Source organism: Enterobacter quasiroggenkampii, assembly GCF_043972695.1.
Classification (GTDB): domain Bacteria; phylum Pseudomonadota; class Gammaproteobacteria; order Enterobacterales; family Enterobacteriaceae; genus Enterobacter; species Enterobacter quasiroggenkampii.
Genome location: NZ_CP143745.1, coordinates 3842992 through 3900662 on the forward strand (window position 1 = coordinate 3842992; position 57671 = coordinate 3900662).

A 57671-nucleotide genomic window follows, 5' to 3' on the forward strand; every position below is an offset into this window, starting at 1 on the left:
CAGCATTGGTATCAATAATTTGTCCATGCAGCACTTCGTCGCCGGTGGATAACATCTCCACGTTAATCATTGTGTTCTCCCGCTTATTTGGTCAAAACACTATAGCGCAAACGCGGGGTGGAGCAGAGAGAAACTGGCGCGACAGCATGCCGCGCCGGAGAGATTAGAAGCCTGCGCTGACGCCCACGTACGGGCCGTCGGCCAGCGCGTTATCGCGGTTACCGTCTTTGCCGGCCAGGTTCAGATAGCGATAGCCTGCTTCGATGGTGATTGGACGCATGATGGTCCAGCGTGCGCCAGCGTTGGCCTCTTCATAGCTGTCGATACCGCTTGAGAGGGAGTCTGGAGAGTAGTAGTACTCACCAAACAGGCCAAAGCTGTCGCCAATTTTCCACTGCAGACCGCCGCCCACTGCCGCCGCATATCCTTCGTCACCGTCATTTGGGTTGGTATAGATACCTTTACCGCCGACGGTCGCCAGGAACGGGCCCAGAGGAATGTTGAGGCCCAGGCCGAGGCTTGCCGCGTCGCCGTCGTCATCGTTATGCGTCCAGCCGCCGGTCATCGCCAGACCGGATGTCTCGGTACCCATGCCGAAGCCCAGGTGGGTATAATCCTGACCCGCCGAGCCGTTAATGCTAATGGCGTTCGCCGCCGCAGATACAACCATCAGGCCGAAGCCCAGTAATGCCACTTTTTTCATTGTCGTGATCCCGCACAATTTTTATAGAGAAGTCCCAAAACCGCGAGATTTTAACCTGGGTCTTCCGGGGATCAAGCACTCTGCGTGCGGCCGGTCAGTAGATTGTAACTATTTGAAACGGCTATTATCCCTTCAGCGTTGCGTTAACCCACTCCTGCAGCGCGCGGCGCGAAACTTTAATGCCGCCATTTTTGAGTTCAGTCGGCAGCAGCAGCCAGCGGACGGGTTGCTCAAAACGCGCCACCTTGTCCCTGACCCAGTTGGGTAAGCAGGTGATATCCGTTCCCGGCTCGCACTCCACGACCGCCACCGGGCGTTGCCCGAATTCAGCGTCGTCCAGCGGAACGACAAACACCTGGTTAACCTGCGGGTGCGTGGCGATAACGCGCTCCAGCGATTCCGGCTGGATCCCTTCTCCGCCGCTAAAAAAGAGGTTGTCCATGCGGCCAAGGATCGTCAGACGGCCGTCATGCCATTCGCCGCGATCGCGTGTGGCGAACCATCCCTGCGCGTTGGTCAGCGGAATCAGTTCGCCATCCCGCCAGTAGCCAGAGGCCATGCTTTGCGCCCTGATCCAGACTTCACCGTTAACGACCTGCACCTCTCTGCCCGGCAGCGCACAGCCCACGTCCGGCTCGCCGTCCGCCTCTTTCGCACAGACGGTAGAGGCGAACTCGGTCAGACCGTAGCCGCAGAAGGTGCGTATATCCTGCTCTCGCGCCTGTTCGGTCAATTCAACAGGGATGGCCGCCCCACCCAGCAGCACCGCTTTCAGTGCGACAGGCTGGTGGGCATTCAGCAAGCGCCAGAGCTGGGTTGGCACCAGTGAGGCGTGGGTGCAGCCGCACAGCGCCTGCTCCAGAGGCTGTTTCTCGCGTACGGTTAACCGCGCGCCAGCCTGCAGCCAGCGCCATAAGATCCCCTGGCCGGAAACGTGAAACAGCGGCAGCGAAAGCAGCCAGTCGTCGTCTTCACCGTAGGGCATCAGCGCCAAAACGCCGCGCGCGCTGGCAAGGTGGGCCTCGCAGGTATGGACCGCCGCTTTCGGCAGCCCGGTGGAGCCGGAGGTCAGCGTCATGGAGGCCAGCCGCGCCGGTTGCCACGCAGCGCAATACGCATCGGCTGTCTCGCGCATGCACAGGGCAGGAAGAGCGTCGTAGCTGCCGTCCAGCACCAGCGCAAAGCGCAGCGTCATCTGCGGGAGCAGCACGTCCAGTAGCGGGCGCGGTAGCTGCGGATTAACGGGAAGAATACGCGCCCCGCACTGGAGCAGCGCCAGCCACGCCAGCAGGGTTTGCGGATGATTATGGGCCTGCAGCAGCACGCCGCAGCCCTCCTCCACGCCCTGCCGGTGAAAGCCCGCCGCAAGGCTGTCGATGCGCGCGCACAGCTGTTGCCAGCTGAGCACCTCGTCATTCAGCCTCAGGGCCGGTTTATCGGCAAACAGCGCGCACCAGTGTCGCCACGGCCAGTCGGTAAAACTCATCGCAACGGCTCCAGCGCCTCGGAGCCCAGGCACGGCAGCGCGCTGTCCGGCCACGGGCGGAGAAGCTGAGCCTGCATCAGGTTCAGCGTGTCGAGGCCAGGAACCGTATCCGGCGTTAGCCAGGCGGCCACGCGCGCCAGCTGGGTTAGCCCAAGGCTGGACTCAATCGACGAGCTGATCACCGCCGTCAGCCCTAAGGCGTGCGCCGCCGCGACCTGCTCGCGCACTTTCGCCAGGCTGCCGGTCAGCGTCGGTTTAATCACTACCGCGCTGACGCCGGGCTCTGCAGCAAATTCAAAATCGGCCTCGCGCAGGCTTTCATCCCAGGCGATGGCAATCCCCGTTTCGCGGGCAAACGCGCGCGAATCCTCGCGGGTTTTGCACGGCTCTTCCAGGAAGGCAATGCGGCTGCGGTAGGCCGGGTTGACGTACTTTGCAAACTGCTGCGCCTTGAGCGGCGTCCAGGCGCGGTTGGCGTCCAGACGCAGATGCAGATCGGGGATCGCCTCCAGCAGCAGGTTGGCGACCATGCCGTCACGCACCGCTTCATACAGCCCGACTTTGATTTTCGCGACCTTCTCGCCCGGCATGGCGGAGAGCAGCGCGAACAGCTCGTCCGGATCGCCCGTGCAGAGCGGCGCCGCGCGGTAATTCCCCGCTTCCGGCAGGCTGCCGTCCAGCTCCGCCAGCGCGCAGCTGATACCAAAGGCCGCGGAAGGCACCTCCGGCAGCGCCGGATTTGCACCCTCGCGCCACGCGTCCGCCCACGCCAGCAAGGCCGCCCGCGCGTCATCCAGCGACTCGAGGCTAAACCCCGGCAGAGGCGAAATCTCGCCCCAGCCTTCCCGCTCGCCCTGCTGCAGATGCACAAAGAAGCCGTCACGGGTTTTTAACCGCCGTTCACGCAGCACCACGCCCGCGTCCATCGGTATCTGCCAGCGGTAAACCTGCGCGCGACGCATTACGGATTCCGTTTGTATTTGCTGAAGTCTGGCTGGCGTTTTTCGTTAAACGCGTTGCGCCCTTCCTGACCCTCTTCGGTCATGTAGAACAGCATGGTGGCGTTGCCCGCCAGCTCCTGCAGACCCGCCTGACCGTCACAGTCGGCGTTGAGTGCCGCTTTCAGGCAGCGCAGCGCCATCGGGCTGTTTTGCAGCATTTCACGGCACCAGCGCACGGTCTCTTTTTCGAGATCGGCAAGCGGCACCACGGTGTTCACCAGGCCCATATCCAGCGCTTCCTGCGCGTTGTACTGACGGCACAGGAACCAGATTTCGCGGGCTTTTTTCTGACCGACGATGCGCGCCATGTAGGAGGCCCCCCAGCCGCCATCGAAAGATCCCACTTTCGGGCCCGTCTGGCCAAAGATGGCGTTCTCGGCGGCAATGGTCAGGTCGCACATCATGTGCAGCACGTGGCCACCGCCGATAGAGTAGCCCGCCACCATCGCCACCACCGGTTTTGGACAGGTGCGGATCTGACGCTGGAAATCGAGGACGTTCAGGTGATGCGTACCCGCGTCGTCCTGGTATCCGCCGTAGTCACCGCGCACTTTCTGATCGCCACCGGAGCAGAACGCTTTCTCGCCTTCGCCGGTCAGGACAATCACGCCGATGTTGTCGTCGTAGCGCGCATCCGCCAGGGCCTGAATCATCTCTTTCACGGTCAGCGGACGGAAGGCGTTACGCACCTGCGGGCGGTTGATGGTGATTTTGGCAATGCCGTCGGTGGATTTGTGGTAACGAATGTCGGTGTAGCCTTCGGAGCAGTCCTGCCATTCAACCGGAGCGTAAAGCATGTGTTCATCAGGGTAGATCATAGAGTGTCCTTTATTCGAAGACGCAGTATCTGAGCCAGACTTGCCGCAACCGCATCGGGGTTTTCCCGGTGGGCGTTGTGTCCGGCGTTGGGAATTGCATGGCGAACAGCGTTCAGCTCCGCGGCAAGGGCCGCAAACTTCTCATCACGTTCGCCATAGAGATAATCAAAAGAGAAATGGCGCGCGCTCAGGGCAGCACGCAGGTCGGGCTGCACGGCCAGCGATGTCGCCTCGAGCATCATCGCCAGCGCCGCGCCGCGGTTCTGGCTGCGCAGGGTGATCAGCGCGTCGCGCTGGACGTCCGTCAGGGAGGCAAACACGGGCTGTTGGTACCAGTCAGCGAACACCTTATCCAGCGGTTCGTTGCGAAAACGTGCTGCCCAGCGGCGGTCGGATGCCAGCCGCGCCTGTCGCGCATCGACATCCTGCAGGCCCGGATGTCCCCCTTCTACCGTCAGGCCCAACAGCCCCTTTGGCTGCTGGCAGGCATGGAACATCGCAATGCGGCCGCCGAGGGAGTACCCGACGAGCCAGAATTTCAGTATGTTGTAACTAATCAGAGTTCGGGTGAGCAACGCGCTCATCTCGTCGAAGCCCTCGACGCCCAGGTGCCGGGATCCACCATGACCCGGCAGATCCAGATACAGCCGGGGGTAGTCACGGAGTCGCTCCCCAATACCCTGCCACTCGCGGCAATCGCCGGAAAAACCGTGCAAAAAGACCAGCCAGGGATAGCCTGGTTTTCCGGCCTGCTGCACGCCCGAGAGGATCACAGCTGGCTCACCTGCGCTAGCAGGCTTTGCAGGGTCTGCGCACCGTCAGCCTCGTTCACCACCAGCTCAATCAGCGTCGCGCCGGGCTGTTTCCAGGCTGTACCGAGCGCGGCACCCAGCTGTTCCCAGCTTTCCGGGCGATGATATTTCAGGCTAAACATCGCCGCGGCGTGTTCGAACTGCACGTTCTGCGGCATCAGATAGAAGCGCTCGCGCTCGCTCTGCGGCGTAGGCAGCAGGGAGAAAATCTGCCCGCCGTTGTTGTTGACCACAATCAGCACGAACGGGGCTGACACCTGACGCAGCAGCGCCAGCGCGTTGAGATCGTAGAGCGCGGAGAGATCCCCCACGATGGCCAGCGTCGATTTCGCGCTGGCGCGCTGCACGCCCGCCGCCGTGGAGATCAGCCCGTCGATGCCGCTGGCGCCACGGTTGCTGTACACCGGGTAACCTGCTGGCAGCTGCGAAAAGGCGTCTATCAGCCGCACGACCAGGCTGTTGCCGACAAACAGCTGCCCCTGCTCGGGCAGGTACTGGCGAATACGGTGCGCCAGCCCGGCCTCGCTGAACGCTTCACAGCGCGCATGGGTCAGTTCCCACGCCTGCCGCGACAGGTCCGGAAGGGTAACCGCCCAGGGTTTGCGTTTTTCAGCCGGATGGAGCGCCAGCCAGGCGTCGATACGGCTGACCAGACGACGACCGCGATGGTGCGCCGGGTCAAGACGCCCTTCCAGCGCGTCCACCAGCCAGTACTCGTCCGGTGTGCAGGTGGCCTGCCACTGCAGTAACCGTTTACCGGTTAAACTCGATCCAAGCTGGACCACAATCTGCGCCTGCGACAGCTCGGTGACCGCTTTGGCATTACCCAGCCAGAGATCCGCGCACGGCAGCGGCTGCCCGGTCTGGGAAAGCACGTCGCCTATTAGCGGCCAGCCCAGGGTTTGCGCCCACTCGGCGACCAGCTTGCCTTCGGCGGCGCTCATGCGCCCGGCGATAACCACGCCGCGCTTCTGCCGCCAGAAGAACCAGTCGCGCTGTTTCGCGCTCTCAAGGTGCGTCTGCTCGCGCAGCCACGGTTTCTCACTCTGCCACCAGTCGCCGAGGGTCTGCTGCCAGTCAAGACCCGTATCGTCCAGCTCGCCGTACAGCGGCTCGGCAAACGGGCAGTTAATATGCAGCGCCCCGCTGCGCAGCGTCTCCATGGCATGATCGACGGTGGAGACCAGCCAGCTTGCCGGAATATCCTGGGTGGGACGGGGCAGCGAAATCGTCTGCGAAGGATGCGAAGAAAAGAGTCCCGGCTGACGGATGGCCTGATTGGCGCCGCAGTCGATAAGCTCAGGGGGACGATCGGCCGTCAGCAGAATCAGCTTTTCACCGGTTAACCCGGCTTCAATCATAGCCGGATAGAGGTTCGCCACGGCAGTACCGGAAGTAACAATCACCGCCACGGGTTCTTTGCTGACCTTTGCCAGACCCAGCGCGAGATGCCCGAGGCCACGCTCATCAAAGTGGGTGTGGTGAATCAACGCCCGGTTTTCGGCGGCCGCCAGCGTCAGCGGCGTTGAGCGAGAACCCGGTGCAATACACACGTGCCTGACGCCGTGGCGCGTCAGGGCTTCAAGGATCACCGCCGCCCAGCGTCGGTTAAAAGAACTTACTGACATGAGATTGTCCGGTATCAAGAATGCGACACAGTATAAATAATAGAAAAAATTGGAATTTTGATATGAATCGGGATTGCGCGAATCAGTATTAATCCCTAAGGAGCAGAGAGCGCAATCCGGCCGCTTTGTTTTCGATCTCCTGCCACTCCTGTTCCGGGTCAGACCCGCTGACAATGCCGGCCCCGGCGTAGAGCCGCAGGGAGTCATCCTGGACGCGGGCGGAGCGCAACGCCACGCAAAATTCACTCTGGTCAGGCGATAAATACCCGGCAGAACCGGCGTACCACTCGCGGTTAAAGGGCTCAACCTTCTGAATAAATTCGCGCGCAGGCTGTCGCGGCAAACCGGCAACGGCCGCCGTCGGCTGTAGCATATGCAGGCACTGCTCGTCGTCGGCCTGTTTGAGTTCGGTCCAGATACAGCGGCGCAAATGCTGCACTTTACGCAGGCGCACCACCTGGGGGGGCAGTACCTCAAGCGTCTGCGTGTAGTGCTGAAGACGCTGGCAAATATCTTCCACGACCAGCATATTTTCGCGCTGGTTTTTATCGTCGTTCAGCAGCCACTCGCCGAGACGCTGCGCCTGGCCATCATCGGCATGGCTGGCGACGGTGCCCGCCAGCGCTTCTGTACGCAGCAGCGTGCCGCGCCGCCGCCAGAGACGCTCGGGGGTCGAGCCAAGAAACGCGTTGCTGGCGTCGAAAATCATGCAGAAATGGTAGCAATGTAAATTCAGGGCGCGGCTGGCCGCCATCAGCGCGACAGGGTTAACGCGCTGTGTAAACTGAATATCGGTTGCCCGGGCGAGAACCACCTTTTCAAAATCACCGCGCGCGATGGTCTCTGTCGCTCTGCGGATAAGCGTCAGCCATTCGGCCTGTTGCGGCTGATGGGTTTCGTGCTCAACCTGAACGGATAGCGGACGGATAGATCTCGCAGGACGGAGTTGCTGTAAAAAATCCCGCGCGGCGAGGGCATCTTCCTGAAGTGAATAATCACTCCACAGCTGCAGACGCAGCGTAGCGGTGCCGGCGGTGCGTCGCCAGAGTAGTCGCGGTAAAAAGAGGCTGCCCTGCTCCGGAGTAAAAGCGTTCAGGCCACAGATACGGGTATCACCTGCCGCGTTTTGCTCGCGCAAAAACTGCGTGGCTAACGCCAGAGAGGAAAAGGGGATCACCGCCCCCAGCGCAGCCAGTTCTTCATCGCCGTTACGCTGCTGCCAGTAAAACTGCGGATAGCACTGCTGCGCCCCAAGCCAGGCGAGAGGGTCGAAAGCGTCGTTTAACGGGAAAGAGACGTCGAAATGACATATGCCGGGTGTTGCGGGTAACGCTTGCGAAAGCTGGGTACGCAATTGCTCCAGCGCGAGGAAAATCGAATTCACGCGAACCTCTCCCTGTTAAAACCTCGTATTATACGGGGTACTGGCAATAAATAGCAGTACCCACGTATAGGGAGTGGTTAAGCGGCTTAACGACGGGCTAAGAGCAGCCCCAGTACCAGCCCGACGGCAGCACCGACTCCAATACCCTGCCACGGTTTTTCATGCACGTAATCATCGGCACGGTACACCGCTTTTTTGGCGCGGTAGTAGTAGGTATCAGACGCATGGCTGACGCGGTTTTTCACTTCATGCAGCGCCTGCTCGGCGCGGGCTTTTAGCTCAATATATTTCTGATCGGCAGGGTCGCCCGAGGAACGTAACACCTCTTCCAGCGTTTCGCTCAGTAAGGCCAGGTCGTCGTCGATACGGGTATCCCAGGATTGAAATGACATATTTTTCTCCATGTTAGTACACCAGTCCGCTAACTATAGCCAACGACTCGCCATTACGCCTGCTTCGCTTCCCGCGCCATGCCGATGTGGGGAATGCCGTCTTCATCGTACACCTCGGTGACCGGCACGAAACCAAAGTGGCCGTAGAAGGACTGCAGGTGCGCCTGCGCGCCCAGGTATAACGCCTTGTTCGGCCACTGTTTCTGGCATGCCTCCAGCGTTTTATCCATCAGTTGATAGCCCAGTTTTTCACCGCGAGCTTTGCCGCTGATGATGACGCGGCCAATGACGACAGGCTCAGAATCGTCTTCGCTTTTCAGAATCCTCGCATACGCCACCAGCTCGTTATTCCGCCAGCCGAGGATATGGCGGTTCTCGCCGACGAGATCGTCGCCGTCGATGTCCTGATACGGGCAGGTCTGTTCAACCACGAACACTTCGCAGCGCAGTTTCAGCAGGGCGTAAAGTGAATGAACGGTGAGGTCACTATGGTGTAAATCTTGCCACTGGATCATGTCAGTCTCCTTCCTGGGGTTCATCACGTTATACTAAACCCCTCCCCGTTCGGCAAAGGGCTGATTGCGTTATGGAACTGATTTTTCTGGGTACGTCCGCGGGCGTACCAACCCGCTCACGAAATGTGACGGCGATATTGCTGGATCTTAAACACCCCACCCGCGGCGGGCTGTGGCTGTTTGACTGTGGTGAAGGGACGCAGCATCAGCTGTTACACACCGCTTATCACCCCGGCAAGCTGGATAAAATTTTTATCACCCATCTGCATGGCGACCATCTGTTTGGCCTTCCCGGCCTGCTGTGCAGCCGCTCGATGGCCGGTAACGCCAACCCGCTGACGATTTATGGGCCTGCGGGTATTCGTGAGTTTGTTGAAACCACACTGCGCCTGAGCGGGTCGTGGACGGATTATCCGCTGGAGGTCGTTGAGATTAGCGAAGGCCTGATTTTCGATGACGGCGATTATAAGGTGAGCGCTCAGCCGCTCAATCACCCTGTCGAGTGCTATGGCTATCGCATTGACGCGCATGACAAACCCGGCGCGCTGGACGCCGCCGCGCTGATGGCCGATGGCGTAAAACCCGGACCGCTGTTCCAGCGCCTGAAGCACGGTGAGACCGTCACGATGGAGGACGGGCGCGTCATTAACGGTCAGGATTATCTCGCCGCACCGCAGCCCGGCAAGAAGCTGGCAATTTTTGGCGACACGGCCCCGTGCCGGGCGGCGCTCACGCTGGCCCAGGGCGTGGACGTAATGGTGCATGAAGCGACCCTCGAAACGGCGATGGAAGAGAAAGCCAACAGCCGGGGCCACAGCTCCACGCGTCAGGCGGCGCAGTTGGCCCGTGATGCGGGTGTAGGGAGGCTTATCGTCACCCACGTCAGCTCGCGCTACGACGCGCGGGGCTGTGAAAAGCTGCTGGCAGAGTGTCGCGCGCTGTTCCCGGAATGTGAGCTGGCCGAAGATTTCGCTCAGGTCAGCGTTTAGTCCTTCATTTTTCCCTCAGGATGCCGATAACGATTAAAAGGTCAGCATTTCTCTCGAGGGTAGAATGGATAATTTCCAGAAAGATATTGATGACAGGGCGAATCTGACCCTGTCGAACCGTTTTGAACTGTTGCTGTTCCGTCTTGGCACCTCTCTTAACGAAAATAAATCTGAGCTGTTTGGCATTAACGTCTTTAAGCTGCGTGAAATTGTGCCGATGCCGGAGTTCACGAAACCCGCCGGGATGAAATCACCGCTGATGGGAATGGTGAATATTCGCGATCAGGTGATCCCGGTGATCGACCTGGCCGCCGTGGCGGGCTGTAAGCCCACCACCGGGCTGAATATCCTGCTGATCACCGAATACGCGCGCAGCGTGCAGGCGTTTGCCGTGGAGTCGGTTGAGAACATCATGCGCCTGGACTGGAAGCAGGTGCACGCGGCGGAAACTGCCGTCAGCGGTCGCTACATCACCAGCATTGCGTGTCTTGACGAGAAGAGCGATACCAACGATCTGGCGATGGTGCTGGACGTTGAGCAGATCCTGTACGACATCACCCCGGCCAACCACGATCTGCACGCCACCAATCTGAAAACCACCAAATTCCATATCAAGCCGGGTGCGGTCGCCATCGTCGCGGAAGACTCCAAAGTGGCGCGCTCAATGCTGGAGAAAGGTCTGCAGGCGATGGAGATCCCGGCGCAGCTGCATATCACCGGCAAAGAGGCGTGGGAGAAAATTGGGGTTCTGGCCGCACAGGCGCAGGCTGAGGGTGTTCCCATCACCGATAAGATCGCGCTGGTGTTGACCGACCTCGAAATGCCGGAGATGGACGGTTTTACGCTGACGCGCAAAATCAAAACCGATCCGGTATTGAAAGATATTCCGGTCGTGATCCACTCTTCCCTTTCCGGCAACGCCAACGAAGACCATATTCGTAAGGTGAAAGCGGATGGCTACGTCGCGAAGTTTGAGCTGAACGAGCTGTCGTCAGTGATTGAGGAAGTGCTGGACCGCTCGATGAAGAAGATTGACGGGCCGTTGATTAGCCGCAAACAGCTGGCTTAAGCATGGTGCGGGCTGGTGCCCTCACCCCGGCCCTCTCCCACAGGGAGAGGGAGAAAACCATAAAAAAACCCGCCGAGGCGGGTTTTTTGTTTTTACATTAATGGCATCGCGCGCTGCACGATATCAATCAGCGGCTGCGGATAGATACCGAAGATCAGCACCAGCAGCGCGGAGATGAGAACCACAATACCGCCAGCGCTGTACTGCCAGTTGGTTGGGGCATCACGGTTGAGCTGCTGAGGCGCGCTCAGGTACAGGCTCACGGCCACGCGCAGGTAGTAGTAGAGACCAATCGCGGAGCCGATCACCACGCCCGCAGTCAGCCACCACAGGTGCGCCTGCACACCGACGGCCAGCACGTAGAACTTACCGATAAAGCCGAGCGTCATCGGAATACCTGCCAGAGAGAGCATCATCACCGTCATCACCGCGGACAGGATCGGACGGTGCCAGAACAGACCACGGTAGGAGAACAGTGAATCGGCATCCGGACCACGGTACGGGCTGGACATCAGGCTCACCACGCCGAAGGCGCCGAGGCTGCTGAACAGGTAACCGGCCAGATAGACGCCCACGGCTTCCATTGACATCTCACCGCTCTGCAGCGCAATCAGCGCCACCATCAGGTAGCCCAGATGAGAGATAGACGAGTAGCCCAGCAGACGTTTGATGTTGGTCTGGCTCAGCGCCATCAGGTTACCGAAGATGATGGAGACGAACGCAATAATGCCCAGCACTACGCGAACCGCTTCGCTGTCACCCACCGGTGCGTACAGGAACAGACGCATAACCACCCCGAAGATGGCGATTTTGCTCGCCGTCGCCAGGAAGGTCGACACCGGCGCTGGCGCGCCCTGGTAAACGTCTGGCGTCCACAGGTGGAACGGCACCAGAGAGAGTTTGAAGCCAAGGCCAACAATCATCATGCCCAGACCCGCCAGCAGCAGCGGCTCATGCAGCATGCCGTCACCGAGGCTCTTGCCGAGCGCCATAAAGGAGAGGTTACCGGACTGTGCGTACACCAGCGCAATACCAAACAGCAGGAACGAGGACGCCGCCGCAGACAGGATGGTGTACTTGATGCTTGCTTCCAGGGAGCGCTTCTGGCGGAAGGCGTAACCAATCAGACCGAACAGAGGCAGAGAGATCAGCTCAATGCCGAGGAACAGCGCGGCCAGGTGGTTCGCATTCGCCAGCAGAATGCCGCCCAGCGCGGCAATCAGAACCAGCAGGTAAAACTCTTCTTTGTTGTCGTTGTAGCCTTCGAGCCACGGGTACGCAAAGGTACAGGTTGCCAGGCTCGCCAGCAGCACCAGACCGGTATACAGCATGGCGTAACCGTCAACGCGCATCAGCGGGGTGACGTCCATCGCCCCACCCTGGCCAACAAACCAGAGAGAGACTAACGCGGCGTTCAGGCCGATGACCGACAGCGTGGCATTCAGGAAGTGATTGCGTCGCCACGCAATGGAGAGCATCACAACCACCACCGTCAATCCGACGATCAGCAGCGGTAGCAGCGCGATCAGTTGTTGTGGAGTTATTGTCATGGCGAATTACGGCCTTGTAGTAGAAACAGAATTAACAAACCACTGCTGGATATTGCCCATCGCGCTGTGCGAGGTATCCAGAATCGGCTGCGGGAAGAAGCCCAGCAGCACCAGCAGTACGACCAGCAGCAGGATGATGAACAGCTCACGCAGCGACATCCCCGGCAGTTCTTGTGCAGCAATTTCGCTCTTCGCTTTACCGAAGTAAGCGCGGTGCAGCATCGCCAGCGAGTAGACGGAAGCGAACACCAGACCAAAGGTGGAGATCACGGTAATCACCGGTACCACTTTGAAGCTGCCGAACAGAATCATAAATTCGCCGACGAAGTTACCGGTGCCCGGCATCCCCAGAGTCGCCACCGCGAAGAACATGGAGAGCGCTGGCAGCCACTTAATTTTGCTCCACAGGCCGCCCATCATACGCATGTCGCGAGTGTGCAGACGTTCATACAGCTGGCCACACAGGATGAAGAGACCGGCTGCGGACAGACCGTGCGCAATCATCTGGATCACCGCCCCCTGGTACGCCAGCTGGCTGCCGGTGTAGATAGCAATCAGCACGAAGCCCATGTGGGAAACGGAGGTATAAGCAATCAGACGCTTGATGTCGTACTGGGTGAAGGCCATCCAGGCACCGTAGAAGATACCGATCACACCCAGCCACATGGCAATCGGTGCGAATTCTGCGGAGGCGTTCGGGAACAGCGGCAGAGCGAAACGCAGCAGACCGTAGGCCGCCGTTTTCAGCAAGATGCCCGCCAGGTCAACGGAACCCGCCGTTGGTGCCTGAGAGTGCGCGTCTGGCAGCCAGCCGTGCAGCGGAACCACCGGCATTTTCACCGCGAACGCGATGAAGAAGCCCAGCATCAGCAGATATTCCACGCCGTGCGACATTGGGGTCTTCAGCAGGTCTTCGTAGTTGAAGGTCCAGGTGCCGGTCGCGTTGTGGTGAACAAACACCAGCGCCAGAATGGCAATCAACATCACCAGACCACTCGCCTGGGTATAGATGAAGAACTTGGTTGCCGCCGTGATACGCGTTTTACCGTCGGACGCCTTGTGGCCCCACAGCGCGATCAGGAAGTACATCGGCACCAGCATCATCTCCCAGAAGAAGAAGAACAGGAACATGTCGATGGCAAGGAACACGCCGATTACGCCGCCCAGGATCCACATCAGGTTCAGGTGGAAGAAGCCCTGGTATTTTTCGATTTCACGCCAGGAGCAGAGTACCGCCAGAACGCCGAGCAGACCGGTCAGCACCACCATCAGCAGTGAGAGACCGTCAATCGCCAGGTGGATCGTAATGCCGAAACGTGGGATCCACGGCAGGATGAACTCAGACTGCCACTGCGGAATACCCGCAGACTGGGTCAGTGAGTAACCGCCCTGCAACCACAGTTGCAGGCCAAGCGCGAGCGTCAATCCCATGGTGATCAGCGCGATCCAGCGCGGCATCTTCACGCCAAAGCGTTCAGTCTGCCAGCACAGGAAGCCGCCGATGAAGGGAATTAATATTAGCCAGGGTAGTAACATGGCGATTTACATTCCTTTTTAAGGCCCCCAGCAGGGGCCTGATTTTCAACGAATTCGAATAAAATTCACTTAACGATCAACGCAACACCATCAGCAGCGCCAGCACGACAACCGCACCGATGCTCATGGACGCCACATACCAGCGCAGGTAACCGTTCTCGCTGTACAGCAGGCCTTTGCCTGCAAAGCGGGAAAGGATCGCCGGGATATTCATCAGGCTGTTCAGCGGGTCGCGCTTCAGCAGCCACGCGATGCCCAGGAACGGCTTAACGAAGATCATGTCGTACAGCCAGTCGAAGCCCCACGCGTTGTACCACCAGGTGCCCAGCAGGCGGCCCGGCGCACTGTTGGCCACGGCAGTGACCAGCGTACGTTTGCCCAGCCACAGCCATGCTGCGATCAGGATGCCCGCGATAGCGACCACACCGGAGGTGATTTCAAGCGTCAGAACGCGACCGTGCTCAAGCTCGGTGGTGTCTGGCAGTACGCCCTGCAGCGGAGGCACAATCATCGCGCCAACGAAGGTGGACAGTACCAGCAGCACAATCAGCGGCAGGTGATGGGTAATCCCCTTCCCTGCGTGAGCATGAATTTGTTCTTTACCGTGGAATACGATGAAAATCATACGGAAGGTATACAGGGAGGTCATGAATGCACCGACCAGACCCGCAACCATCAGATTGATATGACCATTCGCCATGGCACCCGCAAGGATTTCGTCCTTACTGAAGAAGCCCGCGGTGATCAGCGGCAGTGCCGCCAGCGCCGCGCCGCCCACCAGGAAGCAGACATAGACCAGCGGGATAGACTTACGCAGTCCGCCCATTTTGAAGATGTTCTGCTCGTGATGGCAGGCCAGAATCACCGAACCGGATGAGAGGAACAGCAGCGCTTTAAAGAACGCGTGCGTCATCAGGTGGAAAATGGCCGCGTCCCACGCCTGAACGCCCAGCGCGAGGAACATGTAACCAATCTGGCTCATGGTTGAGTACGCGAGAACGCGCTTGATGTCGGTCTGCACCAGCGCGGCAAAGCCTGCCAGCACCAGCGTGACCGCACCGACGATACCCACCAGATGCAGAATTTCCGGGGTCATCAGGAACAGGCCATGGGTACGCGCAATCAGGTAGACACCGGCGGTGACCATGGTCGCAGCGTGGATCAGCGCGGAGACAGGGGTAGGACCCGCCATCGCGTCGGCCAGCCATGTCTGCAACGGCAGCTGTGCGGATTTACCCACGGCACCACCCAGCAGCATCAGCGTTGCCCACCACAGCATGTTATTGCCTGCGGCGAAGTGCGCTGGCGCCAGTTCCACCATTTCGCGGAAGTTCAGCGTGCCCAGTTCGTTGTAAAGAATGAACAGCGCGAAAGCGAGGAAGACGTCACCCACGCGGGTCACGACGAACGCTTTCATGGCCGCTGCGCCATTCTTCGGATCGGCATAGTAGAAACCGATCAGCAGGTAAGAACACAGACCCACGCCTTCCCAGCCCAGATACATCAGCAGCAGGTTATCGGCCAGGACCAGAACCACCATGCTGGCGATAAACAGGTTGGTGTAGGCGAAGAAGCGGGAGTAACCCTCTTCACCGCGCATATACCAGGAGGCGAACATGTGGATCAGGAAGCCGACGCCGGTGACCACGGAGAGCATGGTCAGGGAGAGACCATCCAGCACCAGGTTGAAACCGATGTTGAAATCACCGACTGACATCCAGGTCCACAGCGGCACGCTGAAAGGCTGACGCCCGTTGTTAAAGAAGTCGATACCCGCATACGCTGTCACCAGCGCGGCCAGGCCAACAGAGCCCATGCCGACGGTTGCAGACAGATTCTCAGACCAGCGGCCGCGAGAAAACGCCAGCAGCACGAAGCCAATCAGCGGAAAAATAATGGTTAAGGCAAGCATGTTCATCCACGCAACTCACTTACTGAATCGATGTTCAGATTCTGGCGGCGACGATGGAGCTGCAGCAACAGCGCCAGGCCAATACTCGCTTCGGCAGCCGCGAGGCTGATGGCGAGAATGTACATCACCTGACCATCGGTCTGGCCCCAGTAGCTTCCGGCGACCACGAAGGCCAGCGCGGAGGCGTTAATCATGATTTCCAGCCCGATCAGCATAAACAGCAGATTGCGGCGGATAACCAGACCGGTCAGACCCAGAACGAATAAAATCGCAGCGAGGATCAGTCCATGTGTTAAGGGGATCATGCGCGCTCCTCCGTTTTTCTTTTCGCGCGGTCGTCAGTGCGGTTGCTCAGCACCTCGCCAGCACGCTCTTCGCGGCCAACGTGGAAAGCCACAACCAGACCTGCCAGCAGCAGCATTGAGGCCAGTTCCACTGCCAGAACGTATGGGCCAAAGAGCGTGATACCCACCTCTTTCGCGCCAATCGGCGTGCCGTCGATGCCCTGATCGTTAACACCCAGAATGGCGTAAACGATCACCACCAGCATGATGGCCGACAAAATTGCCGGGCCGATCCACACCTGCGGTTTTAACCACTGACGTTCCTGCTCAATTTCAGAGCCGCCCAGGTTCAGCATCATCACTACGAACACGAACAGCACCATGATGGCCCCGGCGTAGACGATGATTTCCAGCGCACCGGCGAAGTGCGCGCCCAGTGCGAAGAACACCCCGGAAATGGCCAGCAGCGAGATGATTAAGTACAGCAGCGCATGCACCGGATTGGTGTGCGTGATCACTCGCAGCGTAGCCAGGATGGCGATAAGGCCACAGATATAAAAAGCGAATTCCATTGCCCTCTCCTTACGGTAACAGGCTCTTGACGTCGATAGGCTTAGCTTCGTTCTCTGCTTCGCCCTTATCTTTGCCGTCGATTGCCATACCCGCCATCCGGTAGAAGTTATATTCCGGGTATTTGCCCGGACCGGAAATCAGCAGATCCTCTTTCTCGTACACCAGGTCCTGACGCTTGTACTCACCCAGCTCGAAGTCTGGAGTCAGCTGAATCGCCGTGGTTGGGCACGCTTCTTCACACAGACCGCAGAAGATGCAGCGTGAGAAGTTGATGCGGAAGAACTCAGGGTACCAGCGGCCGTCTACCGTCTCGGCTTTCTGCAGAGAGATACAGCCGACCGGGCACGCTACCGCACACAGGTTACAGGCAACGCAGCGCTCGGAACCGTCCGGGTCGCGCGTCAGCACGATACGGCCACGGTAGCGCGGCGGCAGATATACCGGCTCTTCCGGGTACATCCGGGTTTCGCGTTTGGCAAACGCATGCAGGCCGATCATCCAGATACTGCGTACCTGGGTACCGAAGCCTACCAGTAATTCTTTTAAGGTCATGGTCTATTGCCCCTTATGGCTGCTGCCAGAGAATGACAGCGGCCGTTACCAACAAGTTGACGAGCGTCAGCGGCAGGCACACTTTCCAGCCGAAGGACATTACCTGGTCATAACGCGGACGCGGTAACGCTGCGCGAATCAAAATGAACATCATCATGAAGAACGCGGTTTTCAGCGCGAACCAGATGAACGGCGGTAAGAACGGGCCATGCCAGCCACCAAAGAACAGCGTTACCATCAACGCGGAAATGGTGACAATACCGATGTACTCGCCCACGAAGAACAGACCGAATTTCATACCGGAATATTCGATGTGGTAACCGTCGGCCAGTTCCTGTTCGGCTTCTGGCTGGTCAAACGGGTGACGGTGACACACTGCCACGCCCGCGATGGCAAAGGTAATAAACCCAAAGAACTGCGGAATAACGTTCCAGATGTCGGCCTGATTGTTGACGATGTCGGTCATGTTGAATGAACCGGCCTGCGCCACTACGCCCATCAGGGAGAGACCCAGGAACACTTCGTAGCTCAGGGTCTGCGCGGAAGCACGCATCGCACCCAGCAGCGAGTATTTGTTGTTACTGGACCAGCCTGCGAACAGGACCGCGTAAACCGCGAGGCCTGCCATCATCAGGAAGAACAGAATGCCGATGTTCAGGTCAGCGACCACCCAGGTCGGGCTGACCGGCACGATAGCAAACGCCAGCAGCAGCGAGGTGAAGGCGATCATCGGTGCCAGAGTAAAGATCACGCGATCCGAGAAGCGCGGGATCCAGTCCTCTTTAAAGAACATCTTGATCATATCCGCGACCAGCTGGAGTGAACCACCCCAGCCCACGCGGTTCGGTCCGTAACGGTTCTGGAACAGACCGAGCAGACGACGTTCACCAAAGCTCATGAACGCGCCGCAGGTGACCACCACCAGCAGGATAACAATCGCTTTCAGAATGCTCAGCAGGATGTCGATAAGATCCGGCGTTAACCAACTCATGCTTTTGCCTCCTGCAGATTATCAAGACGCGCACCCGCCAGAACCGGCGCGATGCCAGGCATACCCATCGGCAGACCGACCTGCCCTGCTGTCAGACTTTCAGAAATAATCAGCGGCAGGCTGATGGTCTGGCCGTCATAGCTAAAGGCGATGTTCGCACCCGCGTTAACGCCAAGCTTCGCGGCATCCGCCGGGTTAAGCTTGATGTACGGCTGCGGCATACGGGTCTGGAAGACCGGTGAACGCTGGGACAGCTCGTCGCTACCGAACAGGTGGTAGTACGGCGCAATACGCCAGCTACCGTCCTGCGCCTGGAAGCTCGCCGGTACGGTGGTGAAGAAGTCCAGACCGGTTTCGGAAGCTTCAATCAGACGCACGCCCGGATCGCCGTGGCGCAGGGAGCCGCCCACTTCAGCCTGGAACTTGTTCCATGCCTGCGGGGAGTTCCAGCCCGGTGCCCATGCGAACGGGATTTGCGAACGCGGCGCAGACGGCTGGTTGTTCCCTTCCATGGAGAAGGCGAACATGGTGTCTTTATCCTGCGGCTGGCGCGGTTCGTGCACGCTGATATTGGCGCGCATTGCGGTACGGCCACTGTAACGGTGCGGTTCACGCGCCAGTTTCTGGCCGCGAATGCGGAAGCTCGCTTCAGGCGCGGCATCTTTAATGCCTGCCAGCTGAGGCAGTTTTTCCACCACCGCGTCGATAACGTGGTCGAGCTGCGTCCAATCCACTTCACGGCTCTGCACGGTGCTGTGCAGGGAGTGCAGCCAGCGCCAGCTTTCCAGCATCACGGTGTTGCTGTCGTAGTAAGACGGGTCATAAACCTGGAAGAAACGCTGCGCGCGGCCTTCGTTGTTGATAACGGTACCGTCGCTTTCTGCGAAGCTTGCCGCAGAGAGCACCAGGTGCGCTTTGTCCATAATCGCGGTGCGCTGATGGTCAATCACCATCACCAGCGGCGCTTTGGAGAGCGCGGCGTCAACGCGAGCGGCAGAAGCATGACGATGCAGGTCGTTTTCCAGCACCACCACGGCGTCAGCGGCACCGGATTCCAGTTCGCTTAACGCAGCTTCCAGCGAGCCGCCGCCAATCATGCCCAGACCAATGCTGTTCACCGCACGGGCAATCATGGTCACACCGACGTCAGCACCGCGGCCTTTCAGGGCTTTGGCCACGTTGGCTGCGGCCTGAATGATCTCTGCGCTACCGGCGTTGGTACCGGAAATAATCAGCGGTTTCTTCGCACCGGCCAGGGCCTGAACAATCACGTCAACCTTGTTTTGCAGGTCGCGATCCAGCTCAACGGCCGGTGAGTTGTTGTCCAGCGCGTGGGCAATCGCAAAGCCAAGACGCGCCTGATCTTCAACCGGTGCGCAGTAGGTCCACGCCGCGATATCGTCCAGACGGGTATTGTCGACGTTGGTCACAAACAGAGGATGCTTCGCGCGCTGACCGATGTTCAGGATCGCCGCAATCTGCCAGTCAGCCACTTTTTGCGCCGCTGCCATTTCACGTGCTTTACCCTTCACCGCCTGACGGACCGCCAGAGCTGCGCGGGCGCCGGTCTGGGTCAGGTCTTCACCCAGCACCAGGACCGCATCATAGGATTCGATTTCGCGCAGCGCAGGGGTATGGATACCGCCTTCACGCAGCACTTTCAGTACCAGCTGCAGACGTTCCTGCTCGCCCTGGGCGATGCCGGTATAGAAGTTTTCCGCCCCGACCAGCTCGCGCAGCGCGAAGTTGCTTTCGATGCTGGCACGCGGGGAGCCGATACCGATCACTTTCTTCGACTGGCGCAGAATATCTGCCGCGCCCTGCATCGCCTGTTCTGCATTCAGGGTAATGAAATCGTCGCCACGGCGCTGAACCGGCTGACGCGGACGGTCTTTCAGGTTCACATAGCCATAGCCGAAACGACCGCGGTCGCACAGGAAGTAGTGGTTAACGGTACCGTTGTAGCGGTTTTCGATACGACGCAGTTCGCCGTAGCGCTCACCCGGGCTGGTGTTACAGCCGAGGGAACACTGCTGGCAGATGCTTGGCGCAAACTGCATGTCCCATTTACGGTTGTAACGCTCGGAGTGAGTTTTATCCGTGAAGACGCCGGTCGGGCAGATTTCTACCAGGTTACCGGAGAATTCGCTCTCCAGCACGCCGTCTTCCGGACGACCGAAGTAGACGTTGTCATGCGCGCCATACACGCCCAGATCCTGACCGTCTGCATAGTCTTTGTAGTAACGCACGCAGCGATAGCAGGCGATGCAGCGGTTCATTTCGTGAGAGATGAACGGCCCCAGATCCTGGTTACGGTGGGTACGCTTGGTAAAGCGATAGCGACGGAAGCTGTGACCGGTCATCACGGTCATATCCTGAAGGTGGCAGTTACCGCCCTCTTCACAAACCGGACAGTCGTGCGGATGGTTGGTCATCAACCACTCCACCACGCTTTCGCGGAACTGTTTGGCTTCTTCGTCATCAATCGAAATAAAGGTGCCTTCGGTGGCTGGCGTCATACAGGACATCACCAGGCGACCACGCGTGTCTTCCGCGTTTTGATATTGCTTCACCGCACACTGGCGGCAAGCACCGACGCTGCCCAGCGCCGGATGCCAGCAAAAGTACGGAATATCGAGGCCAAGAGACAGACAAGCTTCCAGCAGGTTGTCCGCCCCGTTGACTTCGTATTCTTTGCCGTCTACATGAATCGTAGCCATTAGCATGCTTCCAGTTGGCTCGGTCGAAACCGAGCGTTAATCAAAATTCTTGTCGTTACCAGCGCGCTTTAAGCAGGTTCGGCTGAATCCCATTGATCGCATGGGTATTGCTGAACGGCTGCTTGATGCCTGCTTCGAACTCGTCGCGGAAATATTTGATCGCGCTCTGCAGAGGTTCGACGGCACCCGGTGCGTGGGCACAGAAGGTTTTACCCGGGCCTAAGAATCGACACAGTTGCTCAAGTGTTTCGATATCGCCAGGCTGGCCTTCGCCACGTTCGATTGCACGCAGGATCTTCACGCTCCACGGCAGACCATCACGGCACGGTGTACACCAGCCGCAGGACTCACGGGCGAAGAACTCTTCCAGGTTACGCACCAGCGAGACCATGCCGATCTCGTGGTCGACGGCCATCGCCAGCGCCGTACCCAGACGGCTGCCTGCTTTACCAATGCTTTCGAATTCCATCGGCAGGTCAAGGTGGGCTTCGGTCAGGAAGTCTGTCCCTGCCCCACCCGGCTGCCAGGCTTTAAATTTCAGGCCATCGCGCATGCCGCCGGCGTAGTCTTCAAGAATTTCGCGCGCGGTAGTACCGAACGGCAGTTCCCAGACGCCAGGATTTTTCACGCGACCGGAGAAGCCCATCAGCTTGGTACCGGCATCTTTGCTTGAGGAGATACCCTGATACCACTCCACGCCGTTCGCGAGGATAGCCGGAACGTTACACAGGGTTTCGACGTTGTTTACGCAGGTCGGTTTCCCCCACACGCCGGAGCTGGCCGGGAACGGTGGCTTGGAACGCGGGTTCGCGCGGCGGCCTTCCAGGGAGTTAATCAGCGCAGTCTCTTCACCGCAGATGTAACGCCCGGCACCGGTGTGCACGAACAGTTCGAAGTCAAACCCGGTACCCAGGATGTTTTTGCCCAGCAGGCCCGCTTCGGTGGCTTCGGCAATCGCGCGACGCAGGTTTTCCGCTGCTTCGATGTACTCACCGCGCAGGAAGATGTAACCACGGTACGCTTTCAGCGCAAACGCGGAGATCAGCATGCCTTCCACCAGCAGGTGCGGTAGCTGCTCCATCAGCAGGCGGTCTTTATAGGTGCCCGGCTCCATTTCATCGGCGTTACACAGCAGGTAACGGATGTTCATGGATTCGTCTTTTGGCATCAGGCTCCACTTCAGACCGGTGGAGAAGCCCGCGCCGCCGCGGCCTTTCAGTCCAGACTCTTTTACCGCGTTAACGATGTCGTCCGGCGCCATGCCGCCAAGGGCTTTACGCGCACCGGCATAGCCGTTTTTGCTCTGATATTCGTCGAGCCATACCGGCTGTTTGTCATCACGCAGACGCCAGGTCAGCGGATGCGTCTCAGCAGTACGAATTACAGTTTTCATTTGTACTGCTCCAGCAGGTCAGGAATCGCTTCCGGCGTCAGATGACTGTGAGTGTCCTCATCAATCATCATGGTCGGCCCCTTGTCGCAGTTACCCAGGCAGCAGGTTGGCAGCAGAGTAAAGCGACCATCGAACGTGGTCTGGCCCGGCTTGATATTGAGCTTCTTCTCAATCGCAGCCTGAATGCCCTGATAACCGGTGATGTGGCAGACCACGCTGTCACAGTAGCGGATCACATGGCGGCCTACCGGCTGACGGAAGATCTGGCTGTAGAACGTGGCTACGCCTTCTACGTCACTTGCCGGAATACCCAGCACTTTCGCGATCGCATAGATCGCCCCATCCGGCACCCAACCACGCTGTTTCTGTACGATTTTCAGCGCTTCAATGGACGCCGCACGCGGGTCTTCGTAGTGGTGCATCTCGTGCTCAATGGCGGCACGTTCTGCTTCACTCAGCTCAAAAGCCTCGGTTTGTGGTTGTTGATTCTCGTGCATAATTAGCGGTCCACATCTGACATAACAAAATCGATACTACCCAGATACACAATCAGGTCGGAGACCAGACTGCCGCGGATGGCGGACGGGATCTGCTGCAGGTGCGCAAAGCTCGGCGTACGCACGCGGGTACGGTAGCTCATGGTGCTGCCGTCACTGGTCAGGTAGTAACTGTTAATACCCTTGGTCGCTTCAATCATCTGGAAGGATTCTTGCGCCGGCATGACCGGACCCCAGGAAACCTGCAGGAAGTGGGTGATCAGGGTTTCGATATGTTGCAGCGTGCGCTCTTTCGGCGGCGGCGTCGTCAGCGGGTGATCCGCCTTGAACGGGCCTTCCGGCATGTTGTTGAGGCACTGCTCAAGGATGCGCAGACTCTGGCGCAGCTCTTCCACTTTCAGCATCACGCGGGTGTAGCAGTCGGACACGCCGCCGCCCACCGGGACTTCAAAGTCGAAGTTCTCGTAGCCAGAGTAAGGACGGGCTTTACGCACGTCGAAATCAATACCGGTCGCACGCAGACCTGCCCCTGTCGTCCCCCACTCCAGCGCCTCTTTCGCGCCGTAGGCAGCAACGCCCTGGGAACGGCCTTTCAGGATGGTGTTGCGCAGCGCGGCTTTCTCGTAAGACGCCAGACGTTTCGGCATCCAGTCGAGGAACTCACGCAGCAGACGGTCCCAGCCGCGCGGCAGATCGTGTGCCACACCGCCGATACGGAACCAGGCTGGGTGCATACGGAAACCGGTAATGGCTTCTACCAGATCGTAGATTTTCTGACGGTCGGTAAAGGCGAAGAAGACCGGGGTCATCGCGCCGACGTCCTGAATGAACGTGGAGATGTACAGCAGGTGGCTGTTGATACGGAACAGTTCTGACAGCATGACGCGAATCACGTTAACGCGATCCGGCGTAACAATACCCGCCAGTTTCTCAACGGCCAGCACGTATGGCATTTCGTTGACGCAGCCGCCGAGGTACTCGATACGGTCGGTATACGGAATGTAGCTGTGCCAGGACTGACGCTCGCCCATCTTCTCAGCACCACGGTGGTGGTAACCGATGTCAGGCACGCAGTCGACAATCTCTTCACCGTCGAGCTGAAGAATAATACGGAATGCACCGTGCGCAGACGGGTGGTTTGGACCGAGGTTGAGGAACATGAAGTCCTCGTTGTCGGTACCGCGCTTCATGCCCCAGTCTTCCGGTTTGAAGGTCAGCGCTTCCATCTCCAGATCCTGCTTGGCTTTGGTCAGCTCAAACGGATCGAATTCGGTAGCACGTGCCGGGTAGTCTTTACGCAGCGGGTGGCCGGTCCAGGTCTGCGGCATCATGATGCGCGTCAGGTGCGGGTGGCCGTCAAAGGTCATGCCGAACATTTCCCAGGTTTCACGCTCGTACCAGTTGGCGTTCGGGAAAAGTTTGGTGATCGTCGGCAGATGCATGTCGTTTTCAGACAATGCCACCTTGAGCATGATATCCGTATTACGGTCTATTGAGATCAGGTGGTAGAAAACGGAAAAATCCGCAGCAGGGAGACCCTGGCGGTGCGTTCTGAGACGTTCATCCATGCCGTGTAAGTCAAACAGCATGACGTACGGTTTTGGCAATTTCTTGAGGAAATCGACAACTTCCAGCAATTGTTCACGCTTCACCCAAACAACGGGTACCCCGGTGCGGGTAGCCTGAACAGTAAAGGCATCCGGCCCAAAACGGTTGCGCAGTTCGCCAATGACTGGGTCATCCAGATGATCCCGGGTCTGCCAGGCGGCTTCTTGCGCGGTTAAGTCGGTCATATTGTTCACCATTGCAAATGGTCCGTGGTGACTGTTGAGCCTGGCTTCGCGCTATTTGAGTAGTGATATGCGAAGGTGTTCTCCAGGCCTACAGGCGCAAATTAAATTTCGTCAGGCGTACGCAGATTGGTGACGGCAATACGTTCACCACGTTTACGCTCGCGCTCAGACTGCATGTTCGCGCGATACACACCCTGATCGCCAACGACCCACGACAGTGGGCGACGTTCTTTACCGATAGACTCCTGCAGCAGCATCAGCGCCTGCATGTAGGCTTCCGGACGAGGCGGACAACCCGGGATATACACATCCACTGGGATAAATTTATCTACGCCCTGTACGACGGAATAGATGTCGTACATACCGCCAGAGTTAGCACATGCGCCCATGGAGATAACCCATTTTGGCTCCAGCATCTGGTCATAAAGACGCTGAATAACAGGTGCCATCTTGGTAAAGCAGGTACCGGCTACCACCATCAGGTCAGCCTGACGTGGGGAAGCACGCAGTACCTCTGCCCCAAAACGCGCAACGTCATGCACCGCAGTGAATGACGTCACCATTTCAACGTAGCAGCAAGAAAGGCCAAAGTTGTAAGGCCAGATGGAGTTCTTACGACCCCAGTTGACCATATCGTGCATGGCATGTTCGAGTTTGCCCATGTACACGCTTTTATTGACTTCTTGCTCCAGGGGGTCGGTTACGATCTCCTGTTTTTGCAGGGGGTAACGGTCATTCTCACCGTTAGGATCTATGCGGGTGAGCGTATAATCCATCTTATTGCCTCGCTGTTACTGCTGACGATTAGAGATACTGTTTTCCGGGTTGATGTGTTCACGACGTGAACGCGCAGGCGTCCAGTCAAGCGCGCCAATACGCACCAGATAAACCAGACCGGCCAGTAGCACTAAAATGAAAATTGCGGCCTCGACAAAGCCCACCCAACCACTTTCGCGAATGGAGGTCGACCATGCGAAAAGGTAAAGCGCTTCCACGTCGAAGATGACGAAGAACATGGCTACCAGGTAAAACTTGGCAGACAGGCGTAAGCGAGCGGTACCTACTGAATCAATACCTGATTCGAAAGGTGTGTTTTTGTGCCTTGCACGGGCGCGACCGCCCAGGAACCAGCCGCCGACTAACATCAGGCAGCACAGGCCAATGGCTACAATAAGAAAGATTGCGAATGCCCAGTGATGAGCGATGACTTCTGTGGATGTTGACATACTCATTGCTTACTCATCAAAAGTGATACCAACGACACTGCTCTTGCTGGCAGATGGGCATCACATCGATTCATGGGGAGGAACAAATAACCTTACACTAACTGTCAGAAATGAGACGTAGACAGCAAAATGATGGGGTTTTTTACTCCTTTCTATAACCTATTGTCAACTTTAACAAAGGTTTCTTCACATTAAATTACATCGAGCGATTCTCATTAACATTTGGTGCCCTTTAACCCTGGTGGGTACATGACTTTCCGTCAAATGTATGTTGTTGAATCGTGTCCGTTTCGGAAGTAAAAAAAATAACCCTCCTATTTTGACAGGATTTGCCAACGATTCCTCCCCCCAAATAGGAGTATTTTCTTGATCTGCGACACGCTTTTGTTAATTCAACCTGGAAAACGGCAACATATTTCCTGTTTTTTTAACATAGGAGGGATGTGGATGAAGTTAGAACGGAAAGCGGACAAGTTTTAGACAAAAGCATTTAGTTCATTGATAAATATAGAATATCCTTAAAAACCACGCACCATAAGCGGATATTTTTGCTAAAAAAAAGCCACTGCATGTGAAAATCACACGAGTGGCTTTTTTTTACACTTACATTTTGTTACCAGAATTCTGAGCTGGCGATCACTCAAAATCCCCTTCAACGATCAGAGAGTCATCCCCCCCTTCGGAGGTAACGCGCTCGAACTGCCATGGGTTATGGTAGTTTTCCATCGCCTCGAACACCACCTTCGCCAGTTCGTTATGACTGGACGAATTGTGGCAGAGCAGATACTCCGTATCCGGCAGTGCAGGAAGGCCATCGGATTTGCCCAGAACGCGCAGATCGGGGCTCATCATTTCTACCGGACGGGCGGTGACACCCAGACCGGCTTTCACGGCGGCACGCACCGCTGGCAGCGTGGATGCCACATACGCCAGACGCCACGGAATATTGGCCTCATTCAGCGCCGTCAGTACCATATCGCGGAACGGGCTCGGGTCATCCAGCAACACCAGCGGCACCGGCTCCCCTTTTTGCAGCACGTATTCGGCCGCGCAATACCAGTGCGTAGGCGATGTACGCAGCGTCAGGCAGTCAAACTGCCCGGGACGATGCGTGGTGACCACCAGGTCGACTTTATTCTCATTTAACATCTCAACCATAAAAGCATTGCGCTTTACGCTCACGTCCAGCGCAAGCTTCGGATAAACCGAACTAATACGATTGAGAAGAAACGGCAATATAGTATCCGCCGACTCATCAGATGCACCTAACGTTAGCACGCCCTGAAGGTTGCTAAACATTAATGACATACATGCTTCATCATTAAAGCGAAGAATTTTCCTGGCATAACCCAGAAGCTGAATACCGTGTTCCGTTAAGAGCTTATTACGCCCGTGACGGGCAAAAAGCTCTTTACCAACCAGTTGCTCCAGCCGCTGCATTTGCTGGCTGACGGCGGACTGAGTTCGGCAAACGGCGGCAGCAGCTGCTGCAAAAGTGTTGAGATCGGCGACCGCAACAAACGTTCTCAGCAGATCGAGGTCGAGATTCATTATCGGACGATTTGCATTTATCATATCTATTCACTTTCAGGTTGCTCGTGCGGAGCTGCCCGGGTTGAAGCTGTGTGTGTACAGTTAAGCAATTCCCTCTGAAGATTTTCCCTCGCATCCCGGCCCGGCAGACTGCCTGACAGATAGTTATTGTGCTGCTTTATATCAACAGTCAGAAAGCACGTTTCATGACGATATTTTTATTCTCTTAAACGTTCAGGATATTTAGATGTTCGCAGGTTTATGTAAATTACATTAAAGGTATAACACCTTTTCTGCCATCTGTATCGCAGCGCTGTCAACGTAGCAGGAGATGTGCGACACATTCCAGCCAGAGATAACTCTAACAATAACAATCAATTAATTCGGAAAACCAGGGTCAGATATACAAAAAACGTGCATCTGCCCTCTGCTTTCCTGGAAGACATCTTAACCCAAATCCACTTTATTTATAAGTCTTATTGCAATATTAAGGATTAAAGAAGAATGTTAAGCTTCTAAACTAATTTTATTAAAATTAACTAAAGTTGCATTTTATAGGTTAATAATAAATAAATTTTAATTTAGATTAAGACCATTCATTAATGGCACTTAACATTAATTTCACATGGGTAACTTTTATCCACAGTATGCTATTACAGAAACAGGTATCAAGCATTCAGGTTTTACGAAAAGTCACTCAGGGTGACTGCCACCGCTGTCCAGCTCACCACTTATTTTTAACAGCACATTATACAGTATTTTGGTAAATGAATAGCACATTTAACCTAAGCTCTCGCTATGCGCACAACTTTAAGACAGTGAAAAAGCATACCCGCAGCGAAAAAGATTCATCAAAAATTTGTACCCCGCACAAAATCTTCTACTGCACACCCTTCAAAACGAAGCGAGGGGGGAGTACATTATTCCGTGCTGACTTCCACGGCAGGGAGCGGCAATAATAGCGAAAAGGTTAAAGGTTCATGTCCCCTATCGAAAAATCCAGCAAGCTAGATAACGTCTGTTATGACATCCGCGGCCCGGTTCTGAAAGAGGCAAAACGTCTTGAAGAAGAGGGCAACAAGGTTCTGAAACTCAACATTGGTAACCCTGCGCCATTTGGTTTTGAAGCGCCGGATGAAATTCTGGTTGATGTGATCCGCAACCTTCCCACTGCACAAGGCTATTGCGATTCAAAAGGACTTTACTCCGCACGTAAAGCCATCATGCAGCACTACCAGGCACGTGGTATGCGCGATGTTACCGTTGAAGATATCTATATCGGCAACGGCGTCTCCGAACTGATTGTGCAAGCCATGCAGGCCCTGCTGAACAGCGGGGACGAAATGCTGGTCCCTGCGCCAGACTATCCGCTGTGGACGGCTGCCGTGTCGCTGTCCAGCGGTAAAGCGGTGCACTATCTGTGCGACGAATCCTCTGACTGGTTCCCGGACCTGGACGATATTCGCGCAAAAATTACGCCCCGCACGCGCGGTATCGTCATTATTAACCCGAACAACCCGACGGGCGCGGTCTACTCAAAAGAGCTGCTGATGGAGATCGTCGAGCTGGCGCGTCAGCACAACCTGATCATCTTCGCCGACGAAATTTACGACAAGATCCTGTACGACGCGGCGCAGCACCACTCCATCGCCGCGCTGGCCCCGGACCTGCTGACCGTCACCTTCAACGGCCTGTCCAAAACCTACCGCGTGGCCGGTTTCCGTCAGGGCTGGATGGTGTTAAACGGTCCGAAAAAACACGCCAAAGGCTATATTGAAGGGCTGGAGATGCTGGCCTCCATGCGTTTATGCGCCAACGTTCCGGCACAGCACGCGATCCAGACCGCGCTCGGCGGCTATCAGAGCATTAGCGAGTTTATCGTGCCCGGTGGTCGCCTGTACGAACAGCGTAACCGCGCGTGGGAACTGATTAACGATATCCCGGGCGTCTCCTGCGTGAAGCCGAACGGGGCGCTCTATATGTTCCCGAAAATTGACGCGAAGCGCTTCAATATTCACGACGACCAGAAAATGGTGCTCGATTTCCTGCTGCAGGAAAAAGTGCTGCTGGTTCAGGGCACGGCGTTTAACTGGCCGTGGCCGGATCACGTGCGTATCGTGACGCTGCCGCGCGAAGATGACCTGGAAATGGCCATCAGCCGCTTCGGGCGCTTCCTCTCCGGATACCATCAGTAACATTGCCTTTCGGCCGGGTGGCGCTTCGCTTACCCGGCCTACAAAATCCGCAAATTTGCATCTTGCCTCCCCTCCCCGCACAATGAACGCCTGTCGCAGTGAAGACAAAAGGTAACCTATGAGTCAGAGTCATTTCTTTGCCCACCTCTCCCGCCTGAAACTCATCAACCGCTGGCCGCTGATGCGCAATGTCCGCACGGAAAATGTGTCAGAGCACAGCCTGCAGGTTGCGATGGTCGCTCACGCGCTGGCCGCCATTAAAAACCGCAAATTCAACGGTCAGGTCAATCCAGAGCGCATAGCCCTGCTGGCGATGTACCACGATGCGTCAGAAGTGCTGACTGGGGATCTGCCTACGCCGGTGAAATATTTCAACTCGCAAATTGCGCAGGAATATAAGGCCATTGAGAAAATTGCCCAGCAGAAGCTGATTGAGATGGTGCCCGAAGAACTGCGTGATATCTTCGAGCCGCTTATCAACGAGCATCAGTATACGGAAGATGAAAAGTCGCTGGTCAAACAGGCCGACGCGCTGTGTGCCTATCTGAAGTGTCTCGAAGAGTTGTCCGCAGGGAATAACGAATTCTTGCTGGCGAAAACGCGCCTGGAAAAAACGCTGGAATCCCGCCGCAGCGAAGAGATGGATTACTTTATGCAGGTGTTTGTACCGAGCTTCCATTTATCGCTGGATGAGATCAGCCAGGATTCGCCACTCTGATTTTCGCCCAGCGGCGCTGCGCTTGCAGGGCCTACGGGGTTGTAGGCCGGGCAAGGCGTAGCCGCCACCCGGCAAAATGCTCAGAACGGAAACAGGACCGGTATCAGTACCACGCACACCACCATCACCAGCACGGTGAACGGCACGCCCAGCTTCACGAAATCGCTGAATCGATAGTTCCCCGGTCCCAGCACCAGCGTATTCACCGGTGAAGAGACCGGCGTCATAAATGCCGCGGAAGCGGCCATCGCTACCATCATCGCAAACGGGTACGGCGACACGCCCATGGACTTCGCCATCGCCAGTGCGATAGGTGCCATCAGTACCGCCGTCGCGGTGTTCGAGATAAACAGGCCGATGGTGGCGCACATGATAAACAGGCAGACCATCATCATGTACGGCCCATACCCGCCGCCCACGTCCATTAAGCCTTTAACGATCAGATCCACCCCGCCGGTTTTTTGCAGCGCCAGGGCGAAGGGCATCATCCCAACAATGAGAATGATGCTCGGCCAGTGAATGGCTTTATAGGCGCTTTCGGCGTCAATGCAGCGGAATTTGCCCATCAACAGGCAGGCGATGATTGCGGCGACCGGATTGGGGATCTCATCGGTCAGCATCAGCGCCACCATCAGCACCAGACAAAAAATCGCGTGTGGCGCCTGGCTGTGCGCTGGCGATGCGTCGCTCTCCTCGACAGGCATGTTGAGCACCACAAAATCGCGCCCTTTTTGTCCGAGCTGGCTAATGAGCTTCCAGTTACCGACAACGAGAAAGATATCGCCCAGCAGGATCGGCTCATCCACCACCGCCCCTTCCATCGCTACACCATCGCGCTTCAGCCCCACGACGTTCAGGCCATAGCGGGTACGGAACCCCATCTCCCGCACGGTTTTACCCAACAGTTCCGACTCCGGGATCAGCGACACCTCGGCCATGCCGACATCCAGCGCCTGATCGGAGAAATACTCCCCGCGCAGCACCATCGGCTCCAGCAGCTGTTCGCTGCAAAACTCGCGCAGGTCCACATCCGCGGTGGACATATCAATCAGCAGGACGTCACGCGCGCGGAATTCCGACACCCCGTTGACGTTGACGATCACCCGACGAAACCGCCGCCAGCGCTCTACGCCGATCACGTTCGCGCCATAGCGCTCACGCAGCTTCAGGTCATCCAGCCGCTGTCCCACCATCGGCGAGCCGGGGCGAATAGCCAGACGGCGCGCGCGCCCGGTAAGGCGGTACTCTTTAATCAAATCGCGGAAGGTACGTCGCTTCCATCCTTCTTTGTTTTTGTCCTGTTTTTCACCCTTCAGGGCGAACCGGGTCAGCAGCATGTAGACCACGCCCATGACCAGAATGACCAGCCCAAGCGGGGTGACGCTGAAAAAGCTGAAGCCCTCAAATCCTTCCCGGATCAGTTCGCTGTTAACAACCAGGTTCGGCGGCGTTGCCACCAGCGTCATCATCCCGCTGATCAAACCGGCAAAACTCAGGGGCATCATCAGGCGCGACGGCGAGCTCTGCATCCGCATGGAAACGCTCAACACCACCGGGATAAAGATGGCGACCACGCCCGTGGAGCTCATAAACGCCCCCAGTCCGGCGACGGTCACCATCAGGTAGATAAGCATCTTGGTTTCGCTGCTGCCCGCCACCTTCACCAGCCACGACCCCATGATGGTCGCCACGCCGGTGCGCACCAACCCATCACCGATGATAAACAGGGCGGCAATCAGGATAACGTTGGGATCGCTAAATCCGGAGAAGGCTTCCGGTAGCGTCAGTGTTCCGCTCAGCACAAACGCGACGATGACAAACAGGGCGACGGCGTCCATGCGTACCTTGCCCGTGGCAAAAAGAATCATGGCGATTAAAAGCAGGCTCAGGACCCAAATCAGTTCACCGTTCACAACCTATCCTTGTCAGTGGAAGATGAGGAATTTTGCCATAAAAAAGCCCCAGCAATGTGGGGCCATATCATGGGATTACACTTTTAGCGAGACGGTTACAACTCCGTCAGAGGCTTTTGAAACAGACAGTGCCGTCAGGGAATCCAGCACCAAATCCGCCTCCTCCAGGCGGGGAGAACCGGCCGGAACGTTAACGGCGATGACGTGGCTTCCTGCGTTCAACCCGGCCAGTACGCCAGCCGCCGCATCTTCCACCACCACGCACTCTGCAGGATCGAGGCCCAGCAGTTCAGCGCCCAGTAAAAATGCGTCAGGCTCCGGTTTACCCCGCTTCACGCGCTCCGCCGTGATAAACACGTCCGGCGTCGGCAACCCTGCCGCCTTGTGTCGGGCGTGGGCAACCGGCACGGAACCGGAGGTGACGATAGCCCACGGGATCTGCGCCTCGTTCAGATGCTCAAGCAGTTCGCGCGCGCCCGGTAACGCGGTGATGCCGTCCGTATCGGTGGCTTCAATGTGTTCCAGGTATTTGAACTCCGCCTGAATGTCGTCCTCAGAGCGTCCGGCCAGGAAGTGCCGTAGCGAGGTGATGGCCTGTTTGCCATGGATAAAATTCAGCACGTCCTGATGATCGATGCCATGTCTGTCAGCCCAATGGCACCAGGAACGTTCCACAACCGGCAGCGAATCCACCAGCGTACCGTCCAGATCAAACAGAAAACCTCTACACTGCACACGCACCTCCGTCAGGCATTAATGATTTGTTGAATTTCGTTGCTGCTTAAATGGTACTGACGCGGGCAGGCATGCCACGCGCTCAGCATGCGCTGATATTTATCCCACATCGGGGTCTGCGCGTTGAAGCCGTGGGTACCCGCGTCAAAGTGGGTATAACGCCCTTCCGTATTCACCATAAAGCGAACATAGCTCAGATAACGCGCTTCCGTTGCGGCATCAAAGCCTAAGAAAGTGACGCGGCGCTCGTCAATGGACTGTTGATCTTTGAGATTCGTCCAGGAGACGTGCAGGGCGTGATACATCTCCATAATGTCGATCACGATGCGACAGGTTTCTTCTTTCAGCTCGCCAAACTCGCGGTCCAGTTCGCGCATTTGCAGACCAAAGCCGCGTTCGACGATGGTTTGCAGGCGGCTGTAGCGCGCAGCGTTATCGGGATCAAGCATAGTCATCATCTTGTACTGGTTGGACAAAATCAGACGTTGAGCATGGGTCATTTCCATCTTTCGACTCCTGTAGCGCATTGCACTTAAAAAAAAGACACGGTAACTGATTGTTACTGTGCCCTCTTTTCGTCGTCGTTTCGATGATCAATCACAAATCATCGAGGAATGTTTTATCCAGTTGCTTAAAAGCACGCTTTAACGTGTCCGCCAGCGCCTGGTAATCCGGCTTGCCTTCCACCGGGGCGAGCGCCTGACCGGCCTCTTCCAGCTTACCGCGCACTTCATAAAACCAGTGTAAAATAGAAGGAGGAAGTGGCGTAATGGACCGTTTACCTAGCCACCACAGGCCCTGCATCGGCAGGCTTAATGCGAAGAGCGCCGTGGCAACGGCAGGTCCAAGCTGCCCACCCAGCGCAATCTGCCAGCACAGCGTAAAGATAGCGACAGGCGGCATAAAGCGAATCGCATAGCGCGTGGCGCGGATGGTGCGATTCTCAATAAACATCGGCGCAAGGCGCTTTTCCATTGGCCACGTCTTTGCGTAATGCTGTCCCCGACGAAACAGACTGAAGAAATTTACGGACGGGTTCTCTGGTGTCGACATGGCTGTACCTCAACTTCACATATAAAAATTAAAATTTTCGTGCAAAACCACAACAAGCTATGACAACGTTCAAAATATTTTGTCATCTCTACCCCGTATCGGGTATCCTGTGCCAGCCTGATAGGGCCATAGACGAGAATCATTAGCTCGTCAAATTATTGCATATTATGCCATTGGCTGAAAATTGTGCAAAATGGCATAAAATCATAGTTATTTCTTCCATCATGCCACAATGTTCGTTTGGCATGATGTTAATCATAAATGTCCGAGTCATCATGCGTTACGCTGTTAGACTCACTGACGTTTTTTTAGCCACGTATCAATAATAGGTACTTCCATGTCGAGTAAGTTAGTACTGGTTCTGAACTGCGGTAGCTCCTCACTGAAATTCGCCATCATCGATGCGCTCAACGGTGACGAATACCTCTCTGGTTTGGCCGAATGTTTCCATCTGCCTGAAGCACGTATCAAGTGGAAGATGGACGGCAGCAAACAAGAAGCGGCTTTAGGTGCAGGCGCCGCTCACAGTGAAGCGCTGAACTTTATCGTTAACACTATTCTGGCACAAAAACCAGAACTGTCTGCTCAGCTGACTGCGATTGGTCACCGTATCGTCCACGGCGGCGAAAAATACACCAGCTCCGTCGTGATCGACGACTCTGTGATCCAGGGCATCAAAGACTCTGCCTCTTTCGCACCGCTGCACAACCCGGCTCACCTGATCGGTATCGCTGAAGCGCTGAAATCCTTCCCGAATCTGAAAGACAAAAACGTGGCCGTATTCGACACCGCGTTCCATCAGACCATGCCGGAAGAGTCTTACCTCTATGCCCTGCCATACAGCCTGTACAAAGAGCACGGCGTACGTCGTTACGGCGCGCACGGCACCAGCCACTTCTATGTGACTCAGGAAGCGGCAAAAGTGCTGAACAAGCCGGTTGAAGAGCTGAACATCATCACCTGCCACCTGGGCAACGGTGGTTCTGTTTCGGCTATCCGCAATGGTAAATGTGTTGATACGTCCATGGGTCTGACCCCGCTGGAAGGTCTGGTGATGGGTACCCGTTCCGGTGACATCGACCCGGCGATCATCTTCCACCTGCACGACACCCTGGGCATGAGCGTTGACCAGATCAACAAAATGCTGACCAAAGAGTCTGGCCTGCTGGGTCTGACCGAAGTCACCAGCGACTGCCGTTACGTTGAAGACAACTACGCAGAGAAAGAAGACGCTAAACGTGCAATGGACGTTTATTGCCACCGTCTGGCGAAATACATCGGCTCTTACACTGCGCTGATGGAAGGCCGTCTGGACGCGGTTATCTTCACCGGTGGTATCGGTGAGAACGCGGCAATGGTTCGTGAACTGTCCCTGGGCAAACTGGGCGTTCTGGGCTTCGAAGTTGATCACGAGCGTAACCTGGCTGCCCGCTTCGGCAAGTCTGGCTTCATCAACAAAGAAGGCACCCGCCCTGCTCTCGTTATCCCAACTAACGAAGAACTGGTCATCGCGCAAGACGCGCACCGCCTGACTGCCTGATTCCACACCGCCAGCAATGCTGGCGGTGCTGTTTTGTAACCCGCCCCATTTGGGCGGTAACGAAAGAGGATAAACCGTGTCCCGTACTATTATGCTGATCCCTACCGGAACCAGCGTCGGCCTGACCAGCGTCAGCCTTGGCGTGATCCGTGCTATGGAACGCAAAGGCGTTCGTCTGAGCGTCTTTAAGCCAATCGCCCAGCCACGTGCCGGTGGCGATGCGCCAGACCAGACCACCACCATCGTTCGCAAGAACTCCAATCTGCCGGCGGCCGAACCGCTGAAGATGAGCCACGTTGAATCTCTGCTGTCCAGCAACCAGAAAGACGTGCTGATGGAAGAGATCATCGCCAACTACCATGCTAACGCGCAAGACGCGGAAGTGGTGCTGGTTGAAGGTCTGGTGCCAACCCGCAAACACCAGTTTGCCCAGTCTCTGAACTTCGAAATCGCGAAAACCCTGAACGCAGAGATCGTTTTCGTGATGTCTCAGGGCACTGATACCCCAGAGCAGCTGAACGAGCGTATCGAACTGACGCGCAGCAGCTTCGGCGGCGCGAAAAATACCAACATCACCGGCGTGATCGTCAACAAGCTGAACGCGCCAGTGGATGAGCAGGGCCGTACTCGCCCTGACCTGTCCGAGATCTTCGACGACTCGTCCAAAGCGAAAGTCATCAAAGTTGACCCGGCTAAGCTGCAGGAATCCAGCCCGCTTCCGGTTCTGGGCGCGGTGCCATGGAGCTTCGATCTGATTGCCACCCGTGCAATCGACATGGCGCGTCACCTGAACGCGACCGTGATTAACGAAGGCGACATCAACACCCGTCGTGTGAAGTCCGTGACCTTCTGTGCGCGTAGCATTCCCCACATGCTGGAACACTTCCGCGCAGGTTCCCTGCTGGTGACTTCCGCAGACCGTCCTGACGTTCTGGTTGCAGCCTGTCTGGCCGCAATGAACGGCGTGGAAATCGGTGCGATCCTGCTGACCGGTGCCTACGAGATGGACCCACGCGTCAGCAAGCTGTGCGAACGCGCGTTCGCTACCGGCCTGCCGGTCTTCATGGTGAACACCAACACCTGGCAGACCTCCCTGAGCCTGCAGAGCTTCAACCTGGAAGTGCCGGTTGATGACCACGAGCGTATCGAGAAAGTTCAGGAATACGTTGCAGGCTACATCAACGCAGACTGGATCGAATCCCTGACCGCGACCTCCGAGCGCAGCCGCCGTCTGTCTCCTCCAGCATTCCGTTACCAGCTGACCGAGCTGGCGCGTAAAGCGGGCAAACGCGTTGTTCTGCCAGAAGGTGACGAACCACGTACCGTTAAAGCGGCTGCTATCTGTGCAGAGCGCGGCATCGCGACCTGTGTGCTGCTGGGTAACCCGGATGAGATCAACCGCGTAGCGGCCTCTCAGGGCGTTGAGCTGGGCGCAGGCATCGAAATCGTTGACCCTGAAGTAGTTCGCGAAAGCTACGTTGCCCGTCTGGTTGAGCTGCGTAAGAGCAAGGGCATGACCGAAGCCGTTGCGCGCGAGCAGCTGGAAGACAACGTGGTGCTGGGCACGCTGATGCTGGAGCAGGACGAAGTTGACGGTCTGGTTTCCGGTGCGGTTCACACCACGGCGAACACCATCCGTCCACCGCTGCAGTTGATCAAAACCGCGCCTGGCAGCTCTCTGGTGTCTTCCGTGTTCTTCATGCTGCTGCCTGAACAGGTTTACGTTTACGGCGACTGCGCGATCAACCCGGATCCAACCGCAGAACAGCTGGCTGAGATCGCGATCCAGTCCGCAGACTCCGCGACCGCTTTCGGTATCGAGCCGCGTGTGGCGATGCTCTCCTACTCCACCGGCACCTCAGGTGCAGGTAGCGACGTAGAGAAAGTGCGTGAAGCGACCCGTATTGCGCAGGAAAAACGTCCTGATCTGATGATCGACGGCCCGCTGCAGTACGACGCCGCGGTCATGGCTGACGTTGCGAAATCCAAAGCGCCGAACTCACCGGTTGCTGGTCGCGCTACCGTGTTCATCTTCCCGGATCTGAACACCGGTAACACCACCTACAAAGCGGTACAGCGTTCTGCCGACCTGATCTCCATCGGGCCAATGCTGCAGGGCATGCGCAAACCTGTGAACGACCTGTCTCGTGGCGCACTGGTAGACGATATCGTCTACACCATCGCGCTGACGGCGATCCAGTCTTCGCAGCAGCAGTAATGTATTGCCGGATGGCGCTTCGCTTATCCGGCCTACAAAACCGTAGGCCCGGTAAGCGCTAGCGCCACCGGGCAACAAAAAGGCGACCACTTAACCGGTCGCCTTTTTTATTTACAGCAGCTCGCGTGCCGCCGATACAATGTCATGAGCCGTCAGGCCATACTCTTTCTGCAGGAAATCCTGCGTTCCCACCTGGCCGTAACGCTCCTTGACGCCCACCCGCCGCATCGGCACCGGGCAGGTTTCCACCAGCACTTCCGCCACCGCCGACCCCAGCCCGTTGTGAATGCTGTGGTTTTCACAGGTCACGATGCGCCCGGTTTTCTCGGCGTAGTTTTTCACCAGCATCCGGTCGATAGGTTTCAGGGTAAACATGTCGATGACCGCCGCTCTGACACCCTCCTGCTCAAGCTGGCGCGCGGCTTCCAGCGCTTCCGACACCATGATGCCGTTGGCAATCAGGGTGATATCGCTCCCCTCGCGCAGCACGTTCCCTTTTCCGATGTTGAAGGTGGAGCCCGGGGCATACACGCTCGGCGCCTGCTTACGGATGGTTCGCACCCAGTAGAAGCCGTCAAGATCGATAAGCTGGCGCAGCACGTCCTCAAACATCACCGCATCGGTGACTTCGAGCACCACCGAGTGCGCCAGACCGCGTACGATGCCCATATCCTCAAACGACATATGCGTTCCGCCGTTGTGGCAGGCCGTCACGCCCGCGTCTGAGGCAATTACCTTCACGTTGTTGCGCTGATAGTCCAGGGACATAAACAGCTGGTCAAAACAGCGGCGGCTGGCAAAGGCGGTGAAGGTGTGAACGAACGGCTTGCGTCCGGTAAGCGACAGCCCGGCGGCCGTGCCGATGACGTTAGCTTCCATAATGCCGCAGTTAATCACGTGCTGCGGATAATCACGCGCCACGCCGTCCATTGCCATCGAGCTCATCAGGTCTGCTTCGAGCGCAATGATGTCACTTCCGGCCTCAATCTGTTTTGCCACGAAACCAGCGTAAACTTTACGCATCTCAACGGCGTCTTTCTGTCCTGCCGGTGCAACCTTAATCATGTGAAGCCTCCAGTTGGCGAATCGTCTCGTTGAGGGCCGCTTTGCTCTCCGCGGTCAATCGCAGATGGTGTGAGTTGCTGAGCTGCTCCAGATACGGCACCCCCTGGCCTTTAATGCTGTCGAGGATGACGACTAACGGACGCGCATCGGCTGCCGGGATGCGCGATGTTACTGCCAGCAGACCCGGAATGTCGTCCCCCTTCACCGTCACCACGTCAAAGCCAAAGGCGCGGAATTTTCCCTCCAGGTCAAACGCGCTGATGATCTCGTCCAGCTCGCCGTCGAGCTGCTGTTTGTTCCAGTCGACAAATACCGTCAGGTTGTTCAGGCGATGGTGGGCAATAAACTGGAACGCCTCCCAGCACTGCCCTTCGTTCAGCTCGCCGTCGCCGACGATGCAGAAGACCCGATTCGGCCGCCCGGCCAGCCTGTGCGACAGCGCCATGCCGCCTGCGATGGAAATCCCCTGCCCCAGCGAACCGGTGGTGGCATCCACGCCGCGCGTTTTCAGGCGGTCCGGGTGGCTGGGCAGGCGCGTGCCGTTCTGGTTGAGGGTACTCAGCTCTTCTGTCGGGAAGTAGCCCTTGATCGCCAGGGTACTGTAGAGCGCCGGGCCCGCATGGCCTTTCGACAGGACAAAGTAGTCTCGCTCCGGCCAGTCCGGATCCGCCGGGTCGATTTTCATCACTGCGCCGTACAGCACGGCCAGAGTTTCTACCACCGACATGCTACCCCCGTAGTGGCCAAAGCCCAGCTGCGTCAGGGATTTCAGCGTCTCAAGACGAATCTGACGCGCGAGTTCGGTTATCTCTTTCTCATTCATGATTTGGCTCCGGTGTTTTCCTGCGCGTTACCGCCCGCAGGTTTGTTTTTCGCGAAGACGTTGTACGCCACCAGCAGCGCGAACAGCGCCACGACCAGCCCGGTGATGGCAAGCGGCGACAGGAAGCGCGCCAGGTTGCCGAGGACAATCCCGACCGCGCCGAAGTCGGCGTCAGAGAAGGTGGTGTTCGCAAAACCAATGGCGCCGAGTACCGGCAGCAGCAGGACCGGCAGGAAGGTAATCAGCAGGCCGTTGGCAAAGGCGCCAATCATTGCACCACGACGTCCGCCGGTGGCGTTACCGAACACGCCCGCCGTTGCGCCGGTAAAGAAGTGCGGCACCACGCCCGGGAGGATCAGCACCCAGCTAAACTGACCGCAGATGAACAGCCCCACAATCCCGCCGAGGAAGCTGAACAGGAAGCCAATCAGCACCGCGTTAGGCGCATAGGGATAGACCACCGGGCAGTCGAGCGCAGGACGCGCGTTCGGCACCAGTTTTTCCGAGAAGCCGGTAAAGGCCGGAACGATTTCCGCCAGTATCAGGCGTACGCCCTGCAGAATGATGAACACCCCCGCCGCGAAGGTGATCGCCATGATGATGGCGTAGACGAGGTAGTTCTGGCCGGCGCTGAAGGTGGCCTCGACGTACTCGCGCCCGGCGCTCACCGCCATGATCAGGTAGATAATCATCATGGTCAGGGAGATGGAGATCGAGCTGTCGCGCAGGAAGCTCAGGTTCTTCGGCAGGTTCATCTCTTCCGTTGAGCGGGATCCTTTGCCGACCTTGCTGCCAATCCAGCCGGACAGCACGTAGCCCAGCGTGCCAAAGTGGCCGAAGGCAATCTCATCGTTGCCGGTAATGCGCTTCATGTAGCGCTGCGCTATCGCCGGGAAGAAAGCCATGATCAGGCCAAGGATCAGCGACCCGGTAAAGACCAGCCCCACGCCCTCAAAGCCCGCCACCGTCAGGATCACGCCAATCATGCACGCCATATAAAACGTGTGGTGTCCGGTCAGGAAGATATACTTCAGGCGGGTAAAGCGGGCGACGATAATATTCGCCACCATCCCGAAGGCCATAATCAGCGCGGTCGCCGCACCGTATTTTTCCAGTGCAATGGACACGATCGCTTCATTGTTTGGAATAATCCCCTGGATAGTAAAGGCGTGTTCAAACATACCGCCTAAGGGATTTAATGACCCGACCAACACCGTGGCACCGCCGCCCAGTACAATAAAGCCCAGGATGGTTTTAATGGTCCCTTTCACCACGTCGGAAAATGCTTTTTTCTGCGCAACCAGACCGATTAACGCAATTAAACCCACCAGCACCGAAGGGACTTTTAAAATATCAACAACGAAATTCAGCGTTTCAAGGATAAACATATCCACCTCGCCTTATCAGGGTTATTGTCTTTCGAACCAGCCGCGCAGCTGCGCTTCAAGTTCGTTGATGTCGATGATGTTGTTGATCACCACCAGCTGGCTTTCCGGCACGCTGGCGCTGGCGGCAATGTCTTTTGCCATCACGAACAGATCGGCCGCGCCCGGCGTGGCTGAGGAGAGATCGGAGTGTTCAACCTCAGCTTCAATCTCCAGCTTTTTGAGCACCTTTTTAATATTCATTTCGACCATAAAACTACTGCCCAGGCCAGAACCGCAAATAGCCATGATTTTCATTGTTGTCCCCTTATTTTGAGTAGAGTACGCCCCATCACGCTGACGCGTAATGTTGTGAAAAACCGGATTAAAGAATTAAATCAGAAGCGGTTAATAATCGTTTTAATTTCCTCCAGGGTATTCACCTGATGCAGTTCGGCCATATCAGTATCGCTGGAAAATAACTCTGCCAGCGACGAGATCATCTCGATATGGCTATTTTTGTCGGGTGCCGCGAGCATAATAATGACGTCGACAGGGTCAAACTCACCGGCACCAAACGAGACGCCCTGTTTTAGTTTTAATAACGACAATCCCAGTCCTTTGGCGCCTTCCTCCGGCCGCGCATGCGGCATCGCCAGCCCTGGTGCCAGCACATAATAAGGTCCTAACGTGTGGTGCTGCTGGATGATGGCCGTGACGTATTCAGGCTCAATCACCTGCAAATCCAGCAGCGGCTTCGCGCACAGCTCCAGCGCCTGCGGCCAGTCTTCCACGCTCTCCTGCAGCGTGATGGTTGTATCATATATCCATTTTTTGAGCACTTTTCACTCCCGCGACACGCTTAAGATGAGCAAACTTTATTCAACGCATCACTGATTGACTGCGATCGCGATCACAAAGATAGCGCTACCAATGGTTATCATGCAGAAATGTGATAGCGCTATCAAATTGCAATCACGTTGCTAAATCACAGCAAAAAAAGGGATTTAAGGCGTATACTGCCTGTCACGTGAAACGAAGGAAAATAAGAACGCGTCTGGTCAGCAGGAAGGTGTATGTCTCTAACCCGAAAACGGCGCAGTACTGGTAAAGTGACACTCGCCGATGTCGCACAGCTTGCCGGTGTGGGCACGATGACCGTGTCCCGTGCGCTTCGCACGCCCGAACAGGTTTCCGATAAACTACGAGAAAAAATTGAAGCTGCCGTGCAGGAGCTGGGTTATATGCCTAATCTTGCCGCCAGTGCCCTGGCCTCGGCGTCGTCATGGACGATAGCCATGGTGGTGCCCAACCTCTCCGAAGCAGGCTGCTCGGAGATGTTCGCCGGGCTACAGCAGGTGCTGCAACCTGCCGGGTATCAGATCATGCTGGCTGAGTCCCAGCATCGTCTTGAGCAGGAGGAGAAACTGCTGGAGACGCTGCTGGCGTCGAACATTGCCGCCGCTATCCTGCTCAGCGTTGAACATACCGACACCGTTCGCCACTGGCTGAAAAACGCCTCAATTCCGGTGATGGAGATGGGCGCCATGCGCGCCGATCCGATTGATATGAATATCGGGATTGATAACGTGGCGGCCATGTATGAGCTCACGGAGATGGTCATTAAGCGCGGCTATCAAAATATTGGCCTGCTGTGTGCCAACCAGGAGCAGTGGATTTTCCAGCAGCATCTGCAGGGCTGGTACAAAGCCATGCTTCGCCACCATATGTCGCCGAACCGGGTCATTAACGCGGCGATGCCGCCGAGCTTCTCGACCGGCGCGGCGCAGCTGCCCGAGTTCCTGCTGGCCTGGCCGGAGCTGGATGCGCTGGTGTGCGTCTCTGACGAGCTGGCCTGTGGCGCGCTGTACGAGTGCCAGCGCAGGCGAATCAAAGTGCCGGACGATCTGGCGGTGGTAGGCTTTGGCGATAGCGACGTGAGCCGCGTCTGTCAGCCGCCGCTGACGACCATGGCGGTGCCGCATCGTAAGATTGGAATTGAAGCCGGGAAAGCGTTACTGGAGCGCCTGAATGGCGGAGACTGGCGCGATCAAAAGCCCATCGCGTCCAGTCTGTGTCTGAGAGAGAGTTGCTGAAGCTTACTCAGCCTCTTCCTCTTTCTCTGATTTGGTCGATTCGTTATTGGCGTTGCGGCTCATCCAGAGCGCCAGCGCTTTTAACGAATCCGGCGTGAACTCGTCGCAGCGCGCGGTAATCTCCTCCGGCGTCATCCAGTTCACTTCGCTGACTTCTTCTTCCTGCAGGGCGAACGGGCCGTGAGAGACGCAGCTAAACAGCCCGCCCCAGACACGACAGTGTTCATCCTCGAAGTAGAACTGCCCGTGCTCGGCAAACGGCACACCGGCAATGCCTAACTCTTCTTCCGCTTCACGACGCGCGGAATCCAGCAGCACTTCATCCGCCTGGACGACGCCACCTGCAGTAGCATCCAGCATACCCGGGAGAAAATCTTTCGTGTCCGTGCGGCGCTGAACCAGAATTTTACCCATACCGTCATGCACAACGATATATGTCGCACGGTGACGCAGGCGCTCCGCACGCATTTGCTCGCGGCTGGCCTGCGCGATCACTTCATTCTCTTCGTTGACAATGTCAACCCACTCTGTACTTGCCAAATGACTCTGCTCCACCATCGGGAAACCTTCTCTTCTAAGCGCTCTTTCGGCGCGTTTGCAGTTGAGGTGTAACTTACGGATTAATCACTACCTGCGCAATAACTTGCTGATCATTAAGTGCGATAACGCTCAGGGTATTTCCTTCCAGCATGCCGTAGCTCGCAGGATACCCGCCTTTTGGGATGCTGACCGAGCCCGGATTAAAGTGATAAATCTCACCGCGTTTTTCCGCAACCGGAATATGAGTATGACCGTAAACCAGGACATCGCCAGCCGCGAGGGCCGGAAGATTATCCGGGCTGAAAAGATGCCCGTGGGTCAGGAACAGGCGGTGTTGTTCAAGCAGCACCTGTTGCCACGGTGCGGTAAGAGGGAAATGCAGCAGCATCTGGTCCACTTCGCTGTCGCAGTTGCCGCGAACGGCAATGATGCGCGAGGCGAACTGGTTGAGTTTTTCCGCGACCTGCGCAGGGGCATAGCCCTCCGGCAGCGCATTGCGCGGGCCGTGATTCAACAAGTCGCCCAAAATAATCAGCCACTGCGCACCGCTTTGTGCAAACAGGGAAAGGACACGCTCGGTAGCGGGCAGCGATCCATGGATATCCGACGCAAACATCAGTTTCATCAGTCACTCCTCGGGAAAACAGACTGCCCCCATGATACCTGAAGCGGCAAGGCTTATCAGCCCGCGCGCTTAGCCGAGAGTGCCACATAGCGCTGCACGGAGGCACGCTGCCACTGGAACGCGGCATAATCCACCAGCAGCTGCGGCACCTCATCACCGTTGAGGATCAGGCGGTTTAACATCAACGCCAGATCGGCATCGGCAATGCACCACTCGCCGAACAGGTTTGGGTTGCCATGGGCGAGCAGCGAGGTGGCGGTTTCAATCAGCTTCTGCGCGCTTTCTGCACCTTCTGCGCTGAGAGCTGGCTTTTTCACCCCGGCAAACACAACGTCCGTGGAGCGTTCGACGCGAATCGGCACCAGATCGCTTCGCAGCCACGCCTGGATCTGCCGCGCCCGGGCGCGCTTTTGCAGATCGTGAGGATAGATACGTTCCCACTCCGGGGGGGCGAACCGATCTTCCAGATACTCATCGATCGCCGACGATTCGCTCAGGGCAAATCCATCAATCTCCAGCACCGGCACGCGTCGGGTCAGATCGTAGCCCTGCCACTGCGGTTTAAGATGTTCGCCACCGTCAAGATCAACGGTCTTCAGCGTAAAGGTGAGCCCTTTTTCGGCCAGCGCAACGTATACGCTCATAACATAGGGAGAAAAGAAGTTCGCATCGGACCACAACGTGATGACGGGCTGGTTCATAACATCCTCATAGGCTGATCGGTTTTTACTCAACATATAATCTCTTTGCCTCGCTGTCACTTGATGAAAACTCACGATTTACAACAACCACCTATACTCATTTGTCATGGCACCACTCTTCGCATGGACAGGAGTTGAGAATGATCGACCTTTATTACGCCCCTACCCCAAACGGCCATAAGATCACCCTCTTTCTTGAAGAAGCCGAGCTGGATTACAGGATCATTCGTGTGGATATCAGCAAAGGCGAACAGTTCAGCCCTCTTTTTCTGGCTATCTCGCCGAACAATAAAATCCCGGCCATTATTGATAACCAGCCAGCGGACGGGGGCAGACCGTTGAGCCTGTTTGAATCCGGTGAAATTTTGCTCTATCTGGCAGAGAAAACCGGCAAGCTGCTGAGCGGCGAGCTGCGTGAGCGTCACCATACCCTGCAGTGGCTTTTCTGGCAGGCGAGCGGGCTGGGCCCCATGCTGGGTCAAAATCATCACTTTACCGCTTACGCCCCGCAGCCCATTCCTTACGCGATAGAACGCTATCAGGTCGAGACGCAGCGGCTCTATGACGTTCTGAACCGTCGGCTGAAGAAAACGCCGTGGCTCGGAGGCGATCATTACAGTATTGCGGATATCGCCTGCTGGCCATGGGTGAATACGCATGAAAAACACCGAATTGACCTGGCCTCTTACCCGGCGGTAAACAACTGGTTCGAGCGCATCCGGACCCGCCCGGCGACCGAGCGGGCGATGCAAAAAATCCAGCAAATTTAACCCGGTATGAGGCTGGGTGCCTGTGAGGCACTCATGTATTATGGGCAGGAAATACTGACACGGAGAAGACCTGCAATGTCACAGCCAGACGCCATTATTCGTATAAAAAATTTACGCCTGCGTACCTTTATCGGTATCAAAGAGGAAGAGATCGCCAACCGTCAGGATATTGTCATTAACGTGGTGATTCACTATCCCGCAGACAAAGCGCGCGCCAGCGAAGATATTAATGACGCGCTGAACTACCGCACAATCACCAAGAACATTATCCAGTTTGTGGAGAATAACCGCTTCTCTCTGCTGGAAAAATTAACTCAGGATGTGCTCGATATCGCACGCGAACATCACTGGGTCACTTATGCTGAAGTTGAGATCGATAAACTTCACGCCCTGCGCTACGCCGATTCCGTCTCCATGACGTTAAGCTGGCGGCGCCAGGCGTAAACCTGGAGGTTGTATGAAGATTTTGCTGACCGGCGGTACAGGCCTGATTGGTCGTCACCTCATTGCGCGTCTGCAGGCCTTGCATCACGACATTACCGTCGTCACGCGCAGCCCGGAGAAAGCGCGTCAGGTGCTGGGGGCGGGTGTCGATATCTGGAAAAATCTGGCCGATCAGCAAAATCTGGACGGCTTCGACGCCGTCATTAACCTCGCGGGTGAACCCATCGCCGATAAGCGCTGGACGGAAGAGCAAAAACAGCTGTTATGCAGCAGCCGGTGGAACATCACCGAAAAGCTGGTCGAGCTGATCCGCAACAGCCACACGCCGCCTTCCGTGCTGATTTCGGGTTCCGCAGTGGGCTACTACGGCGATCTTGGCGAGGTGGTGGTGACCGAGGAAGAGCCGCCCCATAACGAGTTTACCCACAAACTCTGTGCCCAGTGGGAGCGTATCGCCAGTGCGGCGCAAAGCGATCGAACCCGCGTCTGCCTGCTGCGGACCGGTGTCGTTCTGGCACCGAAAGGCGGCATCCTGGCGAAGATGCTTCCCCCTTTCAGGCTCGGACTCGGCGGCCCCATTGGTAATGGCCGTCAGTATATGGCCTGGATCCATATCGACGATATGGTCAACGGGATTCTCTGGTTGCTGGATAACGATCTGCGCGGGCCGTTCAATATGGTTGCGCCGTATCCGGTGCGTAATGAACAGTTTGCTCACGCGCTGGGGCATGCCCTGCACCGTCCGGCAATTTTGCGCGTGCCTGCCACGGTCATTCGTCTGCTGATGGGTGAAGCGTCTGTTCTGGTATTAGGCGGACAGAGAGCGCTGCCAAAACGACTGGAAGCGGCCGGGTTTGCGTTCCGCTGGTATGAATTAGAAGAGGCGCTGGGGGATGTGGTGCGGTGAATATGGTACAGTGACAGGCCATTTTCCGAAGATATGGCGTCACAATGGCAACCATCACCACACCCCGGCTTCACCTCACCCCTTTCGAACCCACTGACTGGGCCTTCTTCCGCTCGCTACGTGAAGATCGCCGCATCATGCGCTATATGGCCGCCATCGCCCCGGAAAAAGAGACCCGACGCGTGTTTGCCGCGCGACTCGCTGCTGCTCATGTGTTTGTTATTCGCGCCCGGGATGATGATACGCCACTGGGCGATATCGGCCTGCAAATCAGCGCAGAGAATCGTGAAGAGGCGGATATCGGCTATACGGTTGTGCCTGCCGCGCAAGGGAAAGGTATCGCCAGCGAGGCGCTGCGCGCGGTGTGTGATTATGCGTTCAACCAGACCGGCGTGAAGGCGATTAACGCGTATGTGCTGGCGGACAACGGCGGGTCGGTGCGGGTGCTGGAGAAAGCCGGGTTTGTGCGTATGCAGGTGCTGGAAAAGGCGTATGAGATTGACGGCGTGCGCTATGACGACTGGGTGTACCGGCTGGAGTGTAGTGCGGCCTGAATGCCGGGCGGCACTGCGTTTGCCCGGCCTACGGTTTTGTAGGCCCGGTAAGCGAAGCGCCACCGGGCAACTGTGCTGCACTGCGGTCTGATGCCCTCTTACTTCAGGGAGCCTTTCAGGAATTGCTGCAAACGCGGACTTTGCGGGTTCGCCAGCACCTCATCCGGATGCCCCTGCTCTTCAATTTTCCCCTGATGCAGGAAAATCACGTGGTTCGAGACGTTACGGGCAAAGCCCATCTCGTGCGTCACCACCACCATCGTTTTGCCCTCTTCAGCCAGCTTCTGCATGATGCGCAACACTTCGCCAACGAGTTCCGGGTCGAGCGCGGAGGTCGGTTCGTCGAACAGCAGCACCTCGGGCTCCATCGCCAGCGCGCGGGCGATAGAGACACGCTGCTGCTGACCGCCGGAGAGATGCACCGGGTATTTCATCTGCTGGCGCTCGTCGATGCCCACTTTTGCCAGGTATTTCACCGCGCGCTCGCGGGCTTCATGTTTGCTCAGGCCAAGCACCTGAACCGGCGCTTCCATCACGTTCTCCAGCACCGTCATGTGGCTCCAGAGGTTAAAATGCTGGAACACCATCGTCAGACGCGTACGCAGCAGACGCAGTTGGTGCTTATCGGCCACCTTCAGCTGGCCGTCTTTGTCACGCACCAGGTTGATGTTCTGCCCGCTCACCACAATCGAGCCTTCGCTCGGCTTTTCCAGGAAGTTAATGCAGCGCAGGAAGGTACTTTTACCCGAGCCGGATGAGCCGATGATACTGATCACGTCGCCCGCGTTAGCCTGCAGCGACACCCCTTTCAGCACTTCATGTTCGCCGTAGCGTTTGTGCAAATCAATAACGTTTAATTTGTTCTCAGCCATCATCTTTCTCAGTGCGTCGAAGAAGGTTTTATATGCTGCAACCAGCGTTTTTCAGCCTTACGGAACAGGCTAATCAGAACATAAGAGATAATTAAATAGAGCACCGCCGCAATGCCAAATGCGGTAAACGGCTGATAGGTCGCGGAGTTAATATCGCGCGCGATTTTAAGCAGATCCGGCACCGTCGCGGTAAAGGCAAGCGCGGTCGAGTGCAGCATCAAAATCACTTCGTTACTGTACGCCGGTAACGCGATACGCAAGGCCGACGGCAGTATGATGCAGCGGTACAGTTTCACCGACGAGAAGCCGTAGGCCCGCGCGGCTTCAATCTCACCGTAAGGGACAGAGCGAATAGCCCCCGCGAAAATCTCGGTGGTGTAGGCGCAGGTGTTGAGCGTCAACGCCAGCACAGTACAATTCAGGCCGCTGCGGAAGAACGCATTCAGCATCTCAGTGCCTTTTACGATCTCAAGCGTATACATTCCCGAGTAGAACACCAGCAACTGCACGTACAGCGGCGTACCGCGAAACACGTAGGTGAAGAGCCAGATCGGGAACTGGATAAATTTATTGTTCGACACGCGGCCAATGGCGAGAAACACCGCCAGAATACCGCCCATCACTACGGAGGAGATCAGCAGCCAGAGCGTAATCGCCACGCCGGTAAAGCGGTAGCCATCCGTCCACAGCAGCGATTTCCAGTATTCCTGAATAATCTCAATCACAGGTCAGCCCTCTTCACACCCACGGAGTAGCGACGCTCGAGCAGAAGCAGCACACCATTGGAGACGGTCGTAAAGACCAGATAAATCACGCCACAGACCACCGCAAAGTAGAACGGCTCCCAGGTACTCTTGCCCGCCAGTTGAGTCGCTTTCACGACGTCTTCCAGACCGAGCAGCGAGACCAGCGCTGTCGCTTTGAGGATAACCTGCCAGTTGTTCCCGATGCCCGGGAGCGCATAGCGCATCATGGCCGGGAACATAATCCGACGAAACGTTTGTGATGAGGTAAAACCAAATGCGGTTGCCGCCTCAATGTGACCTTTCGGCACGGCCATGTAAGCACCGCGGAAGGTTTCGGTGAAGTAGGCGCCATAGATAAAACCGAGGGTAATAATACCGGCCACCATTGGGTCGATATCAATTTGTCCCATGCCCATCGCGTCCGTCACGCTGTTCAGCGCAATCTGCAGACCGTAAAAGATAAGCAGCATCAGCACCAGATCGGGAACGCCGCGAATAAGCGTGGTGTAGCCTTCAAAGATCAGCGCCAGCGGTTTGTTAGCCGAAAGCTTCGCCCCTGCGCCTGCCAGACCTATCAGCACCGCCAGCACCACGGAGCTGATAGCCAGCTCAAGGGTGACAAGCGCGCCCTGTAAAATAACGCCAGAAAATCCGTACAGCATACCGCGAGCCCTGTCGTATCGTGAGTGGTGGAACCGTGTCTTTTCCCCTCCCGCCGTGGGAGGGGCCGCACGTTATATGACGGGGCGATTAGCCGCCGTAAACATTAAAATCAAAGTACTTTTTCGCCAGCTTGTCGTAGGTGCCGTCAGCGCGCATTTCAGCGAACGCTTTGTTCAGCGCCTCACGCAGCTCATTGTCTTCTTTGCGCAGGCCCATACCGGTGCCCACACCAAACAGCTTAACGTCCTTAATGGACGGGCCGCCAAACTTGTAATCTTTACCGACCGGCGTTTTCAGGAAGCCTTCGCTAGCCGCGACTTCATCCTGGAATGCGGCATCAATTCGGCCTGCCGTCAGGTCAGCGTAGATATTTTCCTGGCCCTGATAGGAGACAATTTCAATCCCCTTCGGTGCCCAGTGTTCGTTACCGTAGGTTTCCTGGGTAGTGCCCTGCAGCACGCCCACGCGTTTACCCTTCAGCGACTCCAGCGTTGGCTGAATGTCAGACGATTTCGCCACCACCAGACGTGAATCGGCCGCGTAGAGTTTGTCGGTGAAGGCAATCTCCTGCTGGCGTTTTTCGGTGATGGAGAGGGAGGACATGATCACGTCGATTTTTTTCGCTTTCAGGGAGGGGATCAGCGCATCCAGCGGGTTCTCAACGTAGGTACACTGTGCTTTGATGCGTTTGCACAGCTCATTGGCCAGATCGATGTCAAAACCGACCAGTTCACCCTTTGAATTCTTCGATTCGAACGGCGCATAGGTTGGATCGGTACCAATGCGAATTTTCTGCGGAATAGCTGCGAATGCCGCGGTGGCGCTGGAAAAGGCCAGTACCAGTGATAATGACAACACGAGTTTTTTCATATTTGTCCTCAACAAACTGTCTTCATACGGGATTTTTACGACGACGGGGTGGTGCTAATGTGCCATTAATCCCCTCAGTCAGGCAAAGATTAATGCCTTTCAGGCGGGAATTTTTGCATTATAAATGCGTAAGTATGCACAAAGCGATCCAATACGGTGCAACACATGCACCGTATTGGGTCAACCGCTCCCGTAACGCACCGTTACGGTGCGTTACCGCCAGGTGTTATTCACCGTATACGTTGAAGTCGAAGTATTTCTTCGCCAGTTTGTCGTAAGTACCGTCTTTACGCAGCTCCGCAAAGGCTTTGTCAAAGGCGGCTTTCAGCTCGGTATCATCCTTGCGCAGGCCAATCCCGGTGCCGTCACCAAAGTACTTTTTGTCTTTCACCGACGGGCCTGCAAACGCGAATTCTTTGCCCGCAGGCTGCTTCAGGAAGCCTTCGCTCGCGGCGACTTCATCCTGGAATGCCGCATCCAGACGGCCTGCCGCCAGGTCAGAGTAAATCAGATCCTGGTTCTGATAAGCCACCACGTCTACGCCCTTCTCACGCCAGTTAGCATTGGCATAGCCTTCCTGCGTCGAACCCTGAAGCACGCCGACGTGTTTGCCTTTCAGCGAGTCGATGGTGGGCTTAATCGGGGAGCCTTTAGGGGCAATCAGGCGAGAATCCGCAGCGTAGAGCTTGTCAGAGAAGGCAATCTCCTGCTGGCGTTTTTCGGTGATGGAGAGAGAAGAGATAATGGCGTCGATTTTCTTGGCTTTCAGCGACGGGATTAACGCGTCAAAGTCGCTGCCCACCCATGTGCATTTCACCGCAATACGCTTGCACATTTCATTACCCAGATCGATATCAAACCCCACGAAATCGCCTTTCGCATCCTTGGAAGAGAATGGCGCGTAGGTTGCGTCTGTACCGATACGTACTGTCTGTGGAAGCGCTGCGTAGCTACCTGCTGCCGCACTTAACCCCACGAGTAAAGACAGAGCCAGAACCGTCTTCTTCATACATTTACCCTCAAGTACCGTGATTTTATTATGTATTGTGTTGTGTGTTGTGTTGCAGGCTTCATCTTGCAGGTCTTATGCCACATTGCCGTCTGGTCAAAACTTCGACGTTAAATATGTTAATAAAACGTTGCGATATTGCCTTAATGGTGAAAGATAGCAGGTCTGCCGAACGAACCGGAGAGAGAAAAAGGGAAAAAACGAATTAAATGTCGAGGATATGATCGCCGTTGCATAATTGCCCTGAAACAGGGCAACTTGTCTTTTCATGCACCTGGTTTGTGCACAGATTCAGGCACCCTGCCAGCGGGTGAAGAGATCGTCGGGCAGGTCGATGTCAAACTGATCGAGCACCCGGTTAACCGTCTGGTTGATGACGTCGTCCAGCGTTTGCGGGCGATGGTAGAACGCGGGTACCGGTGGCATGATGACCGCGCCCAGCTCCGCAGCCTGCGTCATTAAGCGCAGATGGCCCAGGTGCAGCGGCGTTTCCCGCACGCACAGCACCAGAGGACGCCGCTCCTTCAGCACCACATCCGCCGCACGCGTCACCAGGGTGTCCGTATAGCTATTCACAATGCCGGAGAGCGTTTTAATTGAACAGGGCAGGATAACCATGCCGGCTGTTTTAAACGAGCCTGAGGAGATGCTGGCAGCGATATCACGGGCATCGTGAACGACATCCGCCAGCGCCTGAACATCGCGCAGGGAGAGATCGGTTTCCAGTGAGAGGGTCTGCCGCGCCGCCTGGCTCATCACCAGATGGGTTTCGACGTCCGCCACGTTACGCAGAACCTGTAACAAACGTACGCCGTAAATCGCGCCGCTGGCGCCGCTGAGCCCAACTATGAGTCGTTTCATGATTTTCGCCCTTACTGATTTCAGGGCAGACTGTGCAGGATTTTCCGGGGAGTTGCAAGTGAGGGCATACGCCCTCACCTGCCAGAGTATCAACCTTCGTTGTGCATCTCTAAGCTTTCAAGATCGTTCTGCAGCTGGACGGCTTTGGCGTCGTCGTTGCGCAGTGAATCAAGATAGTCGAGATACTGCTGGTCAACGTCCTTGGTCACGTAAATACCGTTGAACACGGAGCATTCAAACTGCTGAATTTCTGGGTTCTCGGCACGTACCGCGTCGATGAGATCGTTCAGGTCCTGGAAAATCAGGCCATCAGCGCCGATGATCTGGCGAATTTCATCCACTTCACGGCCGTGAGCGATCAGCTCGTTGGCGGTTGGCATATCAATACCGTACACGTTCGGGAAGCGAATCTCCGGCGCAGCAGAGGCCAGGTAGACTTTCTTCGCACCCGCTTCGCGGGCCATCTCGATAATCTGCTCAGAGGTGGTGCCACGAACAATGGAGTCATCCACCAGCAGAACGTTCTTATCGCGGAATTCCGCGCGGTTGGCGTTCAGCTTGCGACGCACGGACTTACGGCGCAGATGCTGCCCTGGCATGATAAACGTGCGGCCAACGTAGCGGTTCTTCACGAAGCCCTGACGGTATGGCTTATCCAGAATGCGGGCAATCTCCAGCGCGATATCGCAGGAGGTTTCCGGGATAGGAATCACCACGTCGATGTCCAGATCGTCCCACTCGCGGGCAATCTTCTCGCCGAGCTTCGTGCCCATGTTGACGCGCGCGCTGTAGACGGAAATCTTGTCGATGAAGGAATCCGGACGGGCAAAGTAAACGTATTCAAACAGGCACGGGTTGCTGACCGGGTTGTCGGCACACTGGCGGGTGAACAGCTGGCCCTTCTCGGTGATATACACCGCTTCGCCCGGCGCCACGTCGCGCAGGAATTCGAAGCCCAGGGTGTCCAGCGCCACGCTTTCAGAGGCAACCATATATTCAGTACGGCCATCGCCGAGGTCGCGCTTACCGAGCACCAGCGGACGAATGCCGTTTGGATCGCGGAAGGCGACCATACCGTGACCGATGATCATCGCAACGCAGGCGTACGCGCCGCGGATCTGACGGTTTGTCGCGGCAATCGCGGCAAAAATGTTGTCTGCTTCCAGCGGATAGTGACGGAAGTTATCCAGCTCGCTGGCGAACACATTGAGCAGGATTTCAGAATCAGAGGTGGTGTTAATGTGGCGACGTTTCTCTTCGAACAGCTTTTTACGCAGTTCATGCGCGTTGGTCAGGTTGCCGTTATGAGCAAGGGTGATGCCATACGGTGAGTTGACGTAGAAAGGCTGTGCCTCAGAGGCGCTGGAACTGCCAGCAGTAGGATAACGAACGTGACCGATCCCCATATTACCTTGCAGACGCTGCATATGGCGGGCTTCAAACACATCGTTTACCAGGCCATTCGCCTTGCGTAAACGGAAGCAGTTGTTTGCATCAATGGTGATGATACCCGCAGCATCCTGCCCACGGTGCTGAAGCACCGTTAACGCGTCATAAATCGACTGGTTTACCGGCATGAAACCGGCGATACCGACAATACCGCACATTCGTCTTTTCCTCGTTAAGCCACATCTCAGGGTTTATGCCCTGGGCAAAAAACTCGACGAGCTTTGCAGATAGTCAAAGAACCATCTGATGATGAAGCTGAACTCTGGAATGAGCTGCGATTTCTGCCAGTCTTCACTTTTGGAGAACCCGGTGAAGGTATCCAGGAAGAACAGGATCGCGGCCACAATCAGCACGCCTCGTAATGCCCCGAAACAGATCCCGAGCACCCTGTCCGTTCCTGACAGACCGGTTTTCTCGACCAGCTGACCTATCACGTAATTCACGATAGCGCCGACAATCAGCGTTGCGATAAACAGCACCGCGATAGCGATTCCATTTCGGACCAGTTCATCTTCAAAGCCCGTGAACCAGACAGACAGGTAAGTGTAGTAATGACTGGCGACAAAGAAAGCACAACCCCAGGTCACCAGCGATAACGCTTCACGAACAAAGCCACGGATCAGGCTAACCAGACAGGAAAAACCAATCACCGCAATGATGGCGTAATCAATCCAGACCATATGTGTCCCACGATTTAACGCCCTGTCATCCAGTTCGGGGCGAATTCTAACAGAAAAAGAAAACGTTTGCGTAGGGATTTCCTTCCCGCGCGTAAATAAAAAAGGCGCTGAAAAAATGTTCAACGCCGTGGCTTATCGCCTCTCTCTTAAAGGAGCAGGTCGTACTTAGTTTGCGCTGTAGCCCATCACCACACCGCTCAGGCCGGAGATCTGCTTCAATTCACCCAGCGACCCTTTCAGTTTGTCTTTAGACGCTTCTGGCCCCACGAGGATACGCGTAATTTTACCCTGCACCGGCGTGGAAGGTGAAGTGTAAACACGATATCCCGCACTGCGCAGTTTGCTTACGACCTCGTTGACTTTATCGGCATTTTTCAGCGCACCGAGCTGCACCACATAGGCTTTACCCGTTGGGGCAGCAGCGTCCTGCTGCGTCGGTTTTGCTGGCGGAGGCGTCTCTGACGCCGCGGCGAGCTGTTCTGCCGCTTTATCACGCTGCGGTTTCGGCTGCGGCTTCTCAACCGGCTTCGGTTTTTCAACCGGTTTAGGCTGCTCGACCGGCACAGGATCGATATCGCTGTTGCTCGTGGCCGCCAGGCGAGACGGGTCGAGCGACGGTGCGGCGGCATCACCCGCGCGCACCTCTTCCGCCGCGCCTTCCGGTGGCTGAGCAGGCAGCGCCTGCGTCGCCGCGGGCAGCATATCCGGCTCATCGCGGTCACCCGGTTTCGGCACCAGCGGAATCGCGGCAAACTCATCCTGATAATGCTTTTTCTGCCCGTCGAGCAGCCCGGGAAGAATAATCACCCCGAGCGCGACCAGCACAATGGTTCCTGTTAAACGGTTCTGAAACTTACTCGCCACCGGTTCTCCCCGCGTCCATCACTTCCATGACATGTGCCACCGTGTGGAATGAACCACACACCAGCACGGTATCTTCTGGTTTAGCATCCGCCATCGCGGCATGCCAGGCCTGCGCCACGCTACTGTAGATTGCGCCTTTGCCGAGATGTTCCATCAGCTGCTCAGCCGTCGCGCCGCGCGGCCCCTCCAGAGGAGCACAATACCAGCTATCGACCACACTCTCCATGCAGGCCAGCGTCCCGCCGATATCTTTATCATGAAGCATACCGATAACCGCCAGCACGCGCCCGGTTTTTGGTAACGATTTGAGACGTCCCGCGAGATACGCCGCAGCATGGGGGTTGTGCGCCACATCCAGGATCAGGCGCGGTGACTCGCTCACAATCTGGAAACGTCCGGGCAGAATCGCGTTTTGTATGCCCTCGCGGATCGCCTGTTCGCTGACCACGAGGCCGCTGGCGCGCAGTGCCGCCAGCGCGGTGGCTGCGTTTGGCTGCGGCACCTGGGGCAGCGGCAGGTTGTCGAGCGCGCCCTGCGCATCGCTAAAGCGCCAGCCGTTGTCCTGAACCTCATACTGCCAGTCAACACCGCGGCGCAGCAGCTGCGCGCCCTTCTCCTTCGCCACGTCAGCAATGGTATGCGGCATATCCGGCTCGCCAACCACCGCGGGCTTATTTGCCCGGAAAATACCGGCCTTCTCACGGCCGATACTTTCACGATCGGGCCCCAGCCAGTCGACATGATCCAGCGCGATGGAAGTCACCACCGCCACGTCCGCATCCACGATATTGGTCGCATCAAGACGTCCGCCGAGACCGACCTCAAGGATCACCACATCCAGCTGCGCCTGTTTAAACAGCCACAGGGCCGACAGGGTACCGTATTCAAAATAGGTTAATGAGATCTCTCCGCGCGCGGCTTCAATTTCAGCAAACGACGCCGTATGCGCGGATTCCGGCAGCTCGTGGTTCTGTACGCGAACCCGCTCGGTGTAGCGTACCAGGTGTGGAGAGCTGTAAACGCCAACCCTGTAACCCGCCGCCATCAGGACGGATTCCAGCGTACGGCAGGTCGTGCCTTTACCGTTGGTTCCCGCGACGGTGAACACGAAAGGCGCCGGTTTGAGCACGTCAAGACGCGCCGCAACCTGGCTTACGCGTTCAAGCCCCATATCGATGGTTTTACTGTGCAGGTTTTCCAGATAAGAAAGCCACGCGGCCAGGGGCGACGTGGCTTGGGGAATGCTTTTATTTTCCATAATGCCCGGTTGTCATTAACAGATTAGAAAGCAAAAGGGCAGCGCCAACCGGCCCTGCCCTTTTCAGTTATCAGGCCTCGGGTTCCTGATCCGGTACCAACACGCCTTCGCGCGGTTCATCCGGGTTCGGCGCTGGCAGATTCATCAGCTTCGCCAGGATGCTCGCCAGCTTCAGGCGCATTTCCGGACGGCGGACGATCATGTCGATGGCGCCTTTCTCGATGAGGAACTCACTGCGCTGGAAGCCCGGCGGCAGTTTTTCACGAACGGTCTGCTCGATAACGCGAGGACCCGCAAAGCCGATCAGCGCTTTTGGCTCAGCGATGTTCAGATCGCCCAGCATCGCGAAGCTCGCGGAGACGCCGCCCATGGTTGGGTCGGTCAGCACGGAGATATACGGCAGACCGCGCTCCTGCATCTTCGCCAGCGCTGCAGAGGTTTTTGCCATCTGCATCAGCGACATCAGCGCTTCCTGCATGCGCGCACCGCCGGAAGCAGAGAAGCAGATCAGCGGACAGTTGTCTTCCAGCGCCTGCTCAACGGCACGCACGAAGCGCGCACCGACCACGGAGCCCATTGAGCCGCCCATAAAGGAGAACTCAAACGCAGCGGCAACAGCCGGCATCCCGTGCAGGGTGCCTTTCATGACGACCAGCGCGTCTTTCTCGCCGGTCTCTTTCTGTGCAGAGGCCAGACGATCTTTATATTTTTTGGAATCGCGGAACTTCAGCACGTCTTTTGGCTCAAGCTCGCTGCCCAGTTCTACCAGAGAACCTTCGTC

Annotated in this window: 58 protein-coding genes (2 of these 58 only partly in view); 11 read left to right on the forward strand and 47 right to left on the reverse strand. The window is 56.7% G+C overall.

Features of this window, described 5'->3' with window-relative positions:
• From V1572_RS18310 to V1572_RS18355, 10 genes are all read right to left on the reverse strand, one after another.
• On the reverse strand, positions 1-70 hold the beginning of the coding sequence (locus tag V1572_RS18310) for a nicotinamide mononucleotide deamidase-related protein YfaY (RefSeq protein WP_045908716.1). The gene continues 1130 nt to the left of window position 1, outside the view; only the first 70 of its 1200 coding nucleotides appear in the window; the start codon lies at positions 68-70; its stop codon lies beyond the left edge, outside the window.
• 93 nt (positions 71-163) lie between these two features.
• Positions 164-703: a YfaZ family outer membrane protein gene (locus tag V1572_RS18315; RefSeq protein WP_023294110.1), complete on the reverse strand. Its 540-nt coding sequence runs from the start codon at positions 701-703 to the stop codon at positions 164-166.
• Positions 704-827: 124 nt separating this feature from the next.
• Positions 828-2189, reverse strand: coding sequence for an o-succinylbenzoate--CoA ligase (menE, locus tag V1572_RS18320; protein ID WP_395299461.1), 1362 nt, complete (start codon positions 2187-2189; stop codon positions 828-830).
• Positions 2186-3151: an o-succinylbenzoate synthase gene (gene menC / locus V1572_RS18325; protein ID WP_395299462.1), complete on the reverse strand. Its 966-nt coding sequence runs from the start codon at positions 3149-3151 to the stop codon at positions 2186-2188. The genes menE and menC overlap by 4 nt, the downstream gene beginning before the upstream one ends.
• Positions 3151-4008 carry a 1,4-dihydroxy-2-naphthoyl-CoA synthase gene (gene menB / locus V1572_RS18330; RefSeq protein WP_008500223.1) on the reverse strand — a complete coding sequence of 286 codons (858 nt, stop codon included), beginning with the start codon at positions 4006-4008 and terminating at the stop codon, positions 3151-3153. Before menB ends, menC begins: the two co-directional genes overlap by 1 nt.
• Complete coding sequence (gene menH / locus V1572_RS18335; protein ID WP_395299463.1) at positions 4005-4781, reverse strand: 2-succinyl-6-hydroxy-2,4-cyclohexadiene-1-carboxylate synthase; 777 nt, start codon at positions 4779-4781, stop codon at positions 4005-4007. The genes menB and menH overlap by 4 nt, the downstream gene beginning before the upstream one ends.
• On the reverse strand, positions 4778-6448 hold the full coding sequence (menD, locus tag V1572_RS18340; RefSeq protein ID WP_248221995.1) for a 2-succinyl-5-enolpyruvyl-6-hydroxy-3-cyclohexene-1-carboxylic-acid synthase: 1671 nt from the start codon (positions 6446-6448) through the stop codon (positions 4778-4780). Before menD ends, menH begins: the two co-directional genes overlap by 4 nt.
• A gap of 88 nt (positions 6449-6536) precedes the next feature.
• On the reverse strand, positions 6537-7832 hold the full coding sequence (menF, locus tag V1572_RS18345) for an isochorismate synthase MenF (RefSeq protein WP_262796529.1): 1296 nt from the start codon (positions 7830-7832) through the stop codon (positions 6537-6539).
• Between the two features lie 86 nt (positions 7833-7918).
• A complete protein-coding gene (elaB, locus tag V1572_RS18350) occupies positions 7919-8224 on the reverse strand; it encodes a stress response protein ElaB (protein ID WP_008500219.1) in 306 nt (101 codons plus the stop codon).
• A 53-nt stretch (positions 8225-8277) separates the two neighbouring features.
• Positions 8278-8739 (reverse strand): GNAT family N-acetyltransferase, encoded by a 462-nt coding sequence (locus V1572_RS18355; RefSeq protein ID WP_262796530.1) that lies wholly within the window; start codon positions 8737-8739, stop codon positions 8278-8280.
• 71 nt (positions 8740-8810) lie between these two features.
• Here V1572_RS18355 and rbn point away from each other — a divergent pair, with 71 nt between their 5' ends.
• Both rbn and V1572_RS18365 read left to right on the forward strand, forming a co-directional pair.
• Positions 8811-9728: a ribonuclease BN gene (gene rbn / locus V1572_RS18360; protein ID WP_395299464.1), complete on the forward strand. Its 918-nt coding sequence runs from the start codon at positions 8811-8813 to the stop codon at positions 9726-9728.
• Between the two features lie 64 nt (positions 9729-9792).
• Positions 9793-10797 (forward strand): chemotaxis protein, encoded by a 1005-nt coding sequence (locus V1572_RS18365; RefSeq protein ID WP_032652809.1) that lies wholly within the window; start codon positions 9793-9795, stop codon positions 10795-10797.
• A 92-nt stretch (positions 10798-10889) separates the two neighbouring features.
• Here the strand turns inward: V1572_RS18365 and nuoN are convergent, their stop codons facing one another.
• The 14 genes from nuoN to lrhA form a co-directional block, all read right to left on the reverse strand.
• Positions 10890-12347: an NADH-quinone oxidoreductase subunit NuoN gene (gene nuoN / locus V1572_RS18370; RefSeq protein ID WP_024908971.1), complete on the reverse strand. Its 1458-nt coding sequence runs from the start codon at positions 12345-12347 to the stop codon at positions 10890-10892.
• A gap of 6 nt (positions 12348-12353) precedes the next feature.
• Complete coding sequence (gene nuoM, locus V1572_RS18375; RefSeq protein ID WP_008500214.1) at positions 12354-13883, reverse strand: NADH-quinone oxidoreductase subunit M; 1530 nt, start codon at positions 13881-13883, stop codon at positions 12354-12356.
• 76 nt (positions 13884-13959) lie between these two features.
• Positions 13960-15801 (reverse strand): NADH-quinone oxidoreductase subunit L, encoded by a 1842-nt coding sequence (nuoL, locus tag V1572_RS18380; protein ID WP_196365130.1) that lies wholly within the window; start codon positions 15799-15801, stop codon positions 13960-13962.
• Entirely contained in the window at positions 15798-16100 is a 303-nt protein-coding gene (gene nuoK / locus V1572_RS18385; RefSeq protein WP_003861496.1) for an NADH-quinone oxidoreductase subunit NuoK, read from the reverse strand. Before nuoK ends, nuoL begins: the two co-directional genes overlap by 4 nt.
• A complete protein-coding gene (gene nuoJ / locus V1572_RS18390; protein ID WP_008500212.1) occupies positions 16097-16651 on the reverse strand; it encodes an NADH-quinone oxidoreductase subunit J in 555 nt (184 codons plus the stop codon). The genes nuoK and nuoJ overlap by 4 nt, the downstream gene beginning before the upstream one ends.
• A gap of 10 nt (positions 16652-16661) precedes the next feature.
• Entirely contained in the window at positions 16662-17204 is a 543-nt protein-coding gene (gene nuoI / locus V1572_RS18395) for an NADH-quinone oxidoreductase subunit NuoI (protein WP_003861491.1), read from the reverse strand.
• 13 nt (positions 17205-17217) lie between these two features.
• Positions 17218-18195, reverse strand: a complete 978-nt coding sequence (gene nuoH, locus V1572_RS18400) for an NADH-quinone oxidoreductase subunit NuoH (protein ID WP_008500211.1) — start codon at positions 18193-18195, stop codon at positions 17218-17220.
• Complete coding sequence (gene nuoG, locus V1572_RS18405) at positions 18192-20915, reverse strand: NADH-quinone oxidoreductase subunit NuoG (RefSeq protein WP_021241554.1); 2724 nt, start codon at positions 20913-20915, stop codon at positions 18192-18194. The genes nuoH and nuoG overlap by 4 nt, the downstream gene beginning before the upstream one ends.
• Positions 20916-20970: 55 nt before the next feature.
• Positions 20971-22308, reverse strand: a complete 1338-nt coding sequence (nuoF, locus tag V1572_RS18410; RefSeq protein ID WP_008500209.1) for an NADH-quinone oxidoreductase subunit NuoF — start codon at positions 22306-22308, stop codon at positions 20971-20973.
• Entirely contained in the window at positions 22305-22805 is a 501-nt protein-coding gene (nuoE, locus tag V1572_RS18415; protein ID WP_008500208.1) for an NADH-quinone oxidoreductase subunit NuoE, read from the reverse strand. The genes nuoF and nuoE overlap by 4 nt, the downstream gene beginning before the upstream one ends.
• Positions 22806-22807: 2 nt before the next feature.
• Positions 22808-24610 (reverse strand): NADH-quinone oxidoreductase subunit C/D, encoded by a 1803-nt coding sequence (nuoC, locus tag V1572_RS18420; RefSeq protein ID WP_023312537.1) that lies wholly within the window; start codon positions 24608-24610, stop codon positions 22808-22810.
• A gap of 89 nt (positions 24611-24699) precedes the next feature.
• Positions 24700-25374, reverse strand: a complete 675-nt coding sequence (nuoB, locus tag V1572_RS18425; RefSeq protein WP_003861482.1) for an NADH-quinone oxidoreductase subunit NuoB — start codon at positions 25372-25374, stop codon at positions 24700-24702.
• A gap of 15 nt (positions 25375-25389) precedes the next feature.
• The gene (nuoA, locus tag V1572_RS18430) at positions 25390-25830 is read right to left on the reverse strand and encodes an NADH-quinone oxidoreductase subunit NuoA (protein ID WP_006176516.1); all 441 of its coding nucleotides are present in this window, start codon (positions 25828-25830) and stop codon (positions 25390-25392) included.
• 630 nt (positions 25831-26460) lie between these two features.
• Complete coding sequence (gene lrhA, locus V1572_RS18435) at positions 26461-27399, reverse strand: transcriptional regulator LrhA (protein WP_021241557.1); 939 nt, start codon at positions 27397-27399, stop codon at positions 26461-26463.
• Positions 27400-28337: 938 nt separating this feature from the next.
• Here lrhA and alaA point away from each other — a divergent pair.
• A complete protein-coding gene (gene alaA / locus V1572_RS18440; protein WP_008500204.1) occupies positions 28338-29552 on the forward strand; it encodes an alanine transaminase AlaA in 1215 nt (404 codons plus the stop codon).
• Between the two features lie 118 nt (positions 29553-29670).
• Positions 29671-30270: a 5'-deoxynucleotidase gene (gene yfbR / locus V1572_RS18445; protein WP_008503531.1), complete on the forward strand. Its 600-nt coding sequence runs from the start codon at positions 29671-29673 to the stop codon at positions 30268-30270.
• 80 nt (positions 30271-30350) lie between these two features.
• Here yfbR and V1572_RS18450 read toward each other — a convergent pair whose 3' ends face one another.
• The 4 genes from V1572_RS18450 to yfbV all read right to left on the reverse strand — a co-directional run bounded on the left by V1572_RS18450 (position 30351) and on the right by yfbV (position 33971).
• Positions 30351-32183: an SLC13 family permease gene (locus tag V1572_RS18450; RefSeq protein WP_395299465.1), complete on the reverse strand. Its 1833-nt coding sequence runs from the start codon at positions 32181-32183 to the stop codon at positions 30351-30353.
• A gap of 75 nt (positions 32184-32258) precedes the next feature.
• Positions 32259-32918 carry a sugar phosphatase gene (locus V1572_RS18455; protein WP_045908726.1) on the reverse strand — a complete coding sequence of 220 codons (660 nt, stop codon included), beginning with the start codon at positions 32916-32918 and terminating at the stop codon, positions 32259-32261.
• Positions 32919-32929: 11 nt separating this feature from the next.
• Positions 32930-33424 carry a YfbU family protein gene (locus V1572_RS18460; RefSeq protein ID WP_008502874.1) on the reverse strand — a complete coding sequence of 165 codons (495 nt, stop codon included), beginning with the start codon at positions 33422-33424 and terminating at the stop codon, positions 32930-32932.
• A 91-nt stretch (positions 33425-33515) separates the two neighbouring features.
• The gene (yfbV, locus tag V1572_RS18465) at positions 33516-33971 is read right to left on the reverse strand and encodes a terminus macrodomain insulation protein YfbV (RefSeq protein WP_008502875.1); all 456 of its coding nucleotides are present in this window, start codon (positions 33969-33971) and stop codon (positions 33516-33518) included.
• Positions 33972-34308: 337 nt separating this feature from the next.
• Here yfbV and ackA point away from each other — a divergent pair, with 337 nt between their 5' ends.
• Both ackA and pta read left to right on the forward strand, forming a co-directional pair.
• Entirely contained in the window at positions 34309-35511 is a 1203-nt protein-coding gene (gene ackA / locus V1572_RS18470; RefSeq protein WP_045334289.1) for an acetate kinase, read from the forward strand.
• Between the two features lie 76 nt (positions 35512-35587).
• Entirely contained in the window at positions 35588-37729 is a 2142-nt protein-coding gene (pta, locus tag V1572_RS18475; protein ID WP_008502877.1) for a phosphate acetyltransferase, read from the forward strand.
• 111 nt (positions 37730-37840) lie between these two features.
• Here pta and V1572_RS18480 read toward each other — a convergent pair whose 3' ends face one another.
• The 5 genes from V1572_RS18480 to V1572_RS18500 all read right to left on the reverse strand — a co-directional run bounded on the left by V1572_RS18480 (position 37841) and on the right by V1572_RS18500 (position 41823).
• Positions 37841-38794, reverse strand: coding sequence for a transketolase family protein (locus tag V1572_RS18480; RefSeq protein WP_395299466.1), 954 nt, complete (start codon positions 38792-38794; stop codon positions 37841-37843).
• Positions 38787-39617 (reverse strand): transketolase, encoded by an 831-nt coding sequence (locus V1572_RS18485; protein ID WP_048029679.1) that lies wholly within the window; start codon positions 39615-39617, stop codon positions 38787-38789. The genes V1572_RS18480 and V1572_RS18485 overlap by 8 nt, the downstream gene beginning before the upstream one ends.
• Positions 39614-41005 (reverse strand): PTS ascorbate transporter subunit IIC, encoded by a 1392-nt coding sequence (locus V1572_RS18490; RefSeq protein WP_023617386.1) that lies wholly within the window; start codon positions 41003-41005, stop codon positions 39614-39616. The genes V1572_RS18485 and V1572_RS18490 overlap by 4 nt, the downstream gene beginning before the upstream one ends.
• Before the next feature lie 21 nt (positions 41006-41026).
• Entirely contained in the window at positions 41027-41299 is a 273-nt protein-coding gene (locus V1572_RS18495) for a PTS sugar transporter subunit IIB (protein ID WP_024908960.1), read from the reverse strand.
• A gap of 80 nt (positions 41300-41379) precedes the next feature.
• Positions 41380-41823, reverse strand: coding sequence for a PTS sugar transporter subunit IIA (locus V1572_RS18500; protein WP_048029678.1), 444 nt, complete (start codon positions 41821-41823; stop codon positions 41380-41382).
• A 234-nt stretch (positions 41824-42057) separates the two neighbouring features.
• Between V1572_RS18500 and V1572_RS18505 the strand changes: the two genes are divergently transcribed.
• Complete coding sequence (locus V1572_RS18505; RefSeq protein WP_024908958.1) at positions 42058-43077, forward strand: LacI family DNA-binding transcriptional regulator; 1020 nt, start codon at positions 42058-42060, stop codon at positions 43075-43077.
• Between the two features lie 3 nt (positions 43078-43080).
• Here the strand turns inward: V1572_RS18505 and yfcD are convergent, their stop codons facing one another.
• The 3 genes from yfcD to yfcF are packed head-to-tail and all read right to left on the reverse strand — an operon-like array spanning position 43081 to position 44943.
• The gene (yfcD, locus tag V1572_RS18510; RefSeq protein ID WP_025757169.1) at positions 43081-43635 is read right to left on the reverse strand and encodes an NUDIX hydrolase YfcD; all 555 of its coding nucleotides are present in this window, start codon (positions 43633-43635) and stop codon (positions 43081-43083) included.
• Positions 43636-43690: 55 nt separating this feature from the next.
• On the reverse strand, positions 43691-44242 hold the full coding sequence (yfcE, locus tag V1572_RS18515) for a phosphodiesterase (RefSeq protein WP_395299467.1): 552 nt from the start codon (positions 44240-44242) through the stop codon (positions 43691-43693).
• A gap of 56 nt (positions 44243-44298) precedes the next feature.
• A complete protein-coding gene (yfcF, locus tag V1572_RS18520; RefSeq protein WP_032646620.1) occupies positions 44299-44943 on the reverse strand; it encodes a glutathione transferase in 645 nt (214 codons plus the stop codon).
• Between the two features lie 140 nt (positions 44944-45083).
• Here yfcF and yfcG point away from each other — a divergent pair, with 140 nt between their 5' ends.
• The 4 genes from yfcG to V1572_RS18540 all read left to right on the forward strand — a co-directional run bounded on the left by yfcG (position 45084) and on the right by V1572_RS18540 (position 47618).
• On the forward strand, positions 45084-45713 hold the full coding sequence (gene yfcG, locus V1572_RS18525) for a GSH-dependent disulfide bond oxidoreductase (protein ID WP_032646621.1): 630 nt from the start codon (positions 45084-45086) through the stop codon (positions 45711-45713).
• 75 nt (positions 45714-45788) lie between these two features.
• The gene (gene folX / locus V1572_RS18530) at positions 45789-46157 is read left to right on the forward strand and encodes a dihydroneopterin triphosphate 2'-epimerase (protein ID WP_023616057.1); all 369 of its coding nucleotides are present in this window, start codon (positions 45789-45791) and stop codon (positions 46155-46157) included.
• 13 nt (positions 46158-46170) lie between these two features.
• Positions 46171-47064, forward strand: a complete 894-nt coding sequence (locus V1572_RS18535; RefSeq protein ID WP_045908733.1) for a TIGR01777 family oxidoreductase — start codon at positions 46171-46173, stop codon at positions 47062-47064.
• Positions 47065-47108: 44 nt separating this feature from the next.
• Positions 47109-47618: a GNAT family N-acetyltransferase gene (locus V1572_RS18540; protein ID WP_262823309.1), complete on the forward strand. Its 510-nt coding sequence runs from the start codon at positions 47109-47111 to the stop codon at positions 47616-47618.
• A 98-nt stretch (positions 47619-47716) separates the two neighbouring features.
• Here the strand turns inward: V1572_RS18540 and hisP are convergent, their stop codons facing one another.
• The 11 genes from hisP to accD form a co-directional block, all read right to left on the reverse strand.
• A complete protein-coding gene (hisP, locus tag V1572_RS18545; RefSeq protein WP_045908735.1) occupies positions 47717-48490 on the reverse strand; it encodes a histidine ABC transporter ATP-binding protein HisP in 774 nt (257 codons plus the stop codon).
• 8 nt (positions 48491-48498) lie between these two features.
• Positions 48499-49215, reverse strand: coding sequence for an ABC transporter permease (locus V1572_RS18550; protein WP_008502590.1), 717 nt, complete (start codon positions 49213-49215; stop codon positions 48499-48501).
• Positions 49212-49898, reverse strand: a complete 687-nt coding sequence (locus V1572_RS18555; RefSeq protein WP_014832782.1) for a histidine ABC transporter permease HisQ — start codon at positions 49896-49898, stop codon at positions 49212-49214. Before V1572_RS18555 ends, V1572_RS18550 begins: the two co-directional genes overlap by 4 nt.
• Positions 49899-49986: 88 nt before the next feature.
• Positions 49987-50769 (reverse strand): histidine ABC transporter substrate-binding protein HisJ, encoded by a 783-nt coding sequence (gene hisJ / locus V1572_RS18560; RefSeq protein WP_008502592.1) that lies wholly within the window; start codon positions 50767-50769, stop codon positions 49987-49989.
• 226 nt (positions 50770-50995) lie between these two features.
• On the reverse strand, positions 50996-51778 hold the full coding sequence (argT, locus tag V1572_RS18565; RefSeq protein ID WP_023616063.1) for a lysine/arginine/ornithine ABC transporter substrate-binding protein ArgT: 783 nt from the start codon (positions 51776-51778) through the stop codon (positions 50996-50998).
• 291 nt (positions 51779-52069) lie between these two features.
• Entirely contained in the window at positions 52070-52639 is a 570-nt protein-coding gene (locus V1572_RS18570) for a UbiX family flavin prenyltransferase (RefSeq protein WP_048224260.1), read from the reverse strand.
• A gap of 89 nt (positions 52640-52728) precedes the next feature.
• Complete coding sequence (gene purF, locus V1572_RS18575) at positions 52729-54246, reverse strand: amidophosphoribosyltransferase (protein WP_021241570.1); 1518 nt, start codon at positions 54244-54246, stop codon at positions 52729-52731.
• A 33-nt stretch (positions 54247-54279) separates the two neighbouring features.
• Positions 54280-54768 (reverse strand): colicin V production protein, encoded by a 489-nt coding sequence (gene cvpA / locus V1572_RS18580; protein ID WP_000262116.1) that lies wholly within the window; start codon positions 54766-54768, stop codon positions 54280-54282.
• A gap of 165 nt (positions 54769-54933) precedes the next feature.
• Positions 54934-55632: a cell division protein DedD gene (dedD, locus tag V1572_RS18585; RefSeq protein WP_045908737.1), complete on the reverse strand. Its 699-nt coding sequence runs from the start codon at positions 55630-55632 to the stop codon at positions 54934-54936.
• Positions 55622-56890, reverse strand: coding sequence for a bifunctional tetrahydrofolate synthase/dihydrofolate synthase (gene folC / locus V1572_RS18590; RefSeq protein WP_395299468.1), 1269 nt, complete (start codon positions 56888-56890; stop codon positions 55622-55624). Before folC ends, dedD begins: the two co-directional genes overlap by 11 nt.
• Before the next feature lie 70 nt (positions 56891-56960).
• A protein-coding gene (gene accD, locus V1572_RS18595) for an acetyl-CoA carboxylase, carboxyltransferase subunit beta (protein WP_395299469.1) crosses the window boundary here: on the reverse strand, positions 56961-57671 show its 3' portion. It continues 195 nt past the right edge of the window; the window shows 711 of its 906 coding nt (coding positions 196-906); its start codon lies beyond the right edge, outside the window; the stop codon is at positions 56961-56963.

Bases quoted from the DNA above. Each gene is read 5' to 3' on its own strand.
- nuoE (WP_008500208.1), bottom strand. From the start codon at position 22,805: ATGCACGAGAATCAACAACCACAAACCGAGGCTTTTGAGCTGAGTGAA.
- nuoF (WP_008500209.1), bottom strand. From the start codon at position 22,308: ATGAAAACTGTAATTCGTACTGCTGAGACGCATCCGCTGACCTGGCGT.
- cvpA (WP_000262116.1), bottom strand. From the start codon at position 54,768: ATGGTCTGGATTGATTACGCCATCATTGCGGTGATTGGTTTTTCCTGT.
- menD (WP_248221995.1), bottom strand. From the start codon at position 6,448: ATGTCAGTAAGTTCTTTTAACCGACGCTGGGCGGCGGTGATCCTTGAA.
- nuoC (WP_023312537.1), bottom strand. From the start codon at position 24,610: ATGGTGAACAATATGACCGACTTAACCGCGCAAGAAGCCGCCTGGCAG.
- argT (WP_023616063.1), bottom strand. From the start codon at position 51,778: ATGAAGAAGACGGTTCTGGCTCTGTCTTTACTCGTGGGGTTAAGTGCG.
- nuoM (WP_008500214.1), bottom strand. From the start codon at position 13,883: ATGTTACTACCCTGGCTAATATTAATTCCCTTCATCGGCGGCTTCCTG.
- nuoL (WP_196365130.1), bottom strand. From the start codon at position 15,801: ATGAACATGCTTGCCTTAACCATTATTTTTCCGCTGATTGGCTTCGTG.
- menE (WP_395299461.1), bottom strand. From the start codon at position 2,189: ATGAGTTTTACCGACTGGCCGTGGCGACACTGGTGCGCGCTGTTTGCC.
- V1572_RS18315 (WP_023294110.1), bottom strand. From the start codon at position 703: ATGAAAAAAGTGGCATTACTGGGCTTCGGCCTGATGGTTGTATCTGCG.
- nuoB (WP_003861482.1), bottom strand. From the start codon at position 25,374: ATGGATTATACGCTCACCCGCATAGATCCTAACGGTGAGAATGACCGT.
- nuoH (WP_008500211.1), bottom strand. From the start codon at position 18,195: ATGAGTTGGTTAACGCCGGATCTTATCGACATCCTGCTGAGCATTCTG.
- V1572_RS18490 (WP_023617386.1), bottom strand. From the start codon at position 41,005: ATGTTTATCCTTGAAACGCTGAATTTCGTTGTTGATATTTTAAAAGTC.
- folX (WP_023616057.1), top strand. From the start codon at position 45,789: ATGTCACAGCCAGACGCCATTATTCGTATAAAAAATTTACGCCTGCGT.
- V1572_RS18570 (WP_048224260.1), bottom strand. From the start codon at position 52,639: ATGAAACGACTCATAGTTGGGCTCAGCGGCGCCAGCGGCGCGATTTAC.
- V1572_RS18460 (WP_008502874.1), bottom strand. From the start codon at position 33,424: ATGGAAATGACCCATGCTCAACGTCTGATTTTGTCCAACCAGTACAAG.
- V1572_RS18480 (WP_395299466.1), bottom strand. From the start codon at position 38,794: ATGATTAAGGTTGCACCGGCAGGACAGAAAGACGCCGTTGAGATGCGT.
- V1572_RS18535 (WP_045908733.1), top strand. From the start codon at position 46,171: ATGAAGATTTTGCTGACCGGCGGTACAGGCCTGATTGGTCGTCACCTC.
- nuoJ (WP_008500212.1), bottom strand. From the start codon at position 16,651: ATGGAATTCGCTTTTTATATCTGTGGCCTTATCGCCATCCTGGCTACG.
- V1572_RS18495 (WP_024908960.1), bottom strand. From the start codon at position 41,299: ATGAAAATCATGGCTATTTGCGGTTCTGGCCTGGGCAGTAGTTTTATG.
- nuoG (WP_021241554.1), bottom strand. From the start codon at position 20,915: ATGGCTACGATTCATGTAGACGGCAAAGAATACGAAGTCAACGGGGCG.
- V1572_RS18505 (WP_024908958.1), top strand. From the start codon at position 42,058: ATGTCTCTAACCCGAAAACGGCGCAGTACTGGTAAAGTGACACTCGCC.
- yfcE (WP_395299467.1), bottom strand. From the start codon at position 44,242: ATGAAACTGATGTTTGCGTCGGATATCCATGGATCGCTGCCCGCTACC.
- nuoA (WP_006176516.1), bottom strand. From the start codon at position 25,830: ATGAGTATGTCAACATCCACAGAAGTCATCGCTCATCACTGGGCATTC.
- menB (WP_008500223.1), bottom strand. From the start codon at position 4,008: ATGATCTACCCTGATGAACACATGCTTTACGCTCCGGTTGAATGGCAG.
- V1572_RS18355 (WP_262796530.1), bottom strand. From the start codon at position 8,739: ATGATCCAGTGGCAAGATTTACACCATAGTGACCTCACCGTTCATTCA.
- yfbR (WP_008503531.1), top strand. From the start codon at position 29,671: ATGAGTCAGAGTCATTTCTTTGCCCACCTCTCCCGCCTGAAACTCATC.
- rbn (WP_395299464.1), top strand. From the start codon at position 8,811: ATGGAACTGATTTTTCTGGGTACGTCCGCGGGCGTACCAACCCGCTCA.
- V1572_RS18555 (WP_014832782.1), bottom strand. From the start codon at position 49,898: ATGCTGTACGGATTTTCTGGCGTTATTTTACAGGGCGCGCTTGTCACC.
- yfbV (WP_008502875.1), bottom strand. From the start codon at position 33,971: ATGTCGACACCAGAGAACCCGTCCGTAAATTTCTTCAGTCTGTTTCGT.
- yfcF (WP_032646620.1), bottom strand. From the start codon at position 44,943: ATGAACCAGCCCGTCATCACGTTGTGGTCCGATGCGAACTTCTTTTCT.
- elaB (WP_008500219.1), bottom strand. From the start codon at position 8,224: ATGTCATTTCAATCCTGGGATACCCGTATCGACGACGACCTGGCCTTA.
- alaA (WP_008500204.1), top strand. From the start codon at position 28,338: ATGTCCCCTATCGAAAAATCCAGCAAGCTAGATAACGTCTGTTATGAC.
- hisJ (WP_008502592.1), bottom strand. From the start codon at position 50,769: ATGAAAAAACTCGTGTTGTCATTATCACTGGTACTGGCCTTTTCCAGC.
- nuoI (WP_003861491.1), bottom strand. From the start codon at position 17,204: ATGACCTTAAAAGAATTACTGGTAGGCTTCGGTACCCAGGTACGCAGT.
- nuoK (WP_003861496.1), bottom strand. From the start codon at position 16,100: ATGATCCCCTTAACACATGGACTGATCCTCGCTGCGATTTTATTCGTT.
- yfcG (WP_032646621.1), top strand. From the start codon at position 45,084: ATGATCGACCTTTATTACGCCCCTACCCCAAACGGCCATAAGATCACC.
- V1572_RS18365 (WP_032652809.1), top strand. From the start codon at position 9,793: ATGGATAATTTCCAGAAAGATATTGATGACAGGGCGAATCTGACCCTG.
- ackA (WP_045334289.1), top strand. From the start codon at position 34,309: ATGTCGAGTAAGTTAGTACTGGTTCTGAACTGCGGTAGCTCCTCACTG.
- V1572_RS18540 (WP_262823309.1), top strand. From the start codon at position 47,109: ATGGCAACCATCACCACACCCCGGCTTCACCTCACCCCTTTCGAACCC.
- nuoN (WP_024908971.1), bottom strand. From the start codon at position 12,347: ATGACAATAACTCCACAACAACTGATCGCGCTGCTACCGCTGCTGATC.
- hisP (WP_045908735.1), bottom strand. From the start codon at position 48,490: ATGGCTGAGAACAAATTAAACGTTATTGATTTGCACAAACGCTACGGC.
- menC (WP_395299462.1), bottom strand. From the start codon at position 3,151: ATGCGTCGCGCGCAGGTTTACCGCTGGCAGATACCGATGGACGCGGGC.
- yfcD (WP_025757169.1), bottom strand. From the start codon at position 43,635: ATGGTGGAGCAGAGTCATTTGGCAAGTACAGAGTGGGTTGACATTGTC.
- folC (WP_395299468.1), bottom strand. From the start codon at position 56,890: ATGGAAAATAAAAGCATTCCCCAAGCCACGTCGCCCCTGGCCGCGTGG.
- lrhA (WP_021241557.1), bottom strand. From the start codon at position 27,399: ATGATAAATGCAAATCGTCCGATAATGAATCTCGACCTCGATCTGCTG.
- V1572_RS18485 (WP_048029679.1), bottom strand. From the start codon at position 39,617: ATGAATGAGAAAGAGATAACCGAACTCGCGCGTCAGATTCGTCTTGAG.
- purF (WP_021241570.1), bottom strand. From the start codon at position 54,246: ATGTGCGGTATTGTCGGTATCGCCGGTTTCATGCCGGTAAACCAGTCG.